Raw genomic sequence first — 57,671 nt, forward strand, 5'->3', positions numbered from 1 at the left:
ATCAGCTCGAATATGTACCTCGTCGGCTCCTTCGCGCTGGGCGGACCGGTGACTTCGCTGCTGCGCACCCGCAGTACCACCGCGAAGGATGAGCCGGTTGCGGGCTGGAGCTTTGCGCCCCTGTACCCGAACCCCGGCCGTGGCACTACTATCCTCGATGTGACGTCACCGGCCGCAACCCGCGTGGTGGTGGAAGTGGTGAACAGCGTAGGCCAGGTGCTGGGCGCGCAGCAGGAGAGCTTGCTGGCGGGCCGCAACCGCATTACGGTTGACCTGGGCAAAGCCGCCGGCGGCAACTACCGCATCCGCGTGCGCGGTGCCGACGGTCAGTCGCTGAATACGCAGGGCTACCTGAAGCAGTAAGAGTCGGCTCTTTTTCATAGCAAAGGCTGTCGCCATCGGGCGGCAGCCTTTTTTTTGACCGTTCGCCGCATTGTTCCCAAATTTGCCCCGTTCATATGAAGAAGATCATTGTTACTATCGACGGCTGGTCGTCTTGCGGCAAGAGCACCCTCGCCAAGCAACTGGCGCGCAAGCTGGGTTATATCTATGTTGACAGCGGCGCCATGTACCGGGCCATCACTCTTTATTTCCTGCGCAACCACATCGACTGGACCGACGAGCCCCAGGTGGCGGAGGCGCTGGGAAATATCACGCTGGAGTTCGTTCCGAATGCCAAGAGCGGCCAATCGGAAATGTACCTCAATGGAGAGAACGTGGAATACGTGATCCGCGACCTGGTGGTAGCCGAAAAAGTAAGTGAGGTAGCTGCAATCAAGGAGGTGCGCTCCTTTGCCGTAGCCCAGCAGCAGCAGATGGGGCGCAGCAAAGGCATCATCATGGATGGCCGCGATATCGGCACGGTGGTGTTCCCGCACGCGGAACTGAAGATCTTCATGACGGCCGACAACGCCGTGCGCGTGGAGCGCCGCTTCCGCGAGCTGTATGAGAAGAACCCGAACGTCAGCCTGGAGGAGGTGAAATCAAACCTGGAGATGCGCGACTATATCGATTCGCACCGCGAGGTAAGCCCGCTGCGCCAGGCCGAAGATGCGATTGTGCTCGACAATACCAACCTCACCGAAGAGCAGCAGTTCCGCCAGGCTCTTTCACTTATAGAAAAAGCGGTTACTGCTGCAGTATAAGCGGCCGGGCTGTTGCCCATCGTAACGATAAAAGAAAATATTTTTTAGCGCGCCCGTATTACTACGGGCGCTTTTGTTTAAAGTTTGGCACGCATTTTAACGTATAACTATTAACCTGGCAGAATCGCTAACCTACCTCGCCAACCTGGCCCTACTCCTTCAAAAAGACAGCGGCATTACCTGCCCTGCCTAACCTCCCCCCGATCCCGCAAAAAGTAAAGCCCATTAAGGCTTGTGCTATCCAAACCTTTCCCTCCGGTAAAGAACGAATTCTTTATTCCAATCCCTATCGACCCGTTTCGGTGCTGACCGATGGCGCGTGCCTTGTGCGCCCGCTGTCGGGATGACCGTCCGTATCCTGTGAAGCCTGTTGACGCTAACAACTTTCGCTAACCTGAAAACAACTTCACATGAAAAAGATTTTACTCTTTTTCGCGGGCATCGCCTGCGCTTCACTTTCCTACGGCCAACTTGTACTGAATGAACTCTATGTTCGCCCGAACAACAACCAGGGACACCAGGAGTTTTTCGAAGTGAAAAACCTGAGCCCGGTTACAGAGAACACCGCTTGCTATTCGCTCATCACCTATTTCAAAAACGGCCAGGGCGAGCGCGGCTTTTACAAAATCAATTTTCCTTCGATCGATGTAGCACCTGGCGGATTCGTTACCGCATCCACTTCGACGCCCACTTTCCAGTACCAGAACGGGAGCGCCCATTCTGACTTCAGCTGGAACGCCGGCAACATTACCCGTTATGTATTTTCAAACGGTAGCCTCACTGTAAACAATTCGGGCGCGCCTTACTACGATATCTTCCTGAAGTCGCAGGGCAACAGCAACGGCAACAGCGGCGTCTATGGCGTATTCCTGTTTAAAGGAAGCGAGCTGGTGGATGCATTCCTGGGCTCCAACAACTCGATCACCGTACCGAACTATATCACCGAGCTCGGGCAACTCGCTGCAACGGGTGGCTGCGGTGCCTTCAGCTACGACTTTGCCAACATCAACAATGAAGAAGACAGCCTCTTTGGCTACGTGATTCCCGAAGCCGGCACCGACAACGGTTATTACCGCGTTCCGGAAGGATGCGGATCCAACGGTCATTGGGAAAAAGCATCGAGCCCCAGCGAGCACACGCCCGGCCAGGAGAATATCCGTACGAACGGTGGCGGTAATGGCAACGGCAACGGCAATGGCGGCACCATCGCACCACTCGAGGTCAATACCGAATGTCTCAACGATACAACCATTTCCTACGATATCATTGCAGGCTCCAACCGGCTGTTCCCCGTTAAAGTGTACGTGTATTATGACGCCAACGGCAGCCAGTTTATCGATGCCGGCGACGTGCTGATCGGTACCTTCCGCGACGGCAATGCCAACGCACCGGCCCGCTTGATTCACCACCAGCGTGGACAGGAAGACTTCATTTTCATCTTCGATGCAAAAGGCAGCTGCAATGACCTCGTGATCCCGCTCAACTGCCCCGCGGCGATTATACTCCCGGTGACGCTGCAATCCTTCACCGCCAGCCGCAGTGGCAACAACGTGCTTCTCAACTGGACCACTGCTACAGAGATCAATAACCGTGGCTTCAACGTGCAGCGTAAGCAGGGCAACGGTGACTGGCAGACGATCACCTTCATCCCGAGCGCGGCCAACGGCGGCAACAGCACCGGCACGCTGCACTACAGCCATACCGATCTGAACCTCTCCGGCGGCGTGACTATGTATCGGCTCCAGCAGGTGGACATAGATGGCCGCTTCAAGTACAGCGACATCCGCAGCGTACGTAGCCAGGGTCAGGGCGCCCGGGTACTGCTCTATCCCAATCCTTCCAACGGAACGGCCAACCTCCAGTTTGCCAATGTTGACGGCCTGCGCGATGTGCTGGTAACCGATATGTCGGGCCGCGTAATCCGTCAGTGGCGCAGTGTGAGCACACAGAACCTGCAGCTAAGCAACCTGACCCCGGGTGTTTATTCGGTGAAGATCATCGATCAGCGTGACGGCTCCCAGGAGAACGAGCGCCTTGTGGTCAGCTCGCATTAAAGGATATTACCCCTATGAAAACAAAAAAGGCATCCGGACCGAAGCGTCTGGATGCCTTTTACATTAAAAAAGTACTTGTTATTTCTTGATCTCGAGCAGCTCTACTTCGAAGATGAGCGCGGAGCCGGCCGGGATAGCACCTGCTTCCTGCATGCCATAGCCAAGCTGGTAGGGGATGAAGAAGCGATACTTGGAGCCTACGTTCATCAGCTGCAGGCCTTCCGTCCAGCCTTTGATCACCTGGTTGAGGCCGATGGTGATGGGCTGACCACGGTCGTAGGAGTTGTCGAATTTGGTACCATCGATGAGGGTGCCGGCATAGTGCGCCACTACCTGGTCGGTGGCGGTGGGCCTGGGGCCGCTGCCTTCTTTCAGTACTTCGTACTGAAGTCCCGAGGCCGTTGTTTTAACGCCGGGCTTCTTTGCGTTTTCGGCAAGAAACTTTTCACCGGCGGCTACTGTCGGGCCTGCTTTAGCAGCTTTTTCTTTTTGCTGGGCCGCCTGCGCTTTGTTCATGAAATTCATAAGTGCGTTGTTGGCCTGGTATTCGTTCAGTTGCGGCGTATTGCCCTTCATGATATCGTTGATGGCCTTGGCAACAAGCACCGGGTTGAGATCGGAGAGTCCCTGCTGCTTGTAGAAGCTGGCCACGTTGATGCCGATGGCATACGATACGGAATCGGTAGACGTTTTAAGCGAAGCGGCGGGCGAAGGCTTGGAAGCCGGCTTGACAGCGGGCTTTGCGGCCGGCTTTTTCTGGGCGAAGCCCGGGGCGGAAGCCACCAGGGCGGCGGCCAGGAAGATCTTTTTCATGCGTAATGTTTAGTTGACAAAAATAAGGGCTCCGGCCAACTCCGGCAGGTGCAGGGAGCTAATTTAGCACATTCAATTCAAGCTATGTCATCATTCAGCCGCCAGCTGCAGGTTCGCTGGTCCGACCTCGATCCCAATTTTCACCTGCGTCATTCGGTGTATTACGACTGGGGCGCGTATTGCCGCGTCGAATTCTTAAATGAGCACGGTCTCGATTATGCCCTCATGCAGCAGCTTGGTATCGGGCCCATACTCTTTCGCGAGGAGTGCACCTTTCGCCGCGAGATCCGCCCCAACGACAGCGTGATCATCAACCTGGCGCTCTGGCGCGGCCGCCGCGACTTCTCGCGCTGGAGCTTCCGCCACGAGATCATCAAGAACGGCGATACCCTGGCCGCCACCCTCATCGTCGACGGTGCCTGGATGGATGTGCGCCACCGCAAGCTCTGTACCCCGCCGGAAAATGTGCACCATATCTTTGAAAGCATGCCGAAGGCGGAGGGGTTTGAGTGGCAATAAAGCCCTTCTTCCGGAGGTGAGGGGAGTGGAATATCGAATAGCGAACAAGGAATATCGAATATCGAAGCAAAGAGCGGATGCCACCGGCACCCGCTCTTTGAATGTTCGGATCAAACAGAATAGGGTTCGAAACTGTAAGAAATATTCCCGGGAGTCACCCCGCTCCTCCCGGAGAGGGGACGGGGTGAGGTCAAAAAAGCCCCTGCAGAGGCAGGGGCTGTCCATTGAATAGGAGTGTTTGGCAAAAACATTAGCGCGGGTAAACCGTGCGGATCGCAAGCAGATCGTACGTCGTGAAAGCGCTCCAGGTAAGGCATACCGAGTTCATGATGGACTGACCATCGGTGTTGGGCGTGCCCGCAACGAGGGTACCGTAGGTGCTGTTGGTATGACCAAAGCCAAAGGCGTGACCCAGTTCGTGAGTGATGGCGAACACCTGCTGGCCGGCGCTCAGGTAGTTATAATAAGTATTGATGGTGCAGCTCTTGCCGGGGTTGCTGTTGTAATCGGGATAGTAAGTGGTAGCGATCACGCCATTGCCACCGTTGTTGATGCCTTTCACCGCCACGGCGCCGGTAGTGTTAGCGCTTACGCGGGTGATCTGCAGCTTGCTGCCTGCGGCGTTCCAGTTGGCGATCGCCTTATCGAGCGCAGCTACCCAAACAGCGGGAACCGTAGCGTCAGCATAAACTTTTACATACGGAGCCTTGGTAGGTGCAACGGCGTAGTAAGAACGACGGTGCTCGGTCTGGGCACCCTGGGTGCGCTGGGCATAGTAGCCGCGGGCATCTTCCAGGCTCATGGCGGCATCGTTGTCGATCACGAAGTGGCCGGCAGCGGCATCCCAGGTAACATTGTTTTCACCAGTGCTCGTCGCGACGAAGGCCGTAAGCGTACGTACTTCATCATTACTTACCTGGGCAGGGGCGGCAGGAGTTGCTACACTGGATTCCGCGGGAGCGGCAACATCAGACTTTTTGCAGGACGGTGCAGCAATTGCAATGAGGGCTGCGAAGGCAAGAACAGACGGCTTGGTAAAAAGGGCGTTTGACATGGTTAACGGTTTTAGGTAGGTTGTTGTTTCGAGTCCGAAGATAGTCTGACCTTGAGCCGCACCTTTTCCGATATCGTTAACTGCCCCTCTAAGGTCGGTGAAAAAGGTATTATGCCTGATTATAATGTGTGAGCGGGAGCCTAAGGCAGAGCTGCGTGCGCTCATGCGTGGGAGTTAGCCCTTTCCCGTAGAAGTACTAGTGCCGGGCTGAAGGCTTTTCAGCAACCGTTTCCTAATCGTTTCTTAATGCTCAGCCCCCTGTTCCAGCACCTGTACATGCTGCGGGTAATGCACGGTATAGCTGTTGAGCAGGCTGCGTATCGTGCTGTTGTCTTTGTAAGGCTGGAGATATTCCTTTATTGTTTCAACGCTGAAAAGCTGCAGGTGCTTCGGCAGGTAGCCCATGCCGTAAAACGCACCCTGCAACACCAGGATGCAGGAGCTTTCTTCTTCGTTCATGCCGTCGTCGACTATAATGTAAGAAGGCCGGCTCGTCAGTGCGTTGATGGCCGCACGCACCCGGTTGTTGTAGGCAAGCGGAGCTTCCTTCTTTTCACAGGCACCATGGCAATGTGCTTCCGCAATTCCCTGGCAGGCATCGTTGTCGGTCTGCATAAAGCAAAGCTTCGGGCAGAGCTGGTGGTCGCGCATAAGCCGTCGGATAATTCCATGACCGTCTACCTGGTAATGAAACGTATGGATGGGATGCGAGTTGCGGCGGCGTTTTTCAATGGCCAGGCGCATATAGCCGGCCTGGTCTTCATAGGTGAAGATGCCGAAAGTGTCTTCCGGCTTTTTCTGGGCGTTATTAAAGGCTGGCCACAGGCGGCGGATCTCGGTCGATTCAAGAATGGCCGCCATGAGCTCGGTGGCGGCAGGCTGGAAGGTGATACGGTAAACCGAGCGGAGAAAGTTCTGTTTCTGCCGGCTATCGGAGTTATTGCTGAAGTGGCTGTTCACACGGCTGCGGAGGTTCTTGGCCTTGCCCACATACACCACCTTCCCTTTGTTGTCGTGAAAATAATAAACACCCGGGCAGGAGGGGAGTGCCAAGAAATCGTCTTTGGGCACATGCGGGGGCAGCACCTGTTCTTTTGAGTTTTTCTTGAGACTCTTGTCGATAAAACCGGACGTATCCTTTTCCAGCAGGTGTGTAAAAAGGGTGACCGTGGCCGCGGCGTCGCCTCCGGCGCGGTGATGGTTCAGCAGCGGTATGCCCAGCGAGTGGCACAGGTTGCCGAGGCTGTAGGAAGGAAAGCCTGGTACGATCTGCCGTGCCAGGCGGACGGTACACAGCTTTTTCACGTTCAGCGAATAGCCGGCCTGCGCCAGGTGGCTCTTCACGAATGAATAATCAAAGTTGACATTGTGCGCCACGAATACCCGCCCGTCGAGGAAGCGGAACACGTCTTCGGCCACATCGTCAAAGTAGGGTGCGTTGCGCACCATCTCGTCGTCGATGCCCGTGAGCCCCTGGATGTAGCGGGGGATCACCTGGCCGGGATTCACCAGCGTTTCGTAGCTGTCAATGACGCTTAGCCCGTCGAAAACGCGGATGGCGATCTCGATGATCCCATTGCCGGCGGCATAGCCGCCTGTTGTCTCAATGTCCACGATCGCATACTCCACGTTCCCTATTTTTGGCGCTTGAAAGGACAACGAAGGTCTAAAAAATTTAGCAATGCAGCAACCCTTTGACAAAGTTTTAATGTTCCGCAACCGCCTGCAGAAGGTTTACCGGCATATCGGGAAGCAGGCGGCGCGCCAGGGAGTGAGCTGCTACCGCATTTACGATCACGATCTGCCGGAGGCGCCGTTTATCATTGAGCGTTATGGCGACCAGCTTTACGTTTCGGAATACAAGCGGCGCCACGGCTTCGACGATGCTGCCCATACCGGCTGGCTGCAAAGCTGCCTGGAGGTGATGCACGATATTACCGGGGTGCCGGTGGAGAACATCTGGGTGAAGACGCGCCAACGCAAGGAAGGACGCCAGGGGCAATACCAGAAGCTCGATGAACGCAAAAGTGAATTTGTCGTCCAGGAAGGCGGCCTGTCCTTTATCGTAAACCTGAGTGATTACCTCGACACCGGCCTTTTCCTCGACCACCGCAGCACACGCGGCCTGGTTCGCGAGCGCGCGGCGGGAAAAGACGTACTGAACCTCTTTTGCTATACCGGCTCTTTTTCGGTTTACGCGCTTGCCGGCGGCGCGCGGCGCGTGCATTCGGTGGACCTGTCGAAAACCTACCTCGCCTGGACCGGGCGCAACGTTGCCCTCAACTTTCCCGACGCCGGCGCGGCCCACGAGGCCATCCATGCCGACGCCCTTCGTTTTTTACGCGATGGAACACCGGAAAGCTATGATCTCATCGTACTCGACCCGCCCACCTTCAGCAACAGCAAGCGCATGGACGATATACTCGACGTACAGCGCGATCACGTGGCGATGATCAACGATTGCCTGCGGCTGCTGCGCCCCGGAGGGATGCTTTACTTCAGCACCAACTACACGCGCTTCGAACTCGATGCCGAACACATCAAAGGCGCTACTGTGCTCCGCGATATCACGAAGGCAACGACGCCCTTTGATTTTGCCGGCAAGCTTAACCGGTACTGCTTTTACTTCGAAAAATAAAAAGGCCTCCCGAGGGAGGCCTGGCTTTTCACAGATCTTCATTTGTCGGAACGGGATCGGCCGGACATTGGATTGGCGTGGTTAGCAGGACGGACCCGGCCTTCATAGGGATTGGATTTTGGTGTCGGACGGTGGCGGGATATGGATTTTTTTACGAGGCGGCGAACAGCTCTGCATTAGCAAGAACTGTGCGGCAAACCGCCTTTTACTGCCGGGCTTCGACGAAACCTGCTTTTTCATAGACGAAAACCTCGATACGTTTCTTTGCATTAGTAAAATGAAAAAGCCCCGCCAAACGGCGGGGCTATGGTTTGAGGGTGTAGCCCTTGTAAAATCAATAAACGTAGGTAAGCGCTGTGCGGTCGGCGGTGGTGAAGGGGCGGTTGACGCCACTTCCTACGCAGGCCAGCATCCAGGAACCCGCGCTCGCGCCGCTGGGGGTGCCGGGAATGTATACGGCGCCTACGCCAGCCGAACCTTCGTTGGTGGCGGTGCCGCCGCAGCTATAGGCGCGGTTCATGTAGTCGGTATGGCGGAAGCCGATGCAGTGACCCAGCTCATGCGCCATAATGGTGGCGATGTAGTTGATGTTGCTGCTGCCGGTGCCGGTGCTGTACCAATACGTGTTCATCTTCACCTGGCTGTAGGGAGCACCGCTGCTGGTGGGGAAGCCCGAGGAACCCAGCGTGTTGCTGACTTCGTAGTACGCAACCACCGTGGTGTTGGCACCGCTGGTTACGCGCTGGAACTTCACGGTGAGGCTTTCTGCATTGTAACGGCGGATTGCTTCGTCGAGCGCCGCCGAGAACACGGCCTGGTGCGCAGCCGAGCTGTTGTTGAGCGCAACCTTGATGGTGGGATAGGTGCTGGTGTTTACCAGGTTGTTGGTGCGGTAGTGTTCTTCCTGCGCGTATACCAGCTCGGGGCTCGAAGGCATACCAGCCTGGAGGTCGGCAGCGGTCAGCAGGATGTCGCCTTCCACAAGATAGCCATCGGCCGTTGCCTGCACATTCTGGTCATTAAAACCGAGCGTGCGGATCTGGGCGCGAACCGCGTCGGACACCGCGGCTGCCGATGTTTCCTCCTGCGGGGCTTTTGTGTCTTTCTTACAGGCAGAAAAAGTGAGCGACAGGATGCCGGCGATAGCCAGCGGCAATGCAAAACGTTTCATGTGTGTGAGGGGTTTAAAGGGTGAAAAAATTATCAGATACAAAATAGTGAGGACTTACGTTAACGCGCAACTGCTTTTAGCAACACCGTTGCACTCAAGTTTAAAGTTGCGGTAAAATCGCGCAGAAGTACGCTGGGCGGGCCTTACGGATGACCGTATATTTACGATAAAGGATAAAAAAAGAGCCGCCCGGATGGGCGGCTCCCGTCTCATGTGCAGGGAAAAAATTAATAAACGTACGACAGTGCGATCTTGTCGTTGGCATTGAACGGACGGTTTACGTTCGAGCCGATACAGGCAAGCATCCACGAGTTCGGGTCGGCGCCGGAGGGAGTACCGGGAATCTGAACGGCACCTACGCCTGTCGTAGCCTGGCCTTCGTTCGACTTGCGGCCACCGCAGCTGTACGCACGGTTGAAGTAATCCGTGTGGCGATAGCCGATGCAATGACCCACTTCATGCGAGATGATGGTAGCGATGTAGTTGGTATTGGTGGCATCGGTGCCGGTGTTGTACCAGTAGGTATTCATTTTTACCTCGTTGTACGGGTCGCCGGTGGCGTTGGGGAAGCCAGAGGAACCGAGCGTGTTGCTCACCTCGTAGAAAGCTACGATCGTAATGTCCGCGCCCGTTGTTACGCGCTGGAAGTTGATCGTGAGGCCTTCGGCATTGTAGCGGCGCACAGCTTCGTCGAGGGCGGCCGAGAAGGCAGCCTCGTGGGCGGCGGAGCTGTTGTTGAGGGCGATCTTGATCGTCGGGTGCTTCGTGGCACTTACGAGGTTGAAGGTGCGGTACTGCTCTTCCTGTGCAATCACCATGTTGGGCGAAGTCGGGTTCGCACCCAGGTCGCTTTCACGCAACAGGATGTCGCCTTCCACCAGGTAACCGTTGGCAGTGCGCTGTACGCCATCTGTGCTGAAGCCGAGACGCTGAATCTGGTTGAGCGTTTCGGTGTTGATCGCAGACACGTCTTCCTTAGACTGCTTCTTACAAGAGAAGAGAGATACGGAGGCCAGGGCCGCCAACAGGATCGGGGTGCTGATTCGCTTCATACTTTTTGTGTGTGTTTAAAAAAAGTTTTTTGGGTTAAGAGATTTCCAAGATAGAGATTCATCGTTTTTATACGTTAATAAATTTTTAACACGATGTTGCATTTAAGTTTAAGATTCCTGCTCCGGCTCTGAAGTTTATGGGTAATTAAAAAAGGCTAACTAAAAGACAGGCTCAAAAAAAATAGTGGAAATCATTTACCGGATGAGGTGCCCGTTGCAGTTCACAAAAACGCGAAGTTCCATCGTGTACCAATCCTGGTCGTTTGTCACAGCTAAATGCATTTCGTTCCGTACAGCCGGCACCGGGAAAGCGAACTTTTTTACGCTTCCTGCTCGTGCAAGGCCGGGAAAGCGCAACTTCGTAGTCAATCCTTAATCATGATCCGAGCTTTCATTTTGTTCCTGTTCCTGCTGACTGCTTTTGCGGCGGGTGCGCAGAAAAAAGAAGCACTGCTTTCACCTGAGCTGGGTGAAAAGATGGCCCGCGGAAACCTTCCCGACACCCTGCACCTTATGTTGCAGTGGCGCGATGAGAGCCAGCCCCCGGCAGGCCGGGTACTGCGGCAGTATGCGCCTGCGCGTGCCTGGGAACTTCGCATCACCCGTGCCGGGCTGCTGCGCCTGCTTGAAGATGATCGCTTTGTTTTCGCCCAGGAGGTGCTGCTGCCCCGCCCGGAGCTCACAACGGGCTTTCTCGACCTGACACTAAACCGTATTAATACGGTACACTGCCGGTACCCGTCACTGCAGGGCGATTCGATCCGCGCAACTCTCAAGGAGCAATCCTTCGACACCAGCGATATCGACCTCAGGGGACGCATTTTTACCACGCCTCTTGCTTCGTCGAATGTTACGGCGCACGCCTCTATTATGGCAACCATCCTGGCGGGTGCCGGCAATTCTTCTCCCTATGCGCTTGGGGTAGCCCCGGCGGCACTGCTGGGCTCGGTGTCCTTTTCTTCCCTGCTTCCGGAGCCCGACAGCTTCTACCGCAACCGGGCCATTACGGTGCAGAACCATTCCTACGGCACGTTGATTGAAAACTTTTACGGCGTGGAAGCGGCCGCATATGATGCCGCGGCCCGCAATAACCCGGCATTGTTGTTTGTTTTCTCCGCCGGCAACTCGGGTACTTCAAATGCCACGTCGGGTACCTATTCCGGACTGCCGGTATCGAACCTTACCGGGAATTTCAAAATGGCGAAAAATATCCTGACTGCAGGGGCCACCGATTCGCTCGACAACCTGGAGTCTGCGTCTTCCCGCGGGCCGGCTTATGATGGTCGTATCAAGCCCGAACTGGTTGCTTTTGGGCAAGACGGCAGTTCCGGGGCTTCGGCGCTTGTATCCGGTGCGGCGACACTGGTGCAGCAGGCCTATCGCCGCGCTGCGGGCCAGCTTCCGCCTTCGGCGCTCGTGCGCGCCGCACTTATCAACAGCGCCACCGATGCCGGCAACCCTCATCCCGATTATTCTTTCGGCTACGGCGCGCTGAACGCGCTCGATGCCCTGCGTACGGTAAGCGAGGGACGCTTCCTTATCGATTCGCTGCAGGCAGGCAACCTGCGCACGCTGAATATTCCGGTTCCCGCCGGCATCCGTCAGTTGAAGATCACGCTTTCGTGGACCGACCCGGCTGCGGCCGCCAACGCACCGCGCGCGCTGGTGAACAACCTCGACGCGACACTGCGGCATCCTTCCAGCGGGAGCAGCTGGACGCCCTGGGTGCTGCAGCCGGCACCTGCCGACCTGCAACAGCCCGCCCAGCGCGGTACCGACAGCCTCAACAACAACGAACAGATAACGGTCGACAACCCGGCAGCAGGAATGTATACGCTGGAGGTTGCCGGCTCCCGCGTGTCCGGCACCCAGCCTTTTGCAATAGCCTGGCAACTCGATACGGCCGACCGCTTCGAATGGACCTACCCGGTGGCACCCGATGTGCCCCGCGCCGGCGACCGCAATGTGCTCCGCTGGCTGGGCAATCGCAACGGAACGGCTGCTATTGATTACAGCCTGAATGGCGGTGCGTGGCTGCCGGTTACGGCCACCGCCGATCTTTCGGCGCGCGCCCTTGCCTGGCAGGCGCCCGACACCTTTGCCATCCTGCGCCTGCGGCTGCGGAGCGCGGGGCTTCCCGATGTTATTTCCGACAGCGTCGTGCTGAGCCGGGCGCCATCGCTGCGTACCGGTTTCAATTGTGCTGATTCGTTCCTGTTGTTGTGGGACCACCTCCCGGCAGGAAGCTACCAGTTGTATGAGCTGGGCGATCGCTACCTCGGTGCGTTCCGTACTACTACGGATACCTTCGCCCTGTTGCGTAAAAGCGAGCACCCGTCATTGTATTACGCGGTGGCGCCGGTGGTTGGCGGCAGGGCAGGACTGCGCAGCTTCACGCTTAAATATGATGCCCAGGGAGTGGAGTGCTACTTCCGCAACTTCTTCCTGAGCGCCCAGAACGGGAGCCGTGTGGAGTTTACCGTGGGCATCGGTACGCTGCTCAACGTAGGCACGGTAAGCCTGCAGGCCTTACGCGCGGGCGGCTATGTGGATGTGCAAACGGTCACTCCTGCCACTACTTCTTTCCTGCTTGCAGACAGCAGTCTCCACGAAGGCATCAACTGGTATCGCCTGCGGATCCGGCTGTCCAATGGTGCCGATGTGTTCAGCGAGCCGGTGCCGGTCTACTATTTCCCCGGCGCACCGGTATTGCTGTTCCCCAACCCTGCGCCCGCAGGCAAGCCGGTGAATGTACTGGCCAATGAGGCGGGCAGGTATTCGCTGCAGGTGGTGGATGCAACGGGCCGCGTACTATTCACCCGTCGGCTGGACGCCCTCAACAGCCCGATCCCGGCGCTGTCGCTTCCCGCAGGTGTCTACGTGGTGCGGGTGCTGAGTGAAAGCGGGCTGGTGAAGACACAGAAGTTGGTGGTGCTTTAAGAAGGCGATGTCGAATAAGTTTTGGAACCGCGAAGAGAATAAGAAAAGAAGTCGATACGCAAAGTTGATATGTAAAAGGTCCCGCTTTTGGCGGGACCTTTTCAATTGTATTCTTAGTGGAACGCTCTTTTAACTTCTTTCCTTTGCGGTGAAGAACCTTCTTCTCCTTACAAAGTCTTCAGCACGTCATTCATGCTGCGCACGGCGTCCGAGCTCTTGTTGAAAAGAGCCTGCTCGTCAGCATTGAGCTTGTAGTCAACGATCTGCTCCCAGCCATTTTTGCCGATGATCACCGGTACGCCGAGGCAGATATCGTTCTGACCGTATTCACCGTTGAGCGATACGCAGCAGGCGAAGAGCCGCTTCTGGTCGCGCACGATGCTTTCTACCAGCGCTGCGCCGGCTGCGCCGGGAGCATACCAGGCCGAAGTACCGATCAGCTTGGTGAGGGTGGCGCCGCCCACCATGGTGTCGGACACAACCTTCTGCTGCTGCTCTTCGCTGAGGAACTGGCTTACGGGTGCCGAGTTCCAGGTAGCGTAGCGGATGAGGGGGATCATCGTGGTATCGCCGTGGCCGCCGATTACGATGGCGTTGAGGTCGTTGGGGGAGCAGTTGAGCGCTGCGCTCAGGTAGCACTTGAAGCGGGCGCTGTCGAGGATGCCGCCCATGCCGATGATGCGGTTCTTCGGCAGGCCGCTCGATTGCAGGGCCAGCATCGTCATCGTATCCATGGGGTTCGAGATCACGATGATGATCGCGTCGGGGGAGTGCTTCAGGATGTTCTCGGTAACACCCTTTACGATGTTGGCATTGGTGCCGATCAGCTCCTCGCGGGTCATACCCGGCTTGCGGGGAATGCCGGAGGTGATGACCACCACGCTCGACCCGGCGGTCTTGCTGTAGTCGTTGGTGCTGCCGGTGATGCGCGTGTCGAAACCGAGCAGGGCGGCAGTTTGGGTCATGTCGAGGGCCTTGCCTTCAGCGAGACCTTCCTTGATGTCGAGCAGTACCAGTTCTTCGCAGAGTTCCTTGCGCGCGATGTTGTCGGCTACTGTAGCGCCAACGGCGCCGGCGCCTACCACCGTAATTTTCATGGATCAATGATTTATTTGGTAAGAAATCGAATTGCGCTGCGAAGATAGGGTATGCCTAAAGTCGGGCTGATGACTTTGATCCTATTTCTTTCGTTTGGCAAGCACACGTATGCGCTCCAGCATTTGCGGCACCGGCATCGATCCCTCGAAGGTTTCCGCCAGCATACCCTTGCGATCGTAAAAGGCCAGGAAGGGCAGGTGCGTGACGCCGAAAAACGGCGGCAGCAGGAAGTAAATGTCTTTGCCCACCACGGTGTTGGGAAGCAGGTCGGTGTGGTACTTCGTGCGGAATTCGTTCATCTCGCCGATCGACGCAAAAGTGGCCAGCACCAGGTGCATATCGGGGAGGCTGTCCTTTCGCCTGACGAGCTCCTCGGCGGTGTGCTGGCAGTGGCTGCAACCCGGACTGAAAATGATGACGAGCACCGGCTTGTTCTTCGGCAGTTGCTCTTTTTTAAAGACGGTAACGCTGTCACCCAGCAGCAGCTGGATCGGCGGCAGCTCCGGGAAACGCTGGTAGGGGAGTGAGTCCTTGGCGTTCTGCGCCGCGGCGCTGCCTGTCAGCATCAGCAGGAAAAAGAGTATCCGTATGACCTTCATTGCGCAAAGATACCGGGGGGAATCCCAGATCTAAGATGTGGGATCCGGGATCAAAAGACTTTTGCTCCGAGCCGCAGGTTGAGCACCCGGTCTTCGGGACTGACGCCATACGCAATGGTAAGGGCCATCATGTTGAAGGGCGCCACCATGATGCCGGCACCGAAGCCGGTATGCCAGGTCTTGTATTCCTCACCCGGCTGCCACGCGCGCCCCTGGTCGAAGAAGCCTACGAGGCCGGCCTTGCCGTTGAAGAGCCAGCTGCGGAAGTCCCACAGGAAGCGCAGCTCATTCTGGTTGAAGGCCACCGTCTCACCGCGGAATCGCTCCCGCCTGTAGCCGCGCAGGCTCGGTCCGCCGCCGAGGGTAGGTAGCTGGTAAAATTCCGGCTTGCCCCGCACACTTGCGGCACCGCCGTGGATCACCAACGAGATGACGCGCGAGAAGGGAAAATAGCCCGTCGCCGTGCCTTCATAACGCTGGATGGAACGATCGCTTTGATGGAGGTTTTGCGTATGTCGCGCCAGCAGCTGCAGGTTGAAGCCCTTGGTGGGAAGGACTTCATTGTTGACCGCCCGGAAGTTGTAATAAACTTTGGCACTGCCGAAATGCTGCCGGTCATAGGTATTGGCGGCGGTACGCGGCAGCTCTTTCCCGCTGAAATGGCCGCTGTCGCCAAGCACGCGGACCATATCATATCCGCCTCCGAAACCCAGGCGGTGATGCTTGCCCATAACCCGCTCCAGCCGGATCGACCCCGCACCTTCTTCGGTCAGGAGCCGGTAGAAGTTGAGGTCGGAGACTCCCGGTGCGATCTTCGTTTCGTTGCCGCCACCGAAATAAAAATGTTTCAGCACCTGGTCGTAGCGGCCGTCCAGGAGCAGGCTCCACTTACCGACCACTTCGTGGAAGATGCCCCGGTAGTCGCCGCCGAAGGAGCGGCGCGAGATGGAGTAATTGGCACGGAGGCGCTGCTCCCAGCTGAACGGCTCCTTGCGGAAGCTTCGCTTGCGGTAGATATAACCCAGGTTCAGGTAGACGCCACGGAGATTGCTGTAGCCCGGGAACTTGATGGTGTGCCCGCTGTTGGCCCGGAAGCCTTTATACTCGTAGCGGTTAATGGCCGTGTCGGAAGAGCGCTGCCATTTCACGTGACCATCGCCCTGCAGAACATCGCCCGGGTTGTCATAGACCACGACTTTTTTCCCGCTGCCGACAACCAGCACCGAGTCGCGGTCGGGACTACCGATGACGCGCACCCGGATATCGCCGCGGTCGCCCCTGATATCAAAAACGTCGGCGCCGGCGAGGCCGTAGAGGCGCACCTCGTTGGTCATTGCCGGGTCGAAGCTGCGCTGGTAGTATGGCTTTTTCGCGGCATTGTTGTCCGCGTCGAAAACCTGCAGCCGCAGGCGCCCGCCCGCGTCATTATCCACTACGAAGCGGTCGGCTCCTTTTGTGCCCGGCACGTCTACCTGCTTCGCCAGGTAGGCGCCGTATTGCGCGGCGTAAGCCACCAGGTGGCCGCGGCGGCTTTTCAGCTTTCTGATAATGGTCTCGCCCGAAGCGGCGAAGATTTCCGGCGGCAGCTGCCGCACCGACTGCTCGATCACCGCGTCGGTGAGCCGCTCCTGGAGCTCCCGGGCGATAGCGGTCCAGCGCTCGGGCGGCACTTCGTTGGCCAGCCGCCGGTCGATGAAGCGCGCCGACGAATTAAATTTCTTTACGTTCTTGATATCGCCTTGGAAGGACTGCAGCACTTCGAGTTCTTCGGGCAGTGTCAGTAGGTAGGGGATCACGCCCTGGAAGAGCGCATACACCTGGTCGCGGTCGCGGGGGATGGGCCGGTAAACGGTTTCGCTGCCCTCTTTGAAGCGGGCCCAGCGCCACTGGTTTTCGTGCCGGTCCCAGTCGCCGATGAACATGTCGAAGATCCGGGCCCGCACATATGCTTCCTGGTCGTGACGATGGTCGGGCTCAGTGGCCAGGAGTTCCATCAGTTTGTCGGTACCAATGAACGTCGTCGCATAGCCGAAGTTTTCAATACCGGAGGGCATGTCGTCGGGGCGTTCTTCCAGCATAAAGAGGCGGCCGGCTACCTGGGAGCGGTACTTGCCGAAGCGCGGGTCGTCGGGCGCCAGCAGGATCCTGGGGCTTGCGTGATAGACGCCGGCTGCCCGGGCCATCAGCGGGATGGTGAGCGCGGCATAGGGGTGGCTGCACGAAACCATGTCCTGCGCGGCCCGGTCAATAAATGTTCCCCGGAGCATTTTCGGAAGCACCGTGGAGTTGTCCTTATCAATTGATCGTAGCGCCCACAGGCGGCCCTGGCCGTCTCTCAGGCGCAGCGAAAAGGTTTGCTTGCCGCCGCCGGCCTCCACTACCGAAAGACCGCCGAGTGTATCCATCCGGAGCACCGGCACCCAAACCGGTGTGGTCCACTCCTGGCGGTAATGGCGGCCCATGAAGATCTTTTTAAACCCGCCCGCCCGGTATTTTTCGCCGGGAATCACCCGTGCCCGCGGCGGCTTACCCGCCGGTCCCTCCACTACCGTGGTCGGTTGCCCATGCAAGGTTCCGCAGACAAGAAGAGCCAGGATCGGAAGTGTTTTCCGCACCATCAGGGCTGAGCTTTGTGTCATAATGCGGGTTTCTGCCGAAAAGAATGAAAAAAAGGTGCCACAGAAACCGGCGTCGGTGGTACGCCGATACCTGATTTGGCAGGAAGCCCGAAACACCGAAACTTCCGCTATATTTGCCGCCCAAACCATCAATTTTAATTACAGCATATTTATGGCAACGACCGCAGATATCAGCCGGGGTTTGATCATCAAGCTGGACGGCAGTTTATACAAAGTAGTGGAGTACGGCGAAAACAAGACCGCGCGTGCCGCCGCCAAAGTGTGGGCAAAGCTCGCCGGCGTCGACAACAACCGCACGATCGAAAAAACATGGAACAGCGGTGAGAACATCTTCCCCGTGCGCGTGGAGCGTCGCGACTTCCAGTACCTGTACCAGGACGATACCGGCTTCAATTTCATGGACAATGAAAGCTTCGAGCAGATCGCCGTTGCCGAGAACCTCGTTGACGCACCGAAATTCCTGACCGAGGGTATGGTATGCTCCGTGCTGGTGAATACCGAGACCGAGCTGCCGATGAGCGTGGAGCTGCCCGACAAGGTGGTGAGCAAGATCACCTATAGCGAGCCGGGTATGAAGGGCGACACCGCTACCCGCACGCTGAAGCCCGCCACCATCGAAACCGGTGCCCAGGTAATGGTGCCCCTGTTCGTAAACGAAGGCGACCTGATCCGCATCAACACCAAGACCGGTGAATACGTAGAACGCGTAAAAGAATAATTCAAGCGCACTCAGATAAGAAGGCCCCGGGATCCCGGGGCTTTTTCATTTAAGCCGGGCGGTGGGCTTCGACGGACCGCGCTCCGGCCGGCGGTCGGGGTTGCGATCGGGTGTGCGCTGCGCGGGCGCTTGTGCAGGGCTTTCGCGCTTCGGCGTCTCCTTGAACATCGGTTCGCGCGGCTCCTCTTCGTCGCGCTCCTCGTCCTGCCCGTTGTCGGGCGTACGGCGGATATTGATGCTCCGCTTGCGCTGCATCACCTCGAACACGATCTCTACGGGCTCGTCACCGTTCAGGTCTGCGATCCGCGAAGTGGTGACCGGTACGTATTCATCATCAAACACATTTTCATTGAGCGTTACCTGGTAGCTGCCTCCCGGCAACTCCAGCGAAAACTCGCTGTTCATATCGGTAAGCGTGCTGAACGACTTGCCCGCCGCGTCGGTGGCAGTCACCCGGATGCTCGACAGCTCCATGTGCTGGTTGCTCATATTGTCGGCGATCAGCACGAGGCGGCCGCGCAGCAGGCGCCCGATGCGGAAGGGCACCAGCATTTGCTTTCCCGCGCGTGCGGGGTTGAGCTTCTGGCGGAGCCCGTCGCGCGGCAGCCAGCCGCGGATCCCTTTGATTTTTGAAAAGTCGATATCGAGATCAGCGGCCCCGATGTCGCGCAGGGAAAGCGTACCTGTTGAATCGGTGCGAACCCAGTTGCCGTTTACCAGCACGTCGGCATGCGCCAGCGGCTCGTCGCCGGCACCGGGGCGCTGGTCGTTGTCGCGGTCGCGGAAAAGCACCAGGTCGAAGTTGTACGATTTACGCTTTTTATAAACAGGCACCGAAAGCGACTTGCGGATCGTCAGGTCGGTGAAGACCGCCCTGTTGCTGCGCAGACCGGCATTGTTGTTCAGCATTACCTGCAGCCCGATGGCGGGAAACTGCTTGCTGACACGTGTTGTGAGGAAGCTGAAGTCGGTGCCGTAGCTGGAGTTGAGCGTGTAGCTGTACTGGTTGAAAATGCTGAGCCCGATCTTGGGAAAGAAGTGCTCGTAATAGGGTGCGAACTGCAGGCGCCGGTAGGAGCGGGGCGCCGGCAGCGACTCCTTGATCTCGTAGTAATAATACGGGTTCAGGCAGTGCTGCAGCTGAAGTCCGGCACGCCCGTACTGGATGTTGAGCGAACTGTTTACGGCAAAATAAGGAGCGATGTCCGTACGTCCCCGGAGCCGCACGATCCCGGCCTGGCTGGTGAAATAAAGCGAAAAGCCGTTCCTTGAAAAATTCAGGGTGTTGGACAGGCGGTACATCTCCGGAACAAAGGCCGACAAGCTGTCCTGCCACTGCCGGAAGATGCCGAAAGACGAATTGAAGCTGAGTTGCTTGCGCACGCCTGAAAACCCGATCCCGTATTCCTCCATACCGGAGACCATCAGGTTGCGGATGGCAGCGTCGACGGACTGGTTGTAAACGCGCACGTTGGAACGGTAAAAGGCCGAAAGCTGCAGCTTTTTGCCAAAGGCGCGACGCAGTTCATGATCGTGAAACGTGAAATTTTTATACATCCCGGGAAAGTGCTTCCCGAACACATCGAGGCGCGAGCTCGCCTGCCAGCGGTTCCAGTTTTTGTCGAAGGTGTAGCCAATGAGCCCGCTGCTCACCGTACTGTCAGTGCCGGCTTTCGCGGTCAAAGGAGTACTGCCGCCACCGCCGAAGCGGAGGCCGATCTTTTGTTTTGCCGCGAACTCCCAGGCTACCTCATTCATGTTCAGCAGGCTGCGTGTGCCTTCGGTGCGGTCGCTGTTGTAGAACAGCTGGCTGCTCCAGTTCCATCGCCGCGCGAGCGGGTGGGCCAGGCTGATGAACGAAGTGGTGGCCTCATTCAGGTAGTGCCGGATAAAGCCGAGTTCAGTGGTACCTTTCTTGTCAGCCGAAAACAGTTGAACGTTCGCCCCGAGGCCGAAGGCCGTGAAGTAGCGGAATTCGTTTTGGTATCCCAGGAGCGTGCGGCTGCGCGCGGTGGAATACAGCAGGTGTCCCTGCTGCGGCGTCAGCTGGTAACCCTGGAAATAAGTAGGAGAGGAAAGCAGCACGTCGAGGCGACGGTCTTTGCTGAAGCTGAGGTTGCCGCTGGCGCCCATCAGGAGGGCGGGCTGGCTACCCGTAAAATTCCGGAGGTTCAGGTCAACCGAGAGCGGCATTTTTTCCCAGCGCTCCACGCCCTGCGAGTAGATATTATCGGTGCGGATAAAGTTGACCGGGATCATCCGCTTATCGCCGGTAGCGTCTTGGGCAAACAGGTAGCCATAGGTGCGCAGTTCCTCCAGCCGGGTCTGCAACACCACCGGTACGCGGAAGACGCGCCGCTCTCCGGGCGCGAGCACGGGCTTTTTTTCGTTGATCTGAAATGTGACTCCGGGAGGAGATTCGGAGCTGAGCTGCAGCTCGAGCGGCACGTTGCCGGAATTTTGCAGGCTGATCTCCACGGAGGAGTTGGGTTGCCGCCCTGAATAGAGTACCTCGCTTTGCAGGGCCGTGCAGGACCAGCGGATATAGGGTTGTTCGCGGAGTACGAAGGAAGCGCTTTTCGTGCTGCCGCCGGCAGTGCAATGAACCCATACCGTATCGGCCGCCGCCGACAGGTGCGGGCGGCGCAGGGCCAGGTGCAGGGGCTGGTACTGAATTTCGCCCGGTGCCAGCAGGCGTTCCCCGGTAACCGGAGTTACGAGTTGCAGGTAGTCGGAGTATTGCAGGCTGACGGTAACGGGCAGGGGCGCACTGCCGGTATTCTCCATGCGGAGGCTGTTGAACTGAAAGCCGTTGCCGTCGATCACCACCGTGTCCTTTATAAAGCGCAGGGAGAGGGGCGCCTGGCCAAATACATTCCCGGTGCCCGAAAGCAGGCACAGCAGGAAGAGGAGGTGTAGGGTAATATTTGGCTTGTGGAAGTTCAAGGAGTGTGCCGGCGGCAGGAATGAAGAAGCCCTCCACGGGTTGGGAAGGGCTTCTCAGGAATCTGGTGACAGATCAGTATTGGGTGGCGGTGAACACGACGTTGATCGTGTACGTGTCGGCGTCGTAGTTGAGGCCGGGAACCGCTTTATAATCGATGTTGTGCACGTTGCCCGAGCCACGGCTGAAGTTGCCGATGTTCTGGTCGGTGGTGCTGAGGCCTTGGTAGGGAACGGTACCGCCGTTCACCTGAACCTGCAGTACGCTTGCCGGCATCGTCGTGGTGGTAACGCCGCCGTCGGCGAAGTTGGCCGTAGCAGCCTTGGCAGTGAGGTGGTAGCTCTTGTTCGAAGAAACGGTGACTGTACCCGCGCTCTGGAGCTCGATACCCGAAGTGTAGTCAGCGACGGTCGTGAAGGTCATCGTATGCGTCGTGTTCGGTGTATAATTGATCGTCAGTGCGTTGTTGAGCACCAGCGTAACCGTTTGGCCGGAAGTCGATGCAGTTGCGTTCGTTTGGGCATTTGCAGCGGCAAATCCGCAAACAGCAAAAAGAACAAGGGCGATCTTTTTCATTCGAAGTTGTTTTGGAGGGTGTAATGAATTGATGTGCTAAAATAGAAACCTTTATCGATATCTCAGCAAAACTCTCCAAAAAAGCTATGGTAAACCCCTATAAATGCATTGGATGGTGCTATTTGAACCTGAAATGGGCCTCAGGGACGGCTCAGGGTAAGCAGCTCGCCCGCGCGGATCCGGGAGAATGCTGCCGGGATGGCGGCCCGGTGGCGGCCACGCTGCTCGCGCACGCAGCTCCACCTTACGGGAGCCTGGACCAGGAAGGGGTGTAGCGGATTGCCGGTCTTTTCGAAAAGTGCCGGCGGCTGCAGGCGCAGCGTCATCGTGGCCGCGGCCGAGCCGACTGCCACCTTTTGCGCCTGCGCAAAGACGCACAGGCTGGTGCAAACCAGGAACAGGAAGTACTTCAAGGGGATAGGATTTTCTGAGTGCCGGGGCACCCAGGTCTAATTTAGCATCCCTGTACCTCTGGAGTACACCAACCCGCTGCGATTTTCAGGTGCTCTGAAAAAACACCTAAGCGCTGCTAGGGGGCAGTTAACGTATAGGTCAGTGCAATTGTGTAAGTGCCTGGTAAATAGGCATAACCGGGAGTGGCGCGGTAGGAAATATAATAGGGCGAGGAGCCCGGTGTGGCGCTCCCCGAGACCAGGGTCTGCGGTGTTGTGGAAAGCGCCACTTCGGTGCTGCCCACCGACACTTTCAGTACCGAAGCAGGCATGGTTTCTGGGCCGAGCGACCCGCTGTAGTTGAAGCTGCTCGAAGCGCTCCGGGCGGTAAAGATCCAGGGCGAGTTGCTCTTGAGCGTAAAGCTGTTGCCGTTGGCGATCGACTTGCCCGCATCAAATTCGCCGGTAGTGGCAAATGTAAATACGTGCGAAGGGCCGGTGGCCAGGGAAAGCGCGACGATTCTTTGAACGTTAACGGTGATCGGTATCGTCCGCGTAATGCTTGTGTTCTTGTTTTCCGAGTAGGTGACCGACAGGTTGAAGGTGTAGTTGCCGGCCGGTACCGCCCAGCCGATGGGCTGGAGGATGAGGTCGTAGCGGGCAACGATGTTATTATTGTTGTTGTCGTTGGCCTTGGTGGCCAGCACCTGGCTCGCGGTATTGCCCAGGGCTATATTTCCCAGGGTGTAGCCGGTGTTGTCGTTAGGGGTGATATTATTGAAGCGGACCTGGAGCAGCCCGGCGGCAATCGGGGAGGTGGCCGGGCTCGTAGAAGTTACGATCGCGGCTAGATCGTATTTTTTCCTGCCACTGTTGATGATCAGGGAAAAAGCCTGAGGAATGGTGATGGTGCTGCTTTCCAGTTGTGCGACCGTGCTGACGGTGATTGCCGAAGGGGCTATCACGTTAAAGGACTGGGCGCCCAGGCGCTCCGGCAAAAGGGCGACAAGCAAAAACAGGAGCCATCCGCTTAAGTTTCGATATCGGTCCTTCATAGTCACCCGGCGCAATCTGGTAACGCCAAATGTAAGTAACTTTGTTTAAACCGGTATTTGGGATGAAACCACTAACTGTACTATGTCTTGCCCTGCTGGCATGCCTCAGCGGCTTCGGCCAGCGGATCTCCGTGCAGCCTTCCACCCTTGATTTCCGCGTGGCTCCCGGCGCCAGCCAGTCGCAAACGATCTCCCTGTCCAACTTTTCCGATAAAAAGGTCGCCTTCCAGGCCTATATCAACGACTGGCTGCGCGACAGCACCGGCGCCCACCAGTATTTTCGTGCCGATACCCTGCGCCGCTCCTGCGCCACCTGGGTGCAGCTGAGCCGGAATTTCATCGAGCTGGAGCCCGGCCAGTCAACACAACTGGTAGTACAGCTGCAGGGCCCGGCCGACAGCGCCGAATTCCGCCAAATGAAATGGGCCATGCTTTTCCTGCATACCGTGGAGGAACAGGATAGCGCCACCCGCCGCCAGAAGCAGCTGCAGGCTACTATCAAGGAGTCGTTCCGCATCGGGGTACATATTTACCAGACGCCACCGGCGCTCGGGCTGCGCAAGGTAAAAGCCCTCGCGCTGCGCCCTGCCGCCGACGCGCCCGATGTATACGAGCTGAAGATGCGCAATACTGGTGAGATGATGGTAAACTGCAAGGCGTATATCAACCTCACGGAGGTGGCCACCGGCAGGCAATACAAGACCGAGCTGGTCGACTTTCCGGTATTCCCCGAAGGCGTCCGCAAGGTGCGGATCAAGTTGCCTTCCGACCTGCCAGCGGGCACCTATTCGGCGCTCGGCGTACTCGACCTCGGCGGCGACGTTCCGCTGGAGGGAATTGAAAAGACGATCGAGGTAAAACCGGCTGTCGCAAACGGTGCCAACGGCAAATAGGTGGATACCAATTCCTCCCTATCTTCGCCCCCTGTTCAAACCAAAACCCCATTCAAATTGAAGCACATGGATTTTAAGCAAATTCAGGAGTTGATCCAGCTGGTCAACGACACTAATATTGGCGAAGTGAGTATTGAGCAGAAAGACTTCAAGATCACCATCCGTCAAAAGGAAGAGCAGATCACCCAGGTGATGGCCGCTTCCATGCCCCAGATGCAACTCCCGATGCCCCAGATGCAGGCCCCTCAGGTCGCGCTGCCCGCCGCTTCCGGCGCCGCTGCTCCGGCTGGCGCTCCTGCCGCCGCTTCGGCCAATACCGTTACCATCAAGAGCCCGATGATCGGTACCTTCTACCGCCGTCCCTCGCCCGACAAGCCTGACTTTGTAACCGTTGGCGACGAGGTGAGCCCCGGCAAAGTAGTCTGCATCATCGAGGCCATGAAGCTGTTCAACGAGATCGAAAGCGAAGTGAAAGGCAAGATCGTGAAGATCCTCGTAGAGGACGCTTCGCCGGTCGAATACGATCAACCCCTCTTCCTCGTAGAACCCGCCTGATCAATGCGGTAATCCGGTAATGTGATAATGTGATAATGGATCTGTCGCCAACGAAGCTCCCTTCGGTCATATTATTACCGCATTACCGCATTAACACATTACCACATTAAAAAGATTTATCTGTGTTTAAAAAGATACTGATCGCCAACCGCGGCGAGATCGCGCTCCGTGTGATCCGCACCTGCCGCGAGATGGGCATCAAAACGGTTGCTGTTTATTCAACGGCCGACAAGGACAGCCTGCATGTGAAGTTCGCCGACGAGGCTGTGTGCATCGGCAAACCGCAGAGCTCCGACTCCTACCTCAACATCCCGCACATCATGGCGGCCGCCGAGATCACCAATGCCGACGCCATTCACCCCGGCTACGGCTTCCTGGCGGAGAACGCCAAGTTCTCGAAGATCTGCGCCGACCACGGCATCAAATTCATCGGTCCCACTCCCGAGATGATCAACGCCATGGGCGACAAGATCACGGCGAAGGAAACGATGATCCGCGCCGGTGTTCCGGTGATTCCCGGCTCCGAGGGACTGCTGCAAAGCCTCGATGAGGCGAAAGGCCTGGCCAAAGGCATGGGCTACCCCGTCATCCTGAAGGCTACGGCCGGCGGCGGCGGCAAGGGTATGCGCGTTGTTTGGGCGGAAGACGAAATGGAACGTGCCTACACCACCGCCAAAGCGGAAGCGGGCGCCTCTTTCAAGAACGATGGTATCTACATGGAGAAATTCGTGGAAGAGCCCCGTCACATCGAGATCCAGATCGCGGGCGACCAGTTTGGCACCGTGTGTCATCTTTCCGAGCGCGACTGCTCCATCCAGCGTCGCCACCAGAAGCTGGTGGAAGAATCTCCCTCGCCCTTCATGACCCCCGAGCTGCGTCACGCCATGGGCGAAGCCGCCAAGAAGGCTGCCTCAGCCATCAACTACGAGAGCGTGGGCACGATCGAATTCCTCGTCGACAAGCACCGCAATTTCTACTTCATGGAGATGAACACCCGTATCCAGGTAGAGCACTGCGTAACCGAAGAGGTGATCAACTACGATCTTATCAAGGAGCAGATCAAGATCGCGATGGGCGAGCGGATCTCCGGCAAAGACTATGAGCCGACGATGCATGCCATCGAGTGCCGCATTAATGCTGAGGATCCCTATAACGACTTCCGCCCCTCACCCGGCAGGATCACCGTGCTGCACCAGCCCGGTGGCCACGGCGTGCGCGTTGACAGCCACGTATATGCCGGCTACGTGATCCCGCCGTATTACGACTCGATGATCGGCAAGCTGATTACCGTGGCGCAAACCCGCGAGGAAGCCATCGATACCATGTACCGTGCCCTCAGCGAATACGTCATCGAAGGAGTGAAGACCACCATTCCGTTCCACCTGCAGCTGATGCAGGACGAGCGCTTCCGCTCGGGTGACTTCAACACGAAGTTCCTGGAGTCGTTCAAGATGCAATAAGATTGTTTCGAAAGCCTGTAAAATAAGAAAGCCCCTCACTTCGGTGAGGGGCTTTCTTCTGTTCGCGCTATCCTTAGTCTTTGTTCTTGTTCTTGTGTTTCCAGTTGCCGTTGCCATGAGGGTTTCCTTTTCCTTTCTCCCAGCCATAGTGGTTACCGTTGTCCTTTCCGTTCTTTTTCATCCGATCGTTACGGTCGTGATCGCGGTCGCGATCATGGTCGTAATCACGGTCCCGGGTTCCCTGACCATTGCGGCGGTTGACGGCATCGATGCGGCGGGCGCGCTCCCGGTTCAGGGCCTGGATACGCCGCTCGCGCTCAGCGGCGCTGATGTTCGGGTCGGCCTGCACCGCGGCCACACGCGCGTCGTAATCGCGGTTGATGGCATTGATCGCGTCCTGCTGGCTGCCGCTCGGGTACTGTCCCTGAGGGTAGCGCTCAGCGTTGGGAACACCGCCCCGCAGGATCACACCGGCGGCGCGTTCGGCATCGGACTGGGCAAAAGCGCCACCGGCAATGCCGAAGAAGAGGACGAGGGTAATTACTTTTTTCATAGTGGTTGTTTTGACACCCATAAGAGAAATATATGCCAGAGGCCGGGTGCAGGACGGAAGGTTTTGTTAAAGCAGTGTTGCCGGCTTATGCCGGTCGAACTAAGATATTGCGCGCCACCTTTTCGCTCAGCTGAAAAGCGTTCTTTTTCACAGTTACGGCACAGGATTGATCGTAAGGATGACGCTCCGTGAGTTTGATCCGCGTCCCGGGAAGCAGCTGGAGCTTACCGAGGTAATCGAGGAAGGCGTCGTCGGTTTCGGCAAAGGAAACGATGATATGCGTTTTGCCTGCCGCGGCATCGGCCAGCGGCACGCTGCGTGCCGCCTGCACCCGTCCGTAACGGTCGGGGATAGGGTCGCCATGCGGATCGTAGGGAGGGAAGCCGAGGAAGGCGTCGAGCCGGTCGGTAAGCTCGCCCGAATTGATATGCTCCAGCTCTTCGGCCAGCGAATGCACCTCGTGCCACTGGAAGCCCAGCTTCTGCACCAGGAACACTTCCCAGAGGCGGTGCCTGCGGATAATGGCCAGCGCCTGCCGCTCGCCCTCGGCCGTCAGCCGGATCGATTTGTCGGGCTGTAAAGACACCAGCCCGCGCTCGGTAAGCTTGCGCACCATTTCCAGCACCGAGGCCGGGCTGAGCTCGAGGTAGCGCGACAAGGTTATGTTGTTGACCTTGCGCACCGGCTTTTGTCCCAGCTTGAAAATGGCCTTCAGGTAGTTCTCTTCGAAGTGGTGGGTGAAGTGCGACATGGCACAAATTTAGCAGGGATACCCCGGTCTAAAAATTTGGTATCCCAAATAATGTATTTTTGGCCTTTCAAACATTTGTCATGCGGACCGTCCTCTTTCTTGCTTTACTCGCATTCTTCGGGCTTCCTTCCTGGGCCCAGGACACGATCCTGCCGGTTACGGCTGCGTCCAACCTCGACGAAGTGGTGGTGTCGGGAACGCTCAAGCCCGTACGTCGGCTGGAAAGCCCCGTGGCGGTGGAGGTCTATACCGCGCATTACTTCAAGCGCAACCCTACGCCGAGTCTTTTCGAGTCGATGCAGCAGGTGAACGGTGTCCGCCCGCAAATCAACTGTTCGGTATGCAATACCGGCGATATTCATATCAACGGTCTGGAAGGGCCTTACACCATGGTTACCATCGACGGAATGCCCATCGTCAGCAGTCTCGGTACGGTTTACGGTCTTTTCGGAATCCCGAGCCAGCTGCTCGAAAAGGTGGAAGTGATTAAAGGACCTGCTTCAGGCCTGTATGGTTCCGAAGCCATCGGGGGGCTTATTAATGTTATTACGAAAGACCCTTTGAAGGCGCCCCGTTTTTCGCTCAACGCCATGAGTACGAGCTGGCTGGAGCACAGCGTCGACGCCGGCGTGCGGCTGCGCGTGGGCAAGGCCACCGCGCTGACGGGACTGCACTATTTCTATTACGGCAATCCCGTTGACCGCAACGGCGACAACTTCACCGACGTGACGCTGCAGCACCGCGTGTCCATATTTCAAAAATGGAATTTCGTGCGTGCCAGCGGCAAGCCCTTCACAATGGCCGGCCGCTACTTCTACGAAGATCGCTGGGGAGGGGAATTAGAATGGAAACGCGGTTTCCGCGGCGGCGACAGCGTGTACGGCGAAAGCATTTACACGTCGCGCTGGGAGCTGCTCGGCCGCTACGCGTTGCCGGTGCGTGGCAACTGGAACTTCTCCTTTTCCGCAACCGGACACCGCCAGAATGCGGCCTATGGCACGACGGCCTTCCTGGCGGAGCAAAACATCCTGTTCGGGCAGCTCACCTGGAACGGCAACCTGGGTCGCAGGCACGACCTCCTGGTCGGTGCTGTGGGTCGTCATACATTTTACGATGACAATTCCACCGCCACGGTGGATACTTTGACCAGGATCAATGCACCGGAACGGGTGTTGCTGCCGGGAATTTTTGTACAGGACGAATGGACACTCAGCCCGCGGCATACCGTATTGTCGGGGCTTCGCTACGATCACCACCCGCTGCACGGTTCGATCCTGACGCCGCGCTTTGCCTGGCGCTGGAAGCTGCCTGCCGGTCAGGTGCTGCGCCTCAATGCGGGCACCGGCTTCCGGGTGGTGAGCCTGTTCACGGAGGAGCATGCTGCGCTCACCGGTGCCCGCGCTGTAGTTATCGAAGGTGAGCTGAAACCCGAAACGAGTTATAACGCCAACCTGAATTACACCCTGCCTTTCGGCCGGCCGGGCCGTGCCTTTACGCTGGATGTATCGGCCTGGTACACGCACTTCCGCAACCGCATCGTGGCCGACTACGACACCGACCCGCAAAGCATCATCTTCCGCAACCTCGATGGCCATGCGCTTTCACGCGGAGTAAGCTTTTCGCTCGAAGGCAATATCCGCAACCGCCTCCGCGCCAATATCGGCGGCACGCTGCAGGACGTAGCCACCGTATCCCGGAATCCCGATGGCAAGTCCGAAAAAAAACTGCCCGTGCTTACCGAACGCTGGAGCGGCACCTGGTCGCTCAGCTATACGCTGCCCGCGTCCGGCTGGACCTTCGATTATACCGGCAACGTCTATGGACCGATGCGGCTCCCGCTGCTTGTCATCCCCGGGGCGATCGATCCGCGCCGGCCCTACTCGCCCGTGTGGAGCGTGCAGAACCTGCAGGTGACGAAATACATTTCCCCGCGGGTGGAATTTTACGGCGGCATCAAGAATCTGCTGAACTGGACGCCGGTAAAAGGCAATCCCTTCCTCATCGCCCGCGCGCACGATCCTTTCGAGAAGCGTACTGATCCTTACGGCCTGCCTTTCGATCCGTCGTACGTATACGCACCCAACCAGGGTCGGCGCGTGTTCCTCGGGGTGCGGCTCAAATGGGAGTGAAGCAGGAAGGTTAATAAGAAAAACTCTTGTTCTCCTTCATCAATCTTTCCCTCTACCTTACTCTTCAAACAGGCAAAAAGTTCCACCCACCCATTCCTTGTCTTTGTTGTAGCGTACGCCCACCATCTTGCCTTTGCTCAGTCGCGCCAGGTTATTGGTGGCGATGGGCCGCGGCGTGCCGGGCTCCCAGAAATAGAAGATCCGGATTTCGGCCTTCGCCGGCTCGTCGGGGGTGAGGATAGCCGGCGCATAGGGCACCTTGCGCTGCAGGATCCAGTTTTCGGGGTCGCGAATTGCAGCCACTGCTTCGGGAGTGACATCGATAATAACACCTTGTCCGGCAAACGAGAAGAGCGGTTTCACCACGTAGTTTTCCAGGTCGGCGGGCAGCGTTGCCACATCGCTCAGGAATTTTGTTTTCGGCACATAGGGATGATCGATAAAGGGAAGCGTGTATTTGCTCAGGCGGTAAAACCAGTTGGGGTGCGGCACCCAGGTCACGTCGAGGTCTTCCTGGAACAGCTTGCCGACTTCCTGCACATCGGCCGGTTGCTGGTGCAGGTCGTCGAAAATGAGGCGGTTGTAGATCCGGTTGATGGGAATGCGCCGACCCGCTTTTTCATAATACAACTTTCGGCCCTCCCGGATCAGTTGGGTGAGGCAAACCGTTTCGATGCCGATAAAGGATTTGGTCGCTGCAAAGTCGATCCGCGTTTTTTGTTGTTCGGGGAAGATCTCGAGCAGCACTACGTTTTCGGGTGTCTCATCGCCGATGATCAGCTTTTTCAAAAAGGCGAGATAGGTCTCCTTGTTGAATCCGTTGAGGTAGGGGCTGAATCCTTCGGGCGCGCCAAAATGACGCCGGTGCACTTCCGGGAAAAGCACCTGGTAGGCGAAGAGGCTCGGAAAGCCCTGCATCTCGATCAGTTGCGGCTCCAGCACACCGTCGGCACCCGCACAGATACCAAAGTCGAAAGCAATGAACTGCGGATGCCCGTCTTCGTTAGGCACGCGCAGCTGCGGGGGGATGGCCGCTTCGCTTTGCCTGATATACTCAGGTTGCAACACGGCATCTACAATGCTTTCACAGGCCGAAAGCATCTTGTCGCGAAAGTCCTTCGGCACAAAGATGGGCGTCTCGGCAACGCGAAAGTCAAGCTGGCCGGGATGGGTATTGGAAAGGTCTTCGACAAAAGCCCTGTATTTCTCTTCGGTAAATGCTTCGTTGTATGCCTTGCGCAATGCCGGGATCATGATGCGTCGTTTGCCGTCAAGATAGGCAAGAATCACTTTGGCTGGTGCGAAGAGAGAAAGAACGCTGATCCCGCAGGCGGGATACGCAGATTGGTTATGATTTATTATGATTGGCTTACGCCGGTAACTATATCTGCGTAAATCATAAGGATCATAAAAAATCTGCGGCCTTTCTCTCCATCATATCGGTTGCAGGATATGCTTATGCGCCGCGATCGTAAGGAAGTTGGGGAGAATATGGTTGTAGGTCCACATGATCTTGTCGGGCGAGCTGAGGCCTTCGATCATGCTTTCCCATTTTTCCTGGCCGTGGTTGTCGATCACGTTTTGCTTCTTGTCGGGCTGTTGCAGGTACATACGCATGCCCACCGCATCGGCTTCGGGGTGAAACTGCGTGCCGATCATCCAGGGGTTGAAACGCAGCCCCATCACTGCCTGTGCATAAGGCACGTGGGGGCGGTATTTTTCGATGCAAAGCACCTGTGCGCCCATCTGCTGCAGCTGGTCGAAGTCGGGGTCGATCACCTGCCAGTCGCGGCTGTCTACAACGTAAAAGGGATCCTTCAGGCCACGGAACACCGGCTCCTGCTGGCCTTCCAGCAGCACGTGCACCGGGAAGACGCCAAAGGCCGTTGACTTGCGTTTGGTAACGCTGCCGATACCAAAGTGGCGGCAGGCAAGCTGGAAGGAATGGCAAATGAAGAAAACATGTTTTTTCTGCTCGTTGAGCGGGTTGTTGTTCCAGTCGAGCACGCTGTTGAGCCACCCGAAATAAGCTTCTTCCCACTCGGAGCCGATGCTTTCCAGCGGGGAGCCGGGACCGCCGCTGGAGATGAAGATATCATAGCTGAGGTCGGGCACCGCGTTTCGCTGGCGCACGTCGAATTCGTCCCAGCTCAGGTCGATGCCGTGGTACTCTCCCCACTGGTTGATGATCTCGCGCAGGCAGCGCATACCCTGGTTGGGCTGGCCTTCATACAGGTCTAGAATGGCGATGCGTAACATAATCCGTCCTCAATTGCAGGCGACAAACATAAGGGAAAACTCATCTTTGGCGCGTGAAAACGGCCGAGCCGCCTACATAGGTCGCCAAAACCCGGGTCGCCAGTATCTTTTTTTCCTCTACGGTCAACAAATCGCGGTCCAAAATGACGAAGTCGGCCCACTTGCCCGGCTCCAGCGAGCCCTTCTCCCGCTCCTCGAAGTTGGCGCGTGCGGCCCAAAGGGTCATGCCCCAAAGTGCCTGCCTGCGGGTAAGGGCATTCTCCATCTGGTAGCCGCCTGCCGGGTAGCCCTTTGCATCGCGGCGGGCAACAGCGGCATAGAAAGTTTTGAAGGGCGAGATGTCTTCCACCGGGAAGTCGGTGCCCAGCGGGATCCACCCGTTCTGCTCCAGCAGCTGGCGGTAGGCATACGCGCCTTTCACCCGTTCGGGGCCGAGCCGGTCGCCGGCCCAGTACATATCGGAGGTGGCATGCGTGGGTTGCACGGAAGGCACCACGCTGTATTTCCCGAACAGCGCGAAATCTTCCGGCGCTACCACCTGCGCGTGCTCGATGCGCCAGCGCAGGTCGTTCTTTCCCTTTAGGTATTTACCGTAAATATGGAGGATAGTCCGGTTGCCCGAATCGCCGATGGCATGGGTGCACATCTGCCATTTGTTCGCGTACAGCAAAGCCGCCACCGAATCGAAATGCGCGGGGTTGCTGAGGAGAAAGCCGCTCCAGCCGGGTTTGTCGCTATAGGGATGGAGCAGCGCGGCGCCGCGTGAGCCCAGCGCTCCGTCCGCATATACTTTAAAGGAGCGGACGTTGAGCGCATCCGTTTTGTAGTGCCCGCGCCGGAATGCCCATTCGAAGTTTTTCGGGGCGTCGCTCAGCATGGCATACACCCGCATCTTCAACTCGCCGTTTTTTTGCAGGGAGTCGATGAACTCAACTGCTTCGTGGTCAAGTCCGCAGTCGTCCACCGTGGTGAGCCCCATCGCAAAGCAATTCTTTTGCGCAGCCAGCAATGCCTGGCGGGCCGCGCTCCGGGTGGGCCCGGGGACGACCTCGTTCACAAGGTCAACGGCATTATCTACCAGGATGCCGGTCGGCTGTCCGTTCCGTATTTCTACCGTTCCCCCGGTGAGGCTGCGCGGCCCGTTAATGCCCGCCGCTTTGAGTGCGGCGCTGTTCACAATAGCCGCATGGCCGTCTACCCGCGTCAGGATCACCGGGTTGTCGGGAAACAGCTCGTCGAGCCGCTTCCTGTCCGGGAACTCCTTCACCGCCCAGTCGTTCTGGTCCCAGCCGCGGCCCTGGATCCAGGCGCCCTTGGCTACCCCGTTCTTACGGGCAAAGGCCTGCACCCGCTGCAACACCTCTTCCCAGCTTTTGGTATCCACTACGTTCACCCGCTGCAGGCTGAAGCCGTAATTGACGAAGTGCGCGTGGGCATCGATAAGTCCCGGGTAAATGGCGGCGCCCCTGGCATCCAGCTTCGCCCGTGCCTTGACCCTTGCCGCCAGGTCTTTGCTGTCGCCGAGGGTCAGCACCTTGCCATCTTTAATGGCCATTGCGGAAACGACGGTGAACTTTTCATCGGCCGTATAAATACGGGCATTGTACACCAGCAGGTCGGCATTTACGGTTTGGCCGGAAGCCGCCGCACCCAGGGCGGCAAGCAGGAGCGTCAGGAGATTGCGTTTCATGTTTTGCATCAGTTCCGGAACAGGGCCGGGTGTTGTTTGTGGAAGGAAGTGCGGTCCTGGAAGGCTTTCGCGGCCTGCAAGATAGCGGCTTCGTCGTATAGGTTGCCCAGCAGGGTAATGCTTTGCGGGCGGCCTTCCTTGGTGAAGCCGATGGGCAGGCAGAGCGCCGGGTTGCCGGTGAGATTGGTGATCGAAAGCTGCCTTCCGGCAAATGACGGGGTGATCACCACATCCCAGTTTTTCATGAAGTTTTGCACGGCAACACACAGTTCGCTCCTTCGGCGGTTGGCATTGATGTATTCCACCGCCGGAATAAAGCGCGCCGCCCGGAACGTGTTGGGCCAGAAATCTTTGTCCTGCCGCTCCACGAGCTCGTCGCGGTTGCTGCGGGTGAGGTCGTCGAAGGCGGCGGCCGATTCTGCGGCGAGCACCAGGCCGATCATATCGTACGGGTACACGGTCGAATCGGGAAAGTTGACCGGCACCGGCTCCACGCCGAGGGCGCGGTATTCGTCGAGCACGCGCCATTCCGGGGCATCTTTCGAAAGACGCTGGAAATAGTTGGCGGCATAGGCGATGCGGAGCTTTTTCACATCGGCCTTCGGGTCAAAGTTGAAGGCATGATCCACGGCGCCGGGATCACGGCCATCGGTGCCCTTCAGGTAATAGTAAACGATGGCGTCGTCTTCCGCGCTCCGGCAGATAGGACCCGCTTTATCGAGGCTCCAGCAAAGCACCATGGCACCGCTCCGGCTTACGGTGCCGAAGGTGGGTCGCAGTCCCGTGGCGCCGCAACGCGCCGACGGTGAAATGATGGACCCGAGTGTTTCGGTGCCGATCGTGAAAGGCAAAAGGCCCGCCACTACCGAAGCGGCCGAGCCCGCCGACGAGCCGCTGGAGCCCTGTTTGAGGTCCCAGGGATTTTTTGTTTCGCCACCAAACCATTTGTTGTTATAGGCAAGCGCGCCGAGAGAAAGCTTGGCGCAGAGTACGGCGCCGGCCTTTTTCAGCTGCCGGTATACAAATGCATCTTCGTCGAGCACCTGGTCTTTATAAGGAGTGGAGCCCCAGGTGGTCTTATATCCTTTCACGGCAAACAGGTCCTTGAGCCCGTAGGGGATTCCGTGCAGCGGCCCCCGGTAGTGTCCGGCGCGGATCTCGGCATCGGCGGCGCGGGCCTCGCGCAGCGCCAGGTCCTCCGTAAGCGTGATGACGCTTTTCAGGGTGTCGCTCCACTTTTTAAGGCGTGCGATGAAATACCGCGTCAGCTCCTCGGAGCTGATCTTCATACTCTTGATCAGCGATGCCAGCTGCGGGATGGAATAGTAAGCCAGCTCGGCGCGGTTGGCGGGTAGCTGCTGTGCCGGAAACTCCCACGGCACCGGCTTTTGCACCTGCGGGATAACGGTGCCGAAGGGAGCCGGCTGGAAGGCGAAAGGGTAGGGGATGCTGTTTGCCGGCAGCTGCTTGTGCATTGCGGAATAAGCAAGCTTGTAATCCTGCAGGCTTTCAAGCAGGGAGTCGGCTTCGGCATCGGTGAAATCCAGGTCGTACCAGGCAGCGACTTTGCGCACCTGGCTGATGGAATCGGTATGATTCTGCGCGCCCGCCAGCATCGGGCACAGCAGTGCTGCCAATAGTAATCTTCTCATGTACGGGTATGGGTTGATGAACCAAATTAGGGCTTTATTGCTATCTTTCGTATACACAAAAACCAAAGCAAGATGCAACGATTGCTTCTCCTCTTTTCGCTCGTACTTTTTGTTTATTCCTGCACCCCTACGGTCGTAGCAAGCGATGGACAGAACAGTCCTACCGTCCGCGAATATTTCAATTATGGCGACACCGGCGTTCAGACCGCCGGCATCCGGATGATCCCGATACAAACGCCCGCCGGCACCTTTAAGGTGTGGACGAAGCGCTTTGGCAACAACCCGCGCATCAAGGTGCTGCTGCTGCACGGCGGGCCTTCGGCGACGCACGAATACATGGAATGCTTCGAAAGCTTCTTCCCGAAGGAAGGCTTCGAGTTTTACGAATACGATCAGCTCGGTTCCTATTATTCCGACCAGCCCACGGACAGTTCGCTGTGGACGACTGAGCGTTTCGTGGACGAGGTGGAGCAGGTGCGCAAAGCCATCGGTGCCGACAAGAGTAATTTCTATGTCCTGGGCAACTCCTGGGGTGGCATCCTGGGAATGGAGTACGCGCTCAAATACCAGCAAAACATGAAGGGACTGATCGTGGCCAATATGGTGGCATCAATACCCGACTATGTGAAGTATGCCAATGAGGTGCTCGCCCCGCAGATGGACCCGAAAGTGCTGGCCGAGGTCCGCGCCATTGAAGCGAAGCAGGACTTCGATAATCCACGCTACGAGCAGTTGCTGTTTCCCAACTTTTATGCACAGCATATATGCCGCCTCGATCCGATGCCGGAGCCGGTGATGCGCTCGTTCAAGCATATGAACAAGACGGTTTACACCATGATGCAGGGCCCGTCGGAATTCGGGGCTTCGGGGCGCCTTGCCAACTGGGACCGCAAGGCGGATCTGAAAAACATTACCGTACCTACGCTTATGGTTGGCGCAAAGTACGATACCATGGATCCGGCGGTTATGGAAGCACAGAGCAAAATGGTTAAGAACGGATCCTACTTATACTGCCCCAACGGCAGCCATATGTCGATGTGGGACGACCAGAAAGTGTTTATGAACGGCGTGATCGATTGGATCCGGAAGGTAGACGAGGAAGGCAGATAGCGTCAGGCCGGGAGGCCGACGTGCTGTGCGATAGCGGCCAGGATGCCCTGCATCAGGGCATTAGGCCGCGGCTCACCCAGGAAGGCGATGGTGCCGGCGGGTGTTGAAAGTATCTTGTAGCTTGGGAGTGCCTCCTCGATATCCTCATCCAGCATCGAGAGGCTGTACTCCGTCATCAGCGGCGTGCTCCGCTCGGCAACAAGCGCCGAGTATTCGTAGCCGTGGTAGGTGAATTGGATGGTGAAGATGCGGGCCATAAAAAAAGGAAGGACGGGTATTTGTACCGTTCCTTCCTTAAATATACAACAATAAAAATATATAAGCAGTGTAATTAGTGCAACCTAATAACCTGCTAATGCTAATTACCTAAATCCCATGCAGGAACTGGCTCCGAATGTAGTCGGCCACCTGCACCATGTTTTTTTCACGCTCGTATACTTCAAGCTGGCGGTCGGCGCCGGTGCCGCGCTCCAGTATCTGGTGCACATAGGCCAGGCGGTGCCGTGAGCCCAGTTCGTCCACCACATCGTCCACGAAGTCGAGCAGCTCGTACAGCAGCGCGCGGGTGCTGGTCTCTTCCTGCTTGCCGAAGTCGATCAGGTAACCGTCAATGCCATAGCGGGAGGCCCGCCACTTGTTTTCGTTGATCAGTGCCCGGGAGTACTGGATGAAGTTCATGTTCTGCGAGCGGAGCTTGTAGATCTTGGCACAGATGGCCTGGAACAGCGCCGCGATGCAGATCGTTTCGTCTACCGTCAGCGGCACATCGCAAATTCGGAACTCCACCGTGTTGAAGAAGGGGTGCACGCGGAGGTCCCACCAGATCTTCTTCGCATTGTCGATGCAATTGGTCTTCATCAGGATCTTGACGTAGTTGTCGTACGCCTCGATGCTTTCAAAGGCCTCCGGGATGCCGGTGCGCGGAAACTTGTCGAACACCTTTGTACGGAAAGATTTGTAGCCGGTCTTGCGGCCTTCCCAGAAAGGCGAATTGGTGCTGAGCGCATAGATATGCGGCAGGAAGTAGCGGGTGCTGTTGGCAATGTGGTTGGCCATCTCACGGGTTTCCATGCCTACGTGCACGTGCAGCCCGAAAATGAGGTTGGAGCGGGCCGCCTCCTGCAGCTCGTTCACGATCTCGTTGTAGCGGACGTGGTCGGTGATCAGCTGGCTTTCCCAGTGGCTGAAGGGGTGGGTGCCGGCGGCGCCCATGGAGTAGCCCAGGCCCTGGGCAATGTCGTGAATCGTGCGGCGGAGCGCCGATATGTCGTTCCAGGCTTCGTCGATGTCGGCGCAGATGTCGGTACCGACTTCCACCACGGCCTGGTGCATTTCGGCCTTCACTTTGTCCTTGATCATCTTCTGCCCCTCGTGCACGATCTTCTGCTCGTGGCTTTTCAACTCACGCGAGGCGGGGTCGAGGACCATATATTCCTCTTCTACGCCCAGCGTAAAGGATTTAAAATTCAGGTGCGCCATGGATGCGGGTTTGTTTATGGTCAGTCTTTCAGTTGTGTCGGGCAACATAGTTACATCAGCTTTTGTCCGGCGGCGCTACGCTTGATGAATTCGCCCCAGGTGAGGTTGTCTTGCCCGTCCTTCTGCGCCTGCGCGCGCTCGATGGCGTAGTTGGCGGCATTCTCCACAACCCAGGCAAAGTTTTCTTCGCCCACCGAAGCCCGGTCGGCATCCGGCGCGGGATTGCAGAAATCGATGGCATAAGGAACGCCGTCACGGATGGCGAGCTCCACGGTGTTGAAATCGTAACCGAGGTAGTTATTGATGCGCAGTACGATGTCTTCCATCTGCTTCAGCCGTTCCGGCGTCGGGTTGAAATCGTGCTGGTAGCGGAGGTGGTGCGGGTTGCGCGGCTCGTAGCCCATGATCTTTACATACTTCCGGCCGATGCAATAGCAGCGGTAGTATTCGGTAAACACGATCTCTTCCTGCAGCAGCATCACGAGTTGCTCGGTTTCGGCATGTTTCTGGAAAAAGTCGTCGATGCTGTCGAGGCGGTATACGTTCTTCCAGCCGCCGCCTTCAAAAGGCTTCATATAGGCGGGGAAGCCGGTGTAGTTAAAAATTCCTTCCCAGTCCATCGGGTAGGCCAGGTTGGAAAACGATTCGTCGGATGTGTCGTTCGGCTTCTCGTAGGAGGGGAGGATCGCCGTCTTGGGCACCGGCACCCCGATCTGGGTCATGAGGCAGTTGTTGAAATACTTTTCATCGGCGCTCCACCAGAATGGGTTGTTGATAACAGCGGTTCCGCGCAGGGCGGCGTTCTTCAGCCAGGTGCGGTAAAAGGGCACATCCTGCGAGATGCGGTCGATGATCACCGCGTAGCCGGAAGGCTCGCCCTGTATGGCCTTATCGATGCGCACGGGTTCTGCCGTAATGCCGTCGATGTTCAGGCTGTTGATCCGTTCAATGATTGCGTTGGGAAAAGAGCGTTCCTTGCCGTGGAGAATTCCGATTTTTTTCATGTTGTATGGTTGTGCGTTCCTTGATGCCTTAAAGTACGACGAAATATTTTCCGGCAAAATTTTTTGGAAAGTCCGCGCCGGGTGCAGCATACAGCCCGTCGTGCTATATTTGACGCCATGCTGTTGAATGAGTTGTCCTGCCTGGTGGTTGAACGCACGTTGCTGTATTCCATCCACCTGCGCCGGTACGTGACCGTTGATTTTTACCTTCCCAAAAATATCGCCGATCCTGCGTCGCTTTCGCTGCTGCTGATCAACGACGGGCAGGACCTGGTGAAGATGCCTTTTGATACACTGCTCAACACGATGCTGGATGAAGGACGCCTGCAGCCGGTACTTTGCGTAGGCATTCACTGCGGCCCCAACCGGAAAATGGAGTACGGCACGGCGCGGGTGCTTGACTTCAAAGGCCGCGGGGCGAAGGCGGCGGCCCATGAGCGCTTTGTCACCGAGCGCCTGTTGCCGCATCTTCAGTCAGCTTATTGCATACCCTCTTTCCGCCAGATGGCTTATGCCGGCTTTTCGCTCGGTGGCCTCAGCGCGATCGACATAGTCTGGAATCACCCGGAGCTGTTCCGGCTTGCCGGTGTTTTTTCCGGCTCGCTCTGGTGGCGCAGCAAGGACCTCGAGGACGGCTACGTGGAAGATACCGACCGCATCATGCACGCGCAGGTACGCGCCGGAAAGCTGCACAAAGGCCAGCGCTTTTATTTCACTACGGGCTCACTCGACGAGACCTCCGACCGCAACCACAACGGCATCATCGACTCCATTGACGATACGCTTTCTCTGATCGATGAATTAAAGGACAAGGGCTATACGGACGAGGATATCTGCTATGTCAACTACGAGGACGGCAAGCACGATGTGGATACCTGGGGACGGGCCTTTCCGCACTTCCTGGAGTGGGCCTTCGGAAAGGATGCCTGATGGATGATTTGCCCGGGCATTTGGCGGCTTTTCGTCCGGTATACCTGGAGTTTTTCTCGCAGAGGACGCCGAGCGTTTCGCAGAGGGCACGGAGGCTTTACCTACGCTTACAGTTTTTGGGAGACAGTCTTATCGGTAGGGCAATGTCCTATAATTCAGGTCAGAGAGTTGCGGGAGCTTTGCCTGCCTGCGGCAGGCCTCAAACAATTAAAGAATCAACAGGGGAATCTGTATCGCCTAGTTGTGTCTTTACCCAAAGAGCATATCGGGTGCCCTTGGTGCCCGGCCCCGCTTAGCGCCTTCTGCAACCATGTCTTGTAAGACTGATCGCACTTCCAAAAGCAGCAGTGTAACCGCACCCAAGTTCACCTCCCTGAAAATATCCTTCGCGTTAAAAAATACCGCCGTCAGGCAAATCAGACATCAGACATCGGACTTCCCAGTTTCGTCGCTCTTGTTACAAACAAAGCCCCCGCGTTCGGCGGAGGCTTTGTCTATTATTTGGGGAAAGCATTATTCTCCCTGCCCGAGTATCTCATGCCCGAGCTTATCCCGCTTTGTTTGCAGGTAACGCTCGTTGTGGGAGTTCGGATGAATATGCAGCGGCACATTGTCCACTATCTGTAACCCGTAGCCGATCAGTCCGACGCGCTTCTTCGGGTTGTTGGAAATAAGGCGGAGCTTATGGATGCCCAGGTGGCGGAGTATCTGGGCGCCAACGCCATAGTCGCGCTGGTCCATCTGGAAGCCCAGGTGCAGGTTGGCTTCAACGGTATCCATGCCTTCTTCCTGCAGGCGGTAGGCCTTCAGCTTGTTGAGCAGGCCGATGCCGCGTCCTTCCTGGTTCATATATAGGATGACTCCTTTGCCTTCGGCTTCCACCAGCTTCATGGCCTCGTGCAGCTGCTCGCCGCAGTCGCAGCGGAGCGAGCCGAGGATGTCACCGGTAAAGCAGGAGGAATGTACGCGCACCAGCACGGGATCGTCTTTCTCCCAGGTTCCCTTTACCAGCGCCAGGTGCTCATTGGCAGAGCCCTTTTCCTGGAAGGCGATAAGCTTGAAGTGTCCGTACTGCGTCGGCATATCCACCCGCACAATCTCCTCGATGAGGGAGTCGCGCTGGAGGCGGTATTCGATGAGGTCTTTGATCGAAATGACCTTGAAGTCGAATTTCTCGGCGATCTCGAGGAGTTGGGGCAGGCGGGCCATGCTGCCGTCTTCGTTGAGGATCTCCACCAGCACGCCCGAGGGCTCGAAGCCGGCGAGGCGGGCCAGGTCGGCGGCCGCTTCGGTATGGCCGGCGCGGCGGAGCACGCCGCCCTTTTTGGCGCGGAGGGGAAAGATATGGCCGGGTTTGCCCAGCTCTTCGGGGCGGGTGGCCGGGTCGATGAGGGCCTGGACTGTTTTGGCGCGGTCGTGAGCGGAAATGCCGGTAGTACAGCCATGGCCGAGCAGGTCGACGGAAACAGTAAACGCGGTTTCGTGCAGGGCGGTGTTATTATTGACCATGAGCTCGAGGCCCAGCTCGTTGCAGCGCTCTTCGAGCAGGGCGATGCAGATAAGGCCGCGGCCATGCTTGCTCATGAAGTTGATGACCTCGGGCGTTACGTTGCGGGAGGCGGTAATGAAGTCGCCCTCATTTTCGCGGTCCTCGTCATCGACCACGATCACGAGCTTGCCGGCACGGATGTCTTCGATGGCGCTTTCTATCGGGTGAAGCATATAATATAGGTGTCGGTGAGTTGTTTTGCAAAGGTAGGGCAGGGCGGAGTCAGGGTTCTAAGGTTCTGAGGTTTTAAGGTTTAGCGTTGTTTTCCCGGGAGAATGGGCGGCCGGGCTTTGAAGGGCTTTTTCCTTAGCCCGACAGTCTGTTCATACCTGTGGAACTGTTACTGGCGTAGTCCAAACCTCAGAACCTCAGAACCTCAGAACCTCAAAACCTTAGAACCTTTCCGGAGGTAACATCCTGTTAATATCCTCATAAGAATTGTTGACCTTTTTTCATTTTCTTTGCAATCGAAAACCTAATATGTTATGCTCAAGAGATTATTGTGTCTGCTTACAATCGCCTTGCTAGCATCTCCGGTACTGTTTGCCCAGGTAACTACGGGCAGCATGACGGGTACCATCCGCGACGTTGCGGGTGCCACCCTGACGGGAGCTACGATCCAGGCAACCCACACGCCCTCCGGCACGCGCTACAGCACGTCGTCGCAGGCGAGCGGGCAATACACGATCAACAACATGCGCTCGGGCGGTCCGTACACGGTGACCATCACCTACGTGGGCTACGAGCAGCAGCGACTCGACGACATTTTTGTGCAGCTGGGTGAGGCAACCGTGGTTAACGGAAGCCTGAGCCGCTCCAACGCCACGCTCGAGCAGGTGGTGGTAACCAGCACCGGCGGCCGCAACCGCATCCTGAGTGCCAACCGCAACGGCGCGGTGACCAATATCGGCGTTCGCGAGATCCAGCGCATGCCCAGCATCACCCGCAGCATCAACGATCTTACCCGCATTACGCCCCAGGCGAACGGTACATCGATCGGCGGCGGTAACTACCGCTCCAACTACATCACGGTCGACGGCTCGGATTTCAACAACCAGTTCGGTATCGGTACCAACCTGCCGGCCAACGGTTCCCCGATCTCCCTGGATGCCCTCGGTGAGATCTCGGTGAGCGTTACGCCCTACGACATCCGTCAGTCGGGCTTTACCGGCGCAGCCGTGAACGCCGTGACCCGCTCGGGCACCAACAACGTCGAGGGTTCGGTTTACCGCTACTGGCGCTCCGAGAAGCAGCAGGGCAATAAGGCCGGCAACGTCACCTTCAGCCCGGTACCCTTCACGTTCGACCAGTTCGGCGCCCGCCTCGGCGGCCCGATCGTACCGAACAAGCTGTTCTTCTTCCTCAGCTATGAGCAGGACAACCAGCCGAAGAACGTACAGACCCGCATCGCCTCTTCGCCTTCGGCTCCCTTCGGCAGCGCACCCAACATTGCCCGTCCTACCCGCGAAGACCTCGACATGATCAGCAGCTACCTGCAGAACACGTACGGCTACGAGACCGGTCCGTATGATAATTACAGCACCCAGATCGAGCGTAAGAAGTTCCTGGCCCGTCTTGACTGGAACATCAACCGCAACCACCGCTTCAATGTGCGTTACAACGAAGTAAAGGGTGGTGAGCCCAACCCGCCGAGCACCTCGCGCTCGCCGCTCACTTCTTTCGCAAACGGCGCAGGCCGTACCGATATCAACGCCCTCTGGTTCAAGAACTCCAACTATTTCCAGGGCGCCAACTTCTATTCCTTTGCCGCGGAGCTCAACTCCAACCTCGGCAACCGAATGACCAACGTGATCCGCGGTACCTACACCAAGCAGGATGACTCGCGTACGACCACTTCTACTGATTTTCCCTTCGTGGACATTCTGAAAGACGGAAGCCCGTATGTCTCGTTCGGTTACGAACCCTTCTCGAAAGGCAATATCCGCCGTGTGGAAACGGTTTCTGTGCTGGATAACTTCACTGTAACCAAGAACCGCCACAGCCTGCTGTTCGGTGTTCAGTATGAGCGCAGCAAGACAACCAACGGCTTCCAGCGCTTTGCCACCAGCTACTACACCTTTGCCAGTTGGGACGACTTCATAAGTGCCCAAAACGCCAACCCGGCCCTTCGCAAGAACCCCACGGATTTTGGTATCACCTATTCGCTGGCCAAAGATTTCAGCCAGGTGTTCCCCCAGTTTGAATTCGCCCAGTATTCGGCATATGCCCAGGACGAGATTACGATCAACCCGCGTTTCCGCCTGACCCTCGGTCTGCGTGCCGACCTGCCGACCTACCCGAACGTTTCCGCGATCCAAACGCACCCGCTGGTTGACAGCCTCACCTTCCCCGGTGGCGAAAAGATCAATACCGGCAACCTGCCCGGCAACAGCGTAATGTTTTCACCCCGCCTCGGCTTCAACTGGGATGTCAACGGCGACCGCTCCTTCCAGGTTCGCGGTGGTACCGGCATCTTCACCGGCCGTATCCCGTTTGTGTGGATCGTGAGCCAATCGGGTGATGCCGGCCTGCTCCAGATCACGCAGACCGTTACCGGTGCTGCAAACACGCCTGGCCCCTTCAACCCGAACCCGGCGGCTTACCTGCCCGCGACGCCGCCCGTGGCCGGCACCGTAGTTCCGAGCACGATCACGGCACTGGCCCCCAACTTCAAGTTCCCCCAGACCTGGAAAACGAGCCTTGCTGTTGACCGTCGTCTCGGCAAAGGCTGGGTGCTGAGCCTGGAAGGAATTTTCAACAAGGACCTCAACACCGCGATATTCCGCAACCCGAACCTCGTGGCTCCCCAGCCGCTGAATGTGAACGGCTACCCGGATAACCGCCTTATCTACCCGAATGCCACGCCGGATAAATTCGTTTTCCCGCTGACTTCTTCTGTCGCTTCCCAGGCCTCTCCGCTTCGCCCCAGCTACCCTGTAGCCAGCGGCAACGCAAAAGGTACGCAGGCTTTCAACCCCATCGTGATCGACAACGGGTCGCAGGGCTATTCGGCGTACTTTACCCTGAAGGCTGAAAAGCAGTTCAGCAACAACTGGTACGCTACCGTTGCCTATACCAAGGCTTTCGGCGCCAATCTTTTCGACGGCTCCGGCGACCAGCCCCTGTCGGCATGGCAGGGCACGGCCAACGTGAACGGCTCGAATTCCTACGGCCTCGATTACAACGGCAATATCATCCCTGACCGCGTTGTGGCCTCGGTGTCTTACCGCAAAGAATACCTGAAGCACCTCGGCACTACCATCTCCCTGTTCTACGAAGGTGGCATCCAGGGTCGTTACAGCTACACCTACAACGGTGACATCAACCGTGACGGTACCAACAACGACCTGATCTACATTCCGCGCGATAAGAGCGAGATCGATTTCGTATCGAAAACCCTGAATGGTGTTACCTACAGCGCCGATCAGCAGGAGGAGCTCTTCTTCCGCTTTATCGACCAGGATCCGTACCTGCGCAACCACAAGGGCCAATACGCCGAGCGCAACGGTGCCAAGCTTCCCTGGCGCAACCAGTTCGACCTGCGCATTATGCAGGATGTGTTCACCAACATCGGCAAGAACCGCAACTCGATCCAGGTCAGCCTCGACATCTTCAACGTTGGTAACCTCCTCAATAGCAGCTGGGGTGTCTTCCGCCAGACGAATGCGACTTCGCCGCTGGTAGTGACCAACCAGGCCAGCCTCGTTCCGGGTGGCTCTGTGCGCCCCACCTTCCAGCTGGCCACCGACCGCCAGGGGCTGCTGCTGGAGTCGTTCCGCACCAACACCACGATCACTTCCACCTACTACATGCAGTTCGGTCTCCGTTACATTTTCGGTAACTAAGCCGGCTTCATCGTGATACAGAAAAAACCCTTCGCCCCGGCGAGGGGTTTTTCTTTGTGCGCGGTCCTGTTTTTGCACAGGCTGACACATGAGCCTGACCGTTCGCCTTCTTAGCCTGCTGTCCCTCTTCCCACTACTGGCCGGGGCGCAGGATACGGCCGCCGTTGACGCGCGCCTCAAGTTTCTCTACTTTCCGCAGGCACCTGCACGTGCCTGGACCGTCGGGGTGGGCGTTTCCGCCACCACCATGCCCTACGAGATCACCGAGGAGCTGCACTACCGGATCCCGGCGCTCGAAGTGCAGGCCCTGCGTAAGATCGGCGCCGACTTCAGCCTTTTTGGCCGCGCCAGCCTCCAGGCGGTGCAGAATTACGTTTCCCTGGGGCCACGCTGGTCGCGGCGGCTGACGAAGCGCACCTCGCTTTCGCTGGGTGATGACGTCGCTTTCTGGTTCGGGGCGGTGAATGTCCAGGGCTTCCGCACGAAAGCCACGGGCGTCCAGAATTTCCCCAATGCCACCGTGGGCATCCGCATGAAGAAGCAGGTGTTGCTTTCGCTGCGCGCCGAGCAGGTGATGACCCTTGACGTAAGTCCGCGTGCCGGCGATATCAAGATCTACGACAATTACAAGTTGTTCAGCGGCGCGGCATTTACGGTAATGCTGGAACAACCCTTTTACGGGCGCAACAAGCGGATGGCGCTCGGCTTCCGGGCCCTGTATACCTCGTTTTTCTGGCAAACCTGGACGGCCTTTTCCACCTTTGACCGCAACTTTTTTTACCCGCAACTCATTGCCTGCCTGATTTTATGAAACGACTATTCCCGATACTGCTGTTGCTGATCCTCGGAGCCTGCCGGCGCCAATACGACGTCCGTGTGCCCGACACCACCTGGGCCGAATTCAACGCTCCCGGCACCCAGCGGCTCGAAGCCGCGACCTACGCGCGGCTGCAGGGTATCTACACCATCAATTCCGGCAATTCCCGTTTCGGCAACAATGCCGTAATGCGCTGGAGCTACGACGCCGCGGGCGCCGACACTACTTATTACCTGTCGATTTTTTGCGAAAAGGATGTCACCTGGTTTCTGCTCCAGGGACGGCGGCAGGACAGCGTCATCCTGCTCAACGGCTACTGGCGCCGCATGGCGGGAACCGATACCGGGCCCGCGCGCCTGACAGTGGGCCGCGCCACCGGGGGCAGCCTGCTGCTCGGTAGCGATTCGCTGCAGCCGGGAGCGGTGGTAATCAATGGCGTATATGGCGAGCCGGGTGCGCCGATACAGGAAGCCGTGCAGTTTTCGCGGCAGCGCCCCCTGCCGGCGCGTGAGCTCGAAGTGGTGGTTCACCGCGGCGGCGGGCAGAGTGCCGACCTGCTGCCTGCGTCGGAGAACAGCGCCGAGATCATTCCCTACGCATCGCTTTTCGGGGCTACCGGTATTGAGATCGATGTGCGGATGACCCGCGACGGCGTGCCGATACTGTACCACGACGCAACGCTTAGCGAACGCCTCATCGTGAAAAACGGAATGGTCGGCCCGGTGGAGAACTACACGTACGCCCAGCTTTCAGCCCTCGTTCGCCTGATCCGTAACAATGAGCGGATTCCGACGCTCCGCGAAGCGCTGGATGTGGTGGTGCGGCGCACCCCGCTGCGTTTTGTATGGCTCGACACGAAATTCAACGGGTCGCTGCAGCCCATCCGCGATCTGCAGGCGGAGTTCGGGCAACGTGCGGCGGCGCTTGGCAAGCCGCTCGAGATCGTGATCGGCATCCCGGACCGTGATGTGCTGTCCAATTTCCTGGCCCTGCCCGGTTATAATGCCATTCCTTCCGTGGTGGAACTCGACCCCGCCGATGCCGCCACGGTAAATGCCCGCATCTGGGCGCCCCGCTGGACACTCGGCCTCCAAAACGCGGAAGTGACTGCCGTACAGGCCCAGGGCCGGCGTGCATTCGTGTGGACCCTCGACCAGGGGCAAAATATCGACCTATTTCTCCGCGAAGGACACTTCAACGGCATCCTCACCAATTACCCCACCGAAGTAGCTTACCACAGTTATGTGCAACCGTAAACCGATTTTCACGTTCCTGCTCTGCCTGCTGACACTGGCCCTGCGCGCACAGGATAAGAAATTCACCTCCAAGCCGGGGCGCATCGGCGATCACGCACTGGTAGCCTATATCAACGGCGGCGCCGGCTTTTTCTTTTCGCGCCGCGGTGCTCCGGACTACCTGAAGCCGCAGCTGCGGCGCATCAACCCGGTGGGAACCGTGCGCCTGCTCTGGCACCCCGATCACCTGCTTAAGGTGGGGCTGGAGTCGGGCTATATCAAGTTTTACGAATATGGCCTCACCGATTCGGCCGGCAACAGCGGGCGTGTATCGCTCGAAGCGGTGCCGCTGTTGCTGGTATGGTCGATGTCGCTTTCCAAACACTTCAACATCTTCGCCGGCTCGGGCGCTTATTTTCTCCGCACCAATCTCGATTATATGGGCAAGTCGTCGGCCCGTAAGTTCAGCGTCGGCTGGATGGCAGCGGCTTCGTATATCTGGCCGATCGGGAAGAACGCAGGCCTCGGCACCGAATTCAAATGGCTGTATGCTGCCGAAACCTCCAACGGCAGCCTCTGCCTGCAGGTGCAGTACGTGTGGAAATTCGCAAAGTGGTGACCGGTTAACGCCGGCGCAGCAGGAAGAGCAGCGGTACCTCAAGGCGCGATGCCCAGGACCGCTCGGAGTGATCAGCGCCCGGAAAAAAGTGAGATGTAAAGAAAGGCGGCCGATATCCTTTTGCGGCCACCAGTGAATCAACCGCCGGTTGCAGCGACAGGTAAAAGCTATCAAGTGTCTTGTCGCCGTGGTCCATGTACAGCAGGCGGGTGCCCGGCTTCGGCAGCTTTTTGGCCAGGTATCCGCGGAATGCCGCCGGGATCGGGCTGCTGCTGCGCTTCAGGCTTCCGGGCCAGTGCGTGGAAAGGCAGGCTGCGCCGCCGAATACTCCCGGGTACTCGCAAAGCCCGTAGAGGGAAATCAACCCGCCCATGCTGGAGCCGGCGAGGAACGTATGCGCCGCGTCCGGATTGGTTTTGAATTTCCTGTCGATATAAGGCTTCAGTTCTTTTACGAGAAAAGAGAGGTAGCGGTCGGCGAGAAAAGGGCCGTTCATTTCGGACTTCAATGAATCGATGGCCGGGTGCGGCAGGAGGGCAGCCGCTTTTTCCGGAAAGAATTCATTGCGCCGCCACTTGCCGTTGTTTGGTATTCCGACAATAATGAATGGCATCGCCTGCCCGGTAGCCTGAAGGCGCGCCGCGGCTTCATCGGCCATCCATTCCTGGTGGTTCCAGGTTATGGTGCTGTCGAAAAGCATCTGCCCGTCGTGCATATAAAGAACGGCATAGCGTCCTGCCGAAGGATAGCCTTGCGGCAGCCATACATCAATGTTCCGCGAGTCTACATACCGCGAGGGAAAGGAATCGATCCGCACGATCCGCCCACTCGAAACCCCGGGCAGCTGACCCGCACACCGGAGGAGGCTCAGAAAGAAAGACAGGACGAGGAAGCCGTATTTCATCGCCCGAAAATAAATCAGACATCAGATACCGGACACCAGCAATTCGCTCAGGCGCTGACGATCAGCACCGGGATCTTGAGGGCATGGCGTACGCTGTCGATGGTTTCGCCGTAGATCCAGTCGAGCATGCCGCGGTGGCCGTGTGCGCCAATGATGAGCAGCTCGGCGCCCGACTCATTTACGAGGCGCGCGATCTCGCGGGCCCGGCTGTGGTAGCCAAGCAGCGTCACGGCCGTAAAGCCGCGGGAGCGGAACTGCTCGGCATAGCCTTCGAGCTGGGCCAGGTCGTTGCGGGTTTCCATATCGTCGGTCTCGCTGCCGTGTATGCGCGTGGTGGCGCTTTCCACCACGTGGATGAGCACGAAGCGGGTGCCTTCGGAGGCATGGCCGAGGGCATGACCCAGCAGGGTGGCATCGAAGCGGCTGAAGTCGAGCGCCAGCGCGATCGTTTTGTATGTGGGTTTGATGGCGGGCCCGATCAGGGTGTCGGTATGGCGGTGCATTGGCAACAGGGGGCGCGTCTTGCGCCGGGGCAGCATGGGGTAGACGATCGTGATGAGCAGCAAGGCCACGAACAGCAGCAGCCCGAGGACCATCAGGGCCTTGACGAATAAGTTTTCGCTCCGCATGAAATAGTCACCCATTTGTTCCACCACCATCCGCAGGTTGAGGTACACCAGCACCGCGGCGATGAGCCATGCAGCGATCTGCACCGGCGCCTTTACGGCATAGACGCCCATCTGCGCCTTGTTGCTCACAAAATGAATGAGCGGGATCACGGCAAAGCCCAGTTGCAGGCTCAGCACCACCTGGCTCAGCACCAGCAGGGCGTCGATGTTATCCTCCCCGTTGATCAGGATCACGATCACAGCCGGCACGATAGCGACCACCCGCGTGAGCAGGCGGCGCAGCCAGGGGTTGATGCGCAGGCGCAGGTAGCCTTCCATTACGATCTGCCCTGCGAGGGTGCCGGTGATGGTGGAGCTCTGCCCGGCTGCGATGAGGGCGATGGCAAAAAGCATGGGCGCAAGGCTGGAGCCGAGCATTTCGTTGAGCAGGGTATGAGCCTGGCGGATTTCCGCCACATCAGTGCGTCCCTTGTAATAAAAGGCGGAGGCTGCCAGCACGAGGATCGCCGCGTTGACAAAGAAAGCCGCGTTGAGCGCGATGGTGCTGTCGATGAAGTTAAGCCGCAGCGCACGTCGGATGCCGGCATCGTCGCGTTTGAACTTGCGCGTTTGCACCAGCGCCGAGTGCAGGTACAGGTTATGCGGCATCACGGTGGCACCGATGATACCGATGGCGATATAAAGCGCTGTCTTGGACGGAATGGAAGGGACGAAGCCCTTCGCCACTTCCGACAGCACGGGTTTCGCGAGGATGATCTCCACAAGGAAGGAGATGCCGATGATCGCCACCAGCGTGATGATGAAGGCTTCCATCTTGCGCATCCCGAGCCGTTGCAGCAGCAGCAGCAGGAAGGTATCGCACAAGGTGATGAGCACCGCCCAGAGCAGGGGAATGCCGGTGAGCAGCTGGATGCCAATGGCCATGCCCAGCACTTCGGCCAGGTCGGTGGCGGCGATGGCGATCTCGGCGAGGATATAGAGAAAGACGTTGATGGTCTTGGGATAGGTTTCGCGGTTAGCCTGTGCCAGGTCGCGGCCACGCACGATGCCGAGGCGGGCGGAAAGACTTTGCAGGAGCAGCGCCATCAGGTTGCTCATGAGCAGCACCCAAATGAGCTTGTAGCCGAACTGGCTGCCACCGGCCAGGTCGGTGGCCCAGTTGCCCGGGTCCATGTAACCCACGGAAACAAGGTAGGCCGGTCCGAAAAAGGAAGCGATGCGGCGCCACAGCGGCTTGCCGGCCGTCGCAGTCGTGTCGACCGAGCCATGCACTTCACTAAGCGACTGGTCGCTCTTCGTGGTCATCATGTAACAAAAATAGGGGCGCACAGCCCGGCGGCGTCGCCATTGGCGGCTTTTCTGTTTATTTACACCAAATATCAATTATGCATCGGCTTGGATATGTTTTGTTGTTGGTTGGGCTCGCTGCCTGCTCGGACGGACGAAAGGAAGGCACAGCCCCTGAAGTCGGTGGCAAGGAAACGACCTTTGAAAACTTTACGAACAGCTTCCCGGAAGCAAAACTGCCCTACCAGGTTACCGATACGGCACTAGCCCGTCACGCGGACACCGCCATGCTGCGCCGGCCCGACTTCGTGAGCCTTCTGCCCGACTCGGTGAAACGCCCGCTGCTGGGTTCCGGCAACGTACGTTACCAACCGCTGGCGCGCATTGCGACGCCCGACCAGAATTTCCTCGTGGTGCGTGCCGCCTCGGGCGAGCGCAGCGCGGCTTTGCTGTATGTGTTCGACAAGAAGCAGGCGTACAAGACCGTATTTCCACTGCTGGTTCCCGATAGCGATCCTGCCACTGCGCAGGCCAGCCTGATTGACAAACAGGGCGCAATTACCCGCAGCATCAGCAAAAAGATCCAGAAGGATTTGATGGGCGAGGGGCGTGAGGTATTCGTTTATACACCGGAATCCAATAGCTTCACGCTGATCATGACCGACCCGCTGGAAGACCGGCAGGACGTGCTCAACCCGATCGACACCTTTGCCCGCAAGCACCCGCTTGCCGGCGACTATGTGAAAAACGAGCGCAACTTCGTTTCGGTGCGCGACGCACGCAACCCGAGCGAGATCAATTTTTTCATTCATTTCGAAAAAGGTACCGGTGACGATAAATGCACCGGCGAGCTGAAAGGCACGGCCCTGCTCACTTCCTCGCGCACCGCGGTATACCGGCAGGGCGGCGATCCCTGCGTGCTCGAACTCCAGTTCTCGGGCAACTCCGTTACGCTGCGCGAAACTGAGGGCTGCGGATCACACCGGGGTGTAAAATGCATCTTCGACGGCAATTTTCCGCGCAAAAAAGCCGTTTCGGCGAAAAGCGGGTCTTCCAGAAAGGCGAAGAAGTAGCTTACCGGACCGCTTCGTGTCTTAAATACACGATCTTTTTTCAAATCCTTATCTTGCGTGCCTAAAACGAAAGCTATCAACAATGAATTTTCGCTCCTTCCAGGTTCCATATCCTATTGACGACCGATACAAAAAACGCGTGGCTTATTTCTCCATGGAGTTCGCCATCCACCAGCCTCTCAAGATCTACAGCGGCGGCCTTGGTTTTCTTGCCGGCTCGCATATGCGCTCGGCCTTCGAGCTGCGCCAGAACCTGGTCGGGATCGGCATCCTGTGGAAATACGGGTATTACGACCAGGCCCGCAACCAGGACCAGACTCTCCAGGTGACCTGGCATGAAAAGATCTATTCCTTCCTGGAAGATACCGGCATCAAGTTCGAGATCACCGTGCACGAGCACCCGGTGTGGGTGAAGGTGATGTACCTGCCGCCGAACGTGTTCCAGTCGGCGCCGATGTTCCTGATGACCACCGACATCCCGGAGAACGATTATGTGTCGCAAACCATCACGCACCGCCTCTACGATGCCAACGTGGCCACCAAGGTGGCGCAGTTCATCCTGCTGGGTGTGGGCGGCGCCAAGCTGCTCGACGAGATCGGCTTCCATCCTGAAGTGTATCACCTCAACGAAGCGCACGGACTTTCGGCGGCGTTTTACCTGTACAACAAGTTCAACCGCAAGGCAGAGGAGGTGAAGAAGCGGCTTGTGTTCACAACGCACACTCCCGAGGAGGCCGGCAACGAAAAACACGATATCTATCTCTGTCACAAAATGAGCTACTTCTGCGGCCTCAGCGTCGAAGAGGTAAAGCAGCTCACGGGCATGCCCGACGACCAGTTCAACCACTCGCTGGCCGCACTGCGCTTTGCGCGCATCGCCAACGGCGTGTCGCAGCTCCACGGAGAAGTGAGCCGCCATATGTGGGCGAAGTATGACAATATCTGCGAGATCCTTTCGGTGACCAACGCGCAGAACTGGCGCTACTGGGCCGACAAGGCGCTGTACCGCTTCCGCGAGGACGGTAACGACGCCGGCTTCGACGACCGCAAGAAGTGGATGAAGAAGCGCGCCTTCGAGCTCGTGGCCGACCAGACGGGCAAGGTATTCGATCCCAATGTATTCACCATCGTTTGGGCCCGCCGCTTCGCCGGCTACAAGCGCGCCAACCTCATCACGCGCGACCTGGAGCGTTTCAACAAGCTCATGGCCGATTCGAAATACCCGGTGCAGATCATCTGGGCGGGCAAGCCTTACCCGGTCGACTACCCGGCTATCTCGGAGTTCAACGAGCTGGTGCACCTGAGCAAGAATTACAAGAACATGGCCGTGCTCATCGGCTATGAGCTCGGGCTTTCCAAGCGTCTCAAGCAGGCCGCTGATTGCTGGCTCAACAACCCGCGTGTTCCGCGCGAGGCCTCCGGTACCTCGGGCATGACCGCCGCTATGAACGGCGCGGTGAACTTCTCCACCAACGACGGCTGGATCCCCGAGTTCGTGCATCCCGGCAACAACGGCTTCATCGTGCCGCCGATCGACTACACGCGCATCAGCACGCAGGAGCAGGACCAGTATGACCTCGACCAGCTTTATGAAGTGTTGCAGAAGCAGATCCTGCCCCTGTACTACGACGACTACGACACCTGGCGCCAGATCGTAAAGAACGGCATGCGCGACGTACAGCTGCAGTTCGACTCCAACCGGATGGCCGAAGAGTATTACAACCTTTTGTACAATCGTCCGTTTAAAGGATGATTATCCTGATAAGACAAAAGCCCCCGCCATCGGCGGGGGCTTTTGTCGTTATTGAGACTTCGCCTGCTCTATGCAAACTGAGTCGCCACGTCTTCAATTGATTTACTTCCCGGGAAAAACGAAACCAGTCTCCGGATGACGCCCTCCACCACTGCGTCGGGGCAGGAGGCGCCGCTGGTGATCAGCACCGTCAGCGGCTCTTTTTCGGGGAGATAATTTTCAGTGATGTGCTCGGTGCCGTTGTGGAAGTTGTAATGATGCACCGTGTTGCGGTTAAGCAGCTTGGATTCCTCGTTGATATAATAGGTCGGCAGCGCTTCCTCGCAAAGCTCCACGAGGTGGGAAGTGTTTGACGAGTTGTAGCCACCGACAACGATGGCGAGGTCAGCGGGTGTTTGCAGCATGCCCTGCACCGCGGTTTGGTTGTCGTTGGTGGCATAGCAGAGGGTGTCGCGGGTGTCGGCGAAGCGCGTGCGCACATCGCTGTCGGTAAGGCCGTATCTGGCAATCATAACGTCGCGCAGGTAGTCGGCGATCGCCTGTGTATCGGAGGCCAGCATGGTGGTCTGGTTGACGACGCCGATGCGCTGCAGGTCGCGCTCCACGTCGAAGCCCTCAGAAAACTGGCCTTTGAATTCGGTGTAAAATTCCGATGCGGGCTTTTCGCCCGTGATATACTTCGCCAGCTCCAGGGTCTGCTGCATGTCTTTCACCACCACCGAAGGCGCGTCCTTGGCGGCGTGCGAAAAGGTGGCGCGTGTTTCTTCGTGTTTCGGCTTGCCGTGGATGATGATGCTGTAGCCTTTCTGGGCGATACCTTCGGAGCGGTTCCACACCTTCTCCACGAAGGGGCAGGTGGTGTTGTACTGCTCGGTGCGGATGCCGATCGCATTCAGGCGCTTGTCAATTTCGAGGGTAGTGCCGAAGGCGGGAATGAGCACAATGTCGTCGGAAGTGAGATCCTCGAAAGGCACGATGGGGTTGCCCTTTGTATCCTGCAGGAAGCGCACCCCGGCTGCCAGCAGGTCGGCATTCACCTGTGGGTTGTGGATCATCTCGGAAAGCAGGAAGATGCGTTTGCCTTCGTTTTCGACCACCGTGCGAAAGGCAATGTCGATGGCGTTCTCCACGCCGTAGCAAAACCCGAAATGCCGCGCCAGGTACACCCGCACCGGCCCGAAGTCGAGCAGGGTAGGGGTGAAGTCCTTTTTCATGCGGTCGGCCTCCTTGCGCTGCTTCTTGATGGCGGAGATCAGCGGGGAGCGATAGGCAATGGGAACATCGAAGGTTTTCATGCGGGACAAATTTACGCCGCTCCGGTTCGAATATCGAATAACGGATATCGATTTAAGAATATCGAAAACGGCCCAGGTGCTCCTTCTAAGGGCCACTTTCTTTGGTGCATACTGAAAACAACCCGTTATTCGATATTCGTTATCCGATATTCGATATTTTATGTGCCCTGACAAATCCTGGATTCTCCGCACCAATGTCTACGAAGTAAACCTCCGTCAGTATACGCCCGAGGGCACTATTGAAGCGTTCCGGAAGCACCTCCCGCGCCTCCGCGATATGGGCGTGGAAACGCTTTGGTTCATGCCGGTCACCCCCATCGCGCAGGAACGGAAAAAAGGATCGCTGGGCTCTTATTATGCCTGCTCCGACTACACGGCGGTCAGTGAAGAGTTCGGTTCCCTGGACGATTGGAAGGTGCTCGTGCAGGAAGCGCAGGGGATGGGCTTCCGCGTGCTCCTCGACTGGGTGGCCAACCATACCGGCTGGGACCACCGCTGGACGCGGGAGCACCCCGAGTGGTACGAGCGCAACGAGTGGGGCGGGCTGGTGCCGGCCCATGGCATGGATGATATCGTGGAGCTTGACTTCCGTAATGCCGAAATGCGCGGCGCCATGATCGACGCCATGCGTTTCTGGGTGGAGGCGACCGGCATCGACGGCTTTCGCTGCGACCTGGCCTTCTGGGTGGAGGTCGGTTTCTGGATCGAAGCCAAAGCGGCGCTCGACGCGGTGCGGCCGCTCTTCTGGCTCGGTGAATTCGACGCGCTGACACACCCGGAGTACATGCAGGTTTTCGATGCGGCCTATACCTGGAGCTGGATGCATGCCGCCCAGGAATATTACCAGGGACGGCTGGAGTTGCCGGCACTGCTGGCGCTGCTCGATCGCTACCGCGAGGCGCCCGGACTGCCCGCCTGGTTTACGGCCAACCACGACGAAAACAGCTGGAATGGTACCGAGTTTGAAAAATACGGTCCCATGGCCGCGCTGCTGGCGGTGTTCAGCTGCACCTGGGCCGGTATCCCGCTCCTCTACAGCGGCCAGGAGCTCCCCAACGAAAAGCGGCTCGAATTCTTTGAAAAAGACCCGATCGGCTGGATCGACGACCTGCCTTCGCTGCACTATTTTTATAAGGCCCTGCTGGATCTTCGGCGTGCATCGGCAGCACTCGCCGCCGATGCTCCCTGCCGGGTGCTGGCAAGCTCTGCCGGGCCGGGCGTGCTCGCCTTCGTACGGGAGGCGGGCGACACCGGGGTGCTGGTACTTTTGAACTTCACGCCGCGCCAGCAGGTTTTTTCGCTGGCCGGTGATGGGCCCGCTGCTCGGTACCGTGATGCGTTCACCGGTGCACAGCGCAGATCCGACACCGACAGGCATTGGCAACTTTCGCCCTGGGGCTTCCTGGTGCAGGCATTCTAAGGGGTTTTTGTTTCACATTTCCACCACACCCGAGGTGCAGCTTCTACATACGAAGGTGGCGAAGCCCGGCTGTGTTCCGCTGTGGATAAACTGGTATGGAATTGGGATATAATATGTTGAACGCGACCGGAGATGTACGGACCCTGAAACACGAGTGATCTTATTGATGGGCGTACAACCGTACATTGAGGGCGTGTTGGTTTTTCGTGGTGATTAAGAAAAAGAGGTGGGATGCGCTCCCACCTCTTTTTTAAAAAACGATTGTGGTGCAAGTATCGAAAGAAAAGGTTTCGCCCCGGCGGGACCTTTTCGTTTATCCCATAATCCGGCCCCTTCATCCCAAAGCGCTGCCGGTGGCGCAGGGCTTGCACGTTAAATTGCTAGGTTTGTATACTACGCAGCTCCGCTGCCCCGTTTTTGAAAGCGCCCGTTCAACTTCAACCGCCATTCGTTCAACTTAAAAGAACCGGGAACCTATGTCTGAAAACAACACGCAGCAGCGTGCCTACAGCTATGATGCCTTTGAAGGATCGGAAAGCGGCACGGGCGGCAACTTCCTGTGGTGGTGCGCCGGTGCGCACACCAAGCTGCTGAAGCAGTACCCGTCCGAATCGATCAAGTACAGTGGCCTCGGTGGCATACTGTTGGCGACGCTGGTACTCGCAGCGCTGTCATCGGGCTATGCCATCTACAGCGTTTTTAACCACTGGGGCTGGGCCGTTGCCTTCGGCCTGCTCTGGGGCCTCATCATTTTCAACTTCGACCGCTTCCTGGTGAGCACGATGCGGAAGTATGGTGTGTCGAAGCGCCGCCAGTTCCTGCTGGCCGTGCCGCGGATACTCCTGGCTTTGCTCATCGGCGTCACCATCGCGCGGCCCCTGGAGCTGAAGATTTTCGAAAAAGAGATCAACGTAAAGATGGTGGAGAATACCCATCGCAAGATCCAGCGCAACGACTCGCTGCTGGCCATGGAAACGAAGGCGCAGGTGGCTTCGGCCGAAGCGGAGCGCGGACGGATCGTGGCGCGCCGCAATTCCCTCGAAGATTCGCTCCGCGTGCTGCAGAACGCGTATGTGCAGGAAGCCGACGGCACCGGCGGCTCGGGGCGGCGTGGCATCGAGCAGCTGACCCGCCTGAAGATGAATGCCTGGCAGACCGCGCAGGCGCAGTACACCCCCGAGCTGGCGCAGCTGGCCGCATCCCTGCGGACGCAGGACTCGCTCATCGCCGACGCCCGCAACGGCATGGAAGGCAAACGCCGCGGCTACGAGGCTACGGCCGGTGCCAACCTGGGTTTTCTCGAGCGCAACAAAGCCCTTTCGGATCTTTCCGACGAAGAGCCGAGCGTATGGTGGACGACGCTGATGGTATCG

At 57.7% G+C, this 57,671-nt stretch carries 46 protein-coding genes (2 of these 46 running past the window's edge); 21 read left to right on the forward strand and 25 right to left on the reverse strand.

Annotated features, from left to right (window positions below):
- From EPD60_RS15055 to EPD60_RS15065, 3 genes are all read left to right on the forward strand, one after another.
- Nucleotides 1–363, forward strand: the 3' end of a protein-coding gene (locus EPD60_RS15055) for a M4 family metallopeptidase (protein WP_165871564.1). Its footprint begins 3,414 nt before the window's first position; the window shows 363 of its 3,777 coding nt (coding positions 3,415–3,777); its start codon lies off the left edge, out of view; it ends in the stop codon at nt 361–363.
- A gap of 95 nt (nt 364–458) precedes the next feature.
- Nucleotides 459–1,145 (forward strand): (d)CMP kinase, encoded by a 687-nt coding sequence (gene cmk, locus EPD60_RS15060; RefSeq protein ID WP_131450342.1) that lies wholly within the window; start codon nt 459–461, stop codon nt 1,143–1,145.
- A gap of 410 nt (nt 1,146–1,555) precedes the next feature.
- A complete protein-coding gene (locus EPD60_RS15065; RefSeq protein WP_131450343.1) occupies nt 1,556–3,199 on the forward strand; it encodes a T9SS type A sorting domain-containing protein in 1,644 nt (547 codons plus the stop codon).
- A 78-nt stretch (nt 3,200–3,277) separates the two neighbouring features.
- Here the strand turns inward: EPD60_RS15065 and bamJ are convergent, their stop codons facing one another.
- On the reverse strand, nt 3,278–4,012 hold the full coding sequence (gene bamJ, locus EPD60_RS15070) for a BamJ family beta-barrel-assembly machinery protein (RefSeq protein WP_131450344.1): 735 nt from the start codon (nt 4,010–4,012) through the stop codon (nt 3,278–3,280).
- Between the two features lie 84 nt (nt 4,013–4,096).
- Between bamJ and EPD60_RS15075 the strand changes: the two genes are divergently transcribed.
- Nucleotides 4,097–4,531: an acyl-CoA thioesterase gene (locus tag EPD60_RS15075; protein WP_131450345.1), complete on the forward strand. Its 435-nt coding sequence runs from the start codon at nt 4,097–4,099 to the stop codon at nt 4,529–4,531.
- Nucleotides 4,532–4,781: 250 nt separating this feature from the next.
- Here the strand turns inward: EPD60_RS15075 and EPD60_RS15080 are convergent, their stop codons facing one another.
- Both EPD60_RS15080 and EPD60_RS15085 read right to left on the reverse strand, forming a co-directional pair.
- Nucleotides 4,782–5,585, reverse strand: a complete 804-nt coding sequence (locus EPD60_RS15080) for a M57 family metalloprotease (protein WP_131450346.1) — start codon at nt 5,583–5,585, stop codon at nt 4,782–4,784.
- A 243-nt stretch (nt 5,586–5,828) separates the two neighbouring features.
- Complete coding sequence (locus EPD60_RS15085; RefSeq protein WP_131450347.1) at nt 5,829–7,214, reverse strand: exonuclease domain-containing protein; 1,386 nt, start codon at nt 7,212–7,214, stop codon at nt 5,829–5,831.
- A 52-nt stretch (nt 7,215–7,266) separates the two neighbouring features.
- On the opposite strand from EPD60_RS15085, the gene EPD60_RS15090 reads away from it, so the two are divergent.
- A complete protein-coding gene (locus tag EPD60_RS15090; protein ID WP_243647848.1) occupies nt 7,267–8,223 on the forward strand; it encodes a class I SAM-dependent methyltransferase in 957 nt (318 codons plus the stop codon).
- Between the two features lie 334 nt (nt 8,224–8,557).
- On the opposite strand, the gene EPD60_RS15095 is transcribed toward EPD60_RS15090, so the two are convergent.
- Complete coding sequence (locus EPD60_RS15095) at nt 8,558–9,394, reverse strand: M57 family metalloprotease (RefSeq protein ID WP_131450348.1); 837 nt, start codon at nt 9,392–9,394, stop codon at nt 8,558–8,560.
- A gap of 227 nt (nt 9,395–9,621) precedes the next feature.
- Nucleotides 9,622–10,446, reverse strand: coding sequence for a M57 family metalloprotease (locus EPD60_RS15100; RefSeq protein WP_131450349.1), 825 nt, complete (start codon nt 10,444–10,446; stop codon nt 9,622–9,624).
- A gap of 378 nt (nt 10,447–10,824) precedes the next feature.
- On the opposite strand from EPD60_RS15100, the gene EPD60_RS15105 reads away from it, so the two are divergent.
- Nucleotides 10,825–13,386 carry a S8 family peptidase gene (locus EPD60_RS15105; protein WP_165871565.1) on the forward strand — a complete coding sequence of 854 codons (2,562 nt, stop codon included), beginning with the start codon at nt 10,825–10,827 and terminating at the stop codon, nt 13,384–13,386.
- A 167-nt stretch (nt 13,387–13,553) separates the two neighbouring features.
- On the opposite strand, the gene mdh is transcribed toward EPD60_RS15105, so the two are convergent.
- From mdh to EPD60_RS15120, 3 genes are all read right to left on the reverse strand, one after another.
- Nucleotides 13,554–14,483: a malate dehydrogenase gene (mdh, locus tag EPD60_RS15110; protein WP_131450351.1), complete on the reverse strand. Its 930-nt coding sequence runs from the start codon at nt 14,481–14,483 to the stop codon at nt 13,554–13,556.
- Nucleotides 14,484–14,564: 81 nt separating this feature from the next.
- Nucleotides 14,565–15,083 (reverse strand): TlpA family protein disulfide reductase, encoded by a 519-nt coding sequence (locus tag EPD60_RS15115; protein ID WP_131450352.1) that lies wholly within the window; start codon nt 15,081–15,083, stop codon nt 14,565–14,567.
- Nucleotides 15,084–15,133: 50 nt separating this feature from the next.
- Complete coding sequence (locus tag EPD60_RS15120; protein ID WP_165871566.1) at nt 15,134–17,722, reverse strand: BamA/TamA family outer membrane protein; 2,589 nt, start codon at nt 17,720–17,722, stop codon at nt 15,134–15,136.
- A 151-nt stretch (nt 17,723–17,873) separates the two neighbouring features.
- On the opposite strand from EPD60_RS15120, the gene efp reads away from it, so the two are divergent.
- Nucleotides 17,874–18,440, forward strand: a complete 567-nt coding sequence (gene efp / locus EPD60_RS15125) for an elongation factor P (RefSeq protein WP_131450354.1) — start codon at nt 17,874–17,876, stop codon at nt 18,438–18,440.
- A 45-nt stretch (nt 18,441–18,485) separates the two neighbouring features.
- On the opposite strand, the gene EPD60_RS15130 is transcribed toward efp, so the two are convergent.
- The 4 genes from EPD60_RS15130 to EPD60_RS15145 all read right to left on the reverse strand — a co-directional run bounded on the left by EPD60_RS15130 (nt 18,486) and on the right by EPD60_RS15145 (nt 23,365).
- Nucleotides 18,486–21,386 carry a hypothetical protein gene (locus EPD60_RS15130; RefSeq protein WP_131450355.1) on the reverse strand — a complete coding sequence of 967 codons (2,901 nt, stop codon included), beginning with the start codon at nt 21,384–21,386 and terminating at the stop codon, nt 18,486–18,488.
- 73 nt (nt 21,387–21,459) lie between these two features.
- Nucleotides 21,460–21,960 (reverse strand): hypothetical protein, encoded by a 501-nt coding sequence (locus EPD60_RS15135; RefSeq protein ID WP_131450356.1) that lies wholly within the window; start codon nt 21,958–21,960, stop codon nt 21,460–21,462.
- A gap of 140 nt (nt 21,961–22,100) precedes the next feature.
- Nucleotides 22,101–22,373 (reverse strand): hypothetical protein, encoded by a 273-nt coding sequence (locus EPD60_RS15140; protein ID WP_131450357.1) that lies wholly within the window; start codon nt 22,371–22,373, stop codon nt 22,101–22,103.
- Between the two features lie 116 nt (nt 22,374–22,489).
- Entirely contained in the window at nt 22,490–23,365 is an 876-nt protein-coding gene (locus tag EPD60_RS15145) for a hypothetical protein (RefSeq protein WP_131450358.1), read from the reverse strand.
- 104 nt (nt 23,366–23,469) lie between these two features.
- On the opposite strand from EPD60_RS15145, the gene EPD60_RS15150 reads away from it, so the two are divergent.
- From EPD60_RS15150 to accC, 3 genes are all read left to right on the forward strand, one after another.
- On the forward strand, nt 23,470–24,300 hold the full coding sequence (locus tag EPD60_RS15150; protein ID WP_131450359.1) for a fimbrial biogenesis chaperone: 831 nt from the start codon (nt 23,470–23,472) through the stop codon (nt 24,298–24,300).
- Between the two features lie 66 nt (nt 24,301–24,366).
- Nucleotides 24,367–24,855 (forward strand): acetyl-CoA carboxylase biotin carboxyl carrier protein, encoded by a 489-nt coding sequence (gene accB, locus EPD60_RS15155; RefSeq protein ID WP_131450360.1) that lies wholly within the window; start codon nt 24,367–24,369, stop codon nt 24,853–24,855.
- A 122-nt stretch (nt 24,856–24,977) separates the two neighbouring features.
- Nucleotides 24,978–26,315, forward strand: coding sequence for an acetyl-CoA carboxylase biotin carboxylase subunit (gene accC / locus EPD60_RS15160; RefSeq protein ID WP_131450361.1), 1,338 nt, complete (start codon nt 24,978–24,980; stop codon nt 26,313–26,315).
- 73 nt (nt 26,316–26,388) lie between these two features.
- On the opposite strand, the gene EPD60_RS15165 is transcribed toward accC, so the two are convergent.
- Together EPD60_RS15165 and EPD60_RS15170 are read right to left on the reverse strand one after the other, a co-directional pair.
- Nucleotides 26,389–26,868, reverse strand: coding sequence for a hypothetical protein (locus tag EPD60_RS15165; RefSeq protein ID WP_131450362.1), 480 nt, complete (start codon nt 26,866–26,868; stop codon nt 26,389–26,391).
- An 85-nt stretch (nt 26,869–26,953) separates the two neighbouring features.
- Entirely contained in the window at nt 26,954–27,619 is a 666-nt protein-coding gene (locus EPD60_RS15170; protein ID WP_131450363.1) for a metal-dependent transcriptional regulator, read from the reverse strand.
- Between the two features lie 80 nt (nt 27,620–27,699).
- On the opposite strand from EPD60_RS15170, the gene EPD60_RS15175 reads away from it, so the two are divergent.
- On the forward strand, nt 27,700–29,748 hold the full coding sequence (locus EPD60_RS15175) for a TonB-dependent receptor plug domain-containing protein (protein WP_131450364.1): 2,049 nt from the start codon (nt 27,700–27,702) through the stop codon (nt 29,746–29,748).
- 57 nt (nt 29,749–29,805) lie between these two features.
- Here EPD60_RS15175 and EPD60_RS15180 read toward each other — a convergent pair whose 3' ends face one another.
- The 4 genes from EPD60_RS15180 to EPD60_RS15195 form a co-directional block, all read right to left on the reverse strand.
- Nucleotides 29,806–31,002: an ATP-grasp domain-containing protein gene (locus EPD60_RS15180; protein WP_131450365.1), complete on the reverse strand. Its 1,197-nt coding sequence runs from the start codon at nt 31,000–31,002 to the stop codon at nt 29,806–29,808.
- 180 nt (nt 31,003–31,182) lie between these two features.
- A complete protein-coding gene (locus tag EPD60_RS15185) occupies nt 31,183–32,007 on the reverse strand; it encodes a type 1 glutamine amidotransferase (RefSeq protein ID WP_131450366.1) in 825 nt (274 codons plus the stop codon).
- 40 nt (nt 32,008–32,047) lie between these two features.
- Nucleotides 32,048–33,697: an amidohydrolase gene (locus tag EPD60_RS15190; protein WP_131450367.1), complete on the reverse strand. Its 1,650-nt coding sequence runs from the start codon at nt 33,695–33,697 to the stop codon at nt 32,048–32,050.
- Nucleotides 33,698–33,705: 8 nt separating this feature from the next.
- Nucleotides 33,706–35,349 (reverse strand): amidase, encoded by a 1,644-nt coding sequence (locus tag EPD60_RS15195; RefSeq protein WP_207896696.1) that lies wholly within the window; start codon nt 35,347–35,349, stop codon nt 33,706–33,708.
- A 72-nt stretch (nt 35,350–35,421) separates the two neighbouring features.
- On the opposite strand from EPD60_RS15195, the gene EPD60_RS15200 reads away from it, so the two are divergent.
- Nucleotides 35,422–36,459 (forward strand): proline iminopeptidase-family hydrolase, encoded by a 1,038-nt coding sequence (locus tag EPD60_RS15200; RefSeq protein ID WP_131450368.1) that lies wholly within the window; start codon nt 35,422–35,424, stop codon nt 36,457–36,459.
- A gap of 2 nt (nt 36,460–36,461) precedes the next feature.
- Here EPD60_RS15200 and EPD60_RS15205 read toward each other — a convergent pair whose 3' ends face one another.
- From EPD60_RS15205 to EPD60_RS15215, 3 genes are all read right to left on the reverse strand, one after another.
- Nucleotides 36,462–36,716, reverse strand: coding sequence for a hypothetical protein (locus EPD60_RS15205; protein WP_131450369.1), 255 nt, complete (start codon nt 36,714–36,716; stop codon nt 36,462–36,464).
- Nucleotides 36,717–36,825: 109 nt separating this feature from the next.
- A complete protein-coding gene (locus EPD60_RS15210; protein ID WP_131450370.1) occupies nt 36,826–37,938 on the reverse strand; it encodes a carboxylate-amine ligase in 1,113 nt (370 codons plus the stop codon).
- Nucleotides 37,939–37,988: 50 nt separating this feature from the next.
- Nucleotides 37,989–38,942 (reverse strand): ATP-grasp domain-containing protein, encoded by a 954-nt coding sequence (locus EPD60_RS15215; protein ID WP_131450371.1) that lies wholly within the window; start codon nt 38,940–38,942, stop codon nt 37,989–37,991.
- 63 nt (nt 38,943–39,005) lie between these two features.
- On the opposite strand from EPD60_RS15215, the gene EPD60_RS15220 reads away from it, so the two are divergent.
- Complete coding sequence (locus EPD60_RS15220) at nt 39,006–39,872, forward strand: alpha/beta hydrolase (protein WP_243647849.1); 867 nt, start codon at nt 39,006–39,008, stop codon at nt 39,870–39,872.
- Between the two features lie 513 nt (nt 39,873–40,385).
- Here the strand turns inward: EPD60_RS15220 and EPD60_RS15225 are convergent.
- Nucleotides 40,386–41,594: a bifunctional 3,4-dihydroxy-2-butanone-4-phosphate synthase/GTP cyclohydrolase II gene (locus tag EPD60_RS15225; RefSeq protein ID WP_131450372.1), complete on the reverse strand. Its 1,209-nt coding sequence runs from the start codon at nt 41,592–41,594 to the stop codon at nt 40,386–40,388.
- A gap of 393 nt (nt 41,595–41,987) precedes the next feature.
- Between EPD60_RS15225 and EPD60_RS15230 the strand changes: the two genes are divergently transcribed.
- The 4 genes from EPD60_RS15230 to EPD60_RS15245 all read left to right on the forward strand — a co-directional run bounded on the left by EPD60_RS15230 (nt 41,988) and on the right by EPD60_RS15245 (nt 47,937).
- Nucleotides 41,988–45,266 carry a TonB-dependent receptor gene (locus EPD60_RS15230; RefSeq protein ID WP_207896699.1) on the forward strand — a complete coding sequence of 1,093 codons (3,279 nt, stop codon included), beginning with the start codon at nt 41,988–41,990 and terminating at the stop codon, nt 45,264–45,266.
- An 88-nt stretch (nt 45,267–45,354) separates the two neighbouring features.
- A complete protein-coding gene (locus EPD60_RS15235) occupies nt 45,355–46,077 on the forward strand; it encodes a hypothetical protein (protein ID WP_131450374.1) in 723 nt (240 codons plus the stop codon).
- Entirely contained in the window at nt 46,074–47,339 is a 1,266-nt protein-coding gene (locus EPD60_RS15240) for a glycerophosphodiester phosphodiesterase (RefSeq protein WP_131450375.1), read from the forward strand. The genes EPD60_RS15235 and EPD60_RS15240 overlap by 4 nt, the downstream gene beginning before the upstream one ends.
- Entirely contained in the window at nt 47,326–47,937 is a 612-nt protein-coding gene (locus tag EPD60_RS15245; RefSeq protein ID WP_131450376.1) for a hypothetical protein, read from the forward strand. The genes EPD60_RS15240 and EPD60_RS15245 overlap by 14 nt, the downstream gene beginning before the upstream one ends.
- 4 nt (nt 47,938–47,941) lie before the next feature.
- Here the strand turns inward: EPD60_RS15245 and EPD60_RS15250 are convergent, their stop codons facing one another.
- Together EPD60_RS15250 and EPD60_RS15255 are read right to left on the reverse strand one after the other, a co-directional pair.
- Complete coding sequence (locus EPD60_RS15250; protein WP_131450377.1) at nt 47,942–48,841, reverse strand: alpha/beta hydrolase; 900 nt, start codon at nt 48,839–48,841, stop codon at nt 47,942–47,944.
- A gap of 47 nt (nt 48,842–48,888) precedes the next feature.
- The gene (locus EPD60_RS15255; protein WP_131450378.1) at nt 48,889–50,778 is read right to left on the reverse strand and encodes an Nramp family divalent metal transporter; all 1,890 of its coding nucleotides are present in this window, start codon (nt 50,776–50,778) and stop codon (nt 48,889–48,891) included.
- Between the two features lie 77 nt (nt 50,779–50,855).
- On the opposite strand from EPD60_RS15255, the gene EPD60_RS15260 reads away from it, so the two are divergent.
- Nucleotides 50,856–51,830: a hypothetical protein gene (locus EPD60_RS15260; RefSeq protein WP_131450379.1), complete on the forward strand. Its 975-nt coding sequence runs from the start codon at nt 50,856–50,858 to the stop codon at nt 51,828–51,830.
- A gap of 82 nt (nt 51,831–51,912) precedes the next feature.
- A complete protein-coding gene (gene glgP / locus EPD60_RS15265) occupies nt 51,913–53,583 on the forward strand; it encodes an alpha-glucan family phosphorylase (protein ID WP_131450380.1) in 1,671 nt (556 codons plus the stop codon).
- A gap of 68 nt (nt 53,584–53,651) precedes the next feature.
- Here the strand turns inward: glgP and EPD60_RS15270 are convergent, their stop codons facing one another.
- Nucleotides 53,652–55,070, reverse strand: a complete 1,419-nt coding sequence (locus EPD60_RS15270) for a 4-hydroxy-3-methylbut-2-enyl diphosphate reductase (protein ID WP_317126068.1) — start codon at nt 55,068–55,070, stop codon at nt 53,652–53,654.
- Between EPD60_RS15270 and EPD60_RS15275 the strand changes: the two genes are divergently transcribed.
- Both EPD60_RS15275 and EPD60_RS15280 read left to right on the forward strand, forming a co-directional pair.
- Nucleotides 55,039–56,298: an alpha-amylase family glycosyl hydrolase gene (locus EPD60_RS15275; protein ID WP_131450382.1), complete on the forward strand. Its 1,260-nt coding sequence runs from the start codon at nt 55,039–55,041 to the stop codon at nt 56,296–56,298. The genes EPD60_RS15270 and EPD60_RS15275 overlap by 32 nt on opposite strands.
- 476 nt (nt 56,299–56,774) lie before the next feature.
- Nucleotides 56,775–57,671, forward strand: the 5' portion of a protein-coding gene (locus tag EPD60_RS15280) for a DUF4407 domain-containing protein (protein ID WP_131450383.1). It continues 357 nt past the right edge of the window; the window shows 897 of its 1,254 coding nt (coding positions 1–897); it begins with the start codon at nt 56,775–56,777; its stop codon lies beyond the right edge, outside the window.

The sequence above is a fragment of the Flaviaestuariibacter flavus genome, from assembly GCF_004337505.1.
GTDB classification, from domain to species: domain Bacteria; phylum Bacteroidota; class Bacteroidia; order Chitinophagales; family Chitinophagaceae; genus Flavisolibacter; species Flavisolibacter flavus.

Bases quoted from the DNA above. Each gene is read 5' to 3' on its own strand.
- EPD60_RS15180 (WP_131450365.1), bottom strand. From the start codon at position 31,002: ATGATCCCGGCATTGCGCAAGGCATACAACGAAGCATTTACCGAAGAG.
- EPD60_RS15105 (WP_165871565.1), top strand. From the start codon at position 10,825: ATGATCCGAGCTTTCATTTTGTTCCTGTTCCTGCTGACTGCTTTTGCG.
- EPD60_RS15190 (WP_131450367.1), bottom strand. From the start codon at position 33,697: ATGAAACGCAATCTCCTGACGCTCCTGCTTGCCGCCCTGGGTGCGGCG.
- efp (WP_131450354.1), top strand. From the start codon at position 17,874: ATGGCAACGACCGCAGATATCAGCCGGGGTTTGATCATCAAGCTGGAC.
- EPD60_RS15150 (WP_131450359.1), top strand. From the start codon at position 23,470: ATGAAACCACTAACTGTACTATGTCTTGCCCTGCTGGCATGCCTCAGC.
- mdh (WP_131450351.1), bottom strand. From the start codon at position 14,483: ATGAAAATTACGGTGGTAGGCGCCGGCGCCGTTGGCGCTACAGTAGCC.
- EPD60_RS15170 (WP_131450363.1), bottom strand. From the start codon at position 27,619: ATGTCGCACTTCACCCACCACTTCGAAGAGAACTACCTGAAGGCCATT.
- EPD60_RS15255 (WP_131450378.1), bottom strand. From the start codon at position 50,778: ATGATGACCACGAAGAGCGACCAGTCGCTTAGTGAAGTGCATGGCTCG.
- EPD60_RS15260 (WP_131450379.1), top strand. From the start codon at position 50,856: ATGCATCGGCTTGGATATGTTTTGTTGTTGGTTGGGCTCGCTGCCTGC.
- EPD60_RS15095 (WP_131450348.1), bottom strand. From the start codon at position 9,394: ATGAAACGTTTTGCATTGCCGCTGGCTATCGCCGGCATCCTGTCGCTC.
- EPD60_RS15200 (WP_131450368.1), top strand. From the start codon at position 35,422: ATGCAACGATTGCTTCTCCTCTTTTCGCTCGTACTTTTTGTTTATTCC.
- EPD60_RS15135 (WP_131450356.1), bottom strand. From the start codon at position 21,960: ATGAAAAAGATCGCCCTTGTTCTTTTTGCTGTTTGCGGATTTGCCGCT.
- EPD60_RS15165 (WP_131450362.1), bottom strand. From the start codon at position 26,868: ATGAAAAAAGTAATTACCCTCGTCCTCTTCTTCGGCATTGCCGGTGGC.
- EPD60_RS15065 (WP_131450343.1), top strand. From the start codon at position 1,556: ATGAAAAAGATTTTACTCTTTTTCGCGGGCATCGCCTGCGCTTCACTT.
- EPD60_RS15115 (WP_131450352.1), bottom strand. From the start codon at position 15,083: ATGAAGGTCATACGGATACTCTTTTTCCTGCTGATGCTGACAGGCAGC.
- EPD60_RS15185 (WP_131450366.1), bottom strand. From the start codon at position 32,007: ATGTTACGCATCGCCATTCTAGACCTGTATGAAGGCCAGCCCAACCAG.
- cmk (WP_131450342.1), top strand. From the start codon at position 459: ATGAAGAAGATCATTGTTACTATCGACGGCTGGTCGTCTTGCGGCAAG.
- EPD60_RS15175 (WP_131450364.1), top strand. From the start codon at position 27,700: ATGCGGACCGTCCTCTTTCTTGCTTTACTCGCATTCTTCGGGCTTCCT.
- EPD60_RS15205 (WP_131450369.1), bottom strand. From the start codon at position 36,716: ATGGCCCGCATCTTCACCATCCAATTCACCTACCACGGCTACGAATAC.
- EPD60_RS15245 (WP_131450376.1), top strand. From the start codon at position 47,326: ATGTGCAACCGTAAACCGATTTTCACGTTCCTGCTCTGCCTGCTGACA.
- EPD60_RS15210 (WP_131450370.1), bottom strand. From the start codon at position 37,938: ATGGCGCACCTGAATTTTAAATCCTTTACGCTGGGCGTAGAAGAGGAA.
- accB (WP_131450360.1), top strand. From the start codon at position 24,367: ATGGATTTTAAGCAAATTCAGGAGTTGATCCAGCTGGTCAACGACACT.
- EPD60_RS15230 (WP_207896699.1), top strand. From the start codon at position 41,988: ATGACGGGTACCATCCGCGACGTTGCGGGTGCCACCCTGACGGGAGCT.
- glgP (WP_131450380.1), top strand. From the start codon at position 51,913: ATGAATTTTCGCTCCTTCCAGGTTCCATATCCTATTGACGACCGATAC.
- EPD60_RS15120 (WP_165871566.1), bottom strand. From the start codon at position 17,722: ATGACACAAAGCTCAGCCCTGATGGTGCGGAAAACACTTCCGATCCTG.
- EPD60_RS15215 (WP_131450371.1), bottom strand. From the start codon at position 38,942: ATGAAAAAAATCGGAATTCTCCACGGCAAGGAACGCTCTTTTCCCAAC.
- EPD60_RS15225 (WP_131450372.1), bottom strand. From the start codon at position 41,594: ATGCTTCACCCGATAGAAAGCGCCATCGAAGACATCCGTGCCGGCAAG.
- EPD60_RS15080 (WP_131450346.1), bottom strand. From the start codon at position 5,585: ATGTCAAACGCCCTTTTTACCAAGCCGTCTGTTCTTGCCTTCGCAGCC.
- EPD60_RS15075 (WP_131450345.1), top strand. From the start codon at position 4,097: ATGTCATCATTCAGCCGCCAGCTGCAGGTTCGCTGGTCCGACCTCGAT.
- EPD60_RS15250 (WP_131450377.1), bottom strand. From the start codon at position 48,841: ATGAAATACGGCTTCCTCGTCCTGTCTTTCTTTCTGAGCCTCCTCCGG.
- EPD60_RS15275 (WP_131450382.1), top strand. From the start codon at position 55,039: ATGTGCCCTGACAAATCCTGGATTCTCCGCACCAATGTCTACGAAGTA.
- EPD60_RS15090 (WP_243647848.1), top strand. From the start codon at position 7,267: ATGCAGCAACCCTTTGACAAAGTTTTAATGTTCCGCAACCGCCTGCAG.
- EPD60_RS15235 (WP_131450374.1), top strand. From the start codon at position 45,355: ATGAGCCTGACCGTTCGCCTTCTTAGCCTGCTGTCCCTCTTCCCACTA.
- EPD60_RS15240 (WP_131450375.1), top strand. From the start codon at position 46,074: ATGAAACGACTATTCCCGATACTGCTGTTGCTGATCCTCGGAGCCTGC.
- EPD60_RS15100 (WP_131450349.1), bottom strand. From the start codon at position 10,446: ATGAAGCGAATCAGCACCCCGATCCTGTTGGCGGCCCTGGCCTCCGTA.
- EPD60_RS15195 (WP_207896696.1), bottom strand. From the start codon at position 35,349: ATGAGAAGATTACTATTGGCAGCACTGCTGTGCCCGATGCTGGCGGGC.
- bamJ (WP_131450344.1), bottom strand. From the start codon at position 4,012: ATGAAAAAGATCTTCCTGGCCGCCGCCCTGGTGGCTTCCGCCCCGGGC.